The 57,671-nt window shown below is 43.5% G+C and carries 52 protein-coding genes (1 of these 52 cut by a window edge); 27 read left to right on the top strand and 25 right to left on the bottom strand.

The features are described 5' to 3' along the window. Positions 1–74, top strand: the final stretch of a protein-coding gene (locus INT03_RS13025; RefSeq protein WP_045452563.1) for a LysR family transcriptional regulator. It extends 817 nt beyond the left edge of the window; 74 of the gene's 891 nt are visible here — the last part of the coding sequence; its start codon lies off the left edge, out of view; it ends in the stop codon at positions 72–74. 296 nt (positions 75–370) lie between these two features. Beyond that, the gene (locus INT03_RS13020) at positions 371–916 is read left to right on the top strand and encodes an SMI1/KNR4 family protein (protein ID WP_045452565.1); all 546 of its coding nucleotides are present in this window, start codon (positions 371–373) and stop codon (positions 914–916) included. Between the two features lie 521 nt (positions 917–1,437). On the opposite strand, the gene INT03_RS13015 is transcribed toward INT03_RS13020, so the two are convergent. The 4 genes from INT03_RS13015 to INT03_RS13000 form a co-directional block, all read right to left on the bottom strand. Continuing rightward, the gene (locus INT03_RS13015; RefSeq protein WP_045452571.1) at positions 1,438–1,809 is read right to left on the bottom strand and encodes a CrcB family protein; all 372 of its coding nucleotides are present in this window, start codon (positions 1,807–1,809) and stop codon (positions 1,438–1,440) included. A 55-nt stretch (positions 1,810–1,864) separates the two neighbouring features. Beyond that, positions 1,865–2,923: a tRNA (adenosine(37)-N6)-threonylcarbamoyltransferase complex transferase subunit TsaD gene (gene tsaD / locus INT03_RS13010; protein ID WP_193009277.1), complete on the bottom strand. Its 1,059-nt coding sequence runs from the start codon at positions 2,921–2,923 to the stop codon at positions 1,865–1,867. Between the two features lie 355 nt (positions 2,924–3,278). Further along, positions 3,279–3,788, bottom strand: coding sequence for a c-type cytochrome (locus INT03_RS13005; RefSeq protein WP_193009276.1), 510 nt, complete (start codon positions 3,786–3,788; stop codon positions 3,279–3,281). 84 nt (positions 3,789–3,872) lie between these two features. After that, on the bottom strand, positions 3,873–4,271 hold the full coding sequence (locus tag INT03_RS13000; RefSeq protein ID WP_193009275.1) for a hypothetical protein: 399 nt from the start codon (positions 4,269–4,271) through the stop codon (positions 3,873–3,875). Positions 4,272–4,680: 409 nt separating this feature from the next. Here INT03_RS13000 and rpsU point away from each other — a divergent pair, with 409 nt between their 5' ends. Further along, positions 4,681–4,896 carry a 30S ribosomal protein S21 gene (rpsU, locus tag INT03_RS12995; RefSeq protein ID WP_010195908.1) on the top strand — a complete coding sequence of 72 codons (216 nt, stop codon included), beginning with the start codon at positions 4,681–4,683 and terminating at the stop codon, positions 4,894–4,896. A 144-nt stretch (positions 4,897–5,040) separates the two neighbouring features. After that, positions 5,041–5,490, top strand: coding sequence for a GatB/YqeY domain-containing protein (locus tag INT03_RS12990; protein WP_045443381.1), 450 nt, complete (start codon positions 5,041–5,043; stop codon positions 5,488–5,490). A gap of 47 nt (positions 5,491–5,537) precedes the next feature. On the opposite strand, the gene INT03_RS12985 is transcribed toward INT03_RS12990, so the two are convergent. After that, entirely contained in the window at positions 5,538–7,208 is a 1,671-nt protein-coding gene (locus INT03_RS12985) for a M48 family metalloprotease (protein ID WP_226951696.1), read from the bottom strand. A 509-nt stretch (positions 7,209–7,717) separates the two neighbouring features. On the opposite strand from INT03_RS12985, the gene INT03_RS12980 reads away from it, so the two are divergent. The 4 genes from INT03_RS12980 (at position 7,718) to thiS (ending at position 10,044) form a co-directional block, all read left to right on the top strand. Further along, positions 7,718–8,173, top strand: coding sequence for a sulfurtransferase TusA family protein (locus INT03_RS12980; RefSeq protein WP_193009274.1), 456 nt, complete (start codon positions 7,718–7,720; stop codon positions 8,171–8,173). Positions 8,174–8,414: 241 nt separating this feature from the next. Next, entirely contained in the window at positions 8,415–9,278 is an 864-nt protein-coding gene (gene rpoH / locus INT03_RS12975; RefSeq protein WP_198329691.1) for an RNA polymerase sigma factor RpoH, read from the top strand. Between the two features lie 63 nt (positions 9,279–9,341). Continuing rightward, the gene (locus INT03_RS12970) at positions 9,342–9,719 is read left to right on the top strand and encodes a DUF423 domain-containing protein (RefSeq protein WP_193009272.1); all 378 of its coding nucleotides are present in this window, start codon (positions 9,342–9,344) and stop codon (positions 9,717–9,719) included. A 124-nt stretch (positions 9,720–9,843) separates the two neighbouring features. Further along, positions 9,844–10,044: a sulfur carrier protein ThiS gene (gene thiS, locus INT03_RS12965; RefSeq protein ID WP_045443372.1), complete on the top strand. Its 201-nt coding sequence runs from the start codon at positions 9,844–9,846 to the stop codon at positions 10,042–10,044. Between the two features lie 237 nt (positions 10,045–10,281). Here the strand turns inward: thiS and hpf are convergent, their stop codons facing one another. Next, a complete protein-coding gene (hpf, locus tag INT03_RS12960; protein WP_045443369.1) occupies positions 10,282–10,650 on the bottom strand; it encodes a ribosome hibernation-promoting factor, HPF/YfiA family in 369 nt (122 codons plus the stop codon). Positions 10,651–11,078: 428 nt separating this feature from the next. Next, on the bottom strand, positions 11,079–12,734 hold the full coding sequence (locus tag INT03_RS12955) for an RNA polymerase factor sigma-54 (RefSeq protein ID WP_193009271.1): 1,656 nt from the start codon (positions 12,732–12,734) through the stop codon (positions 11,079–11,081). Positions 12,735–13,047: 313 nt separating this feature from the next. Here INT03_RS12955 and INT03_RS12950 point away from each other — a divergent pair, with 313 nt between their 5' ends. Continuing rightward, positions 13,048–13,947 (top strand): nitrilase-related carbon-nitrogen hydrolase, encoded by a 900-nt coding sequence (locus INT03_RS12950; protein WP_193009270.1) that lies wholly within the window; start codon positions 13,048–13,050, stop codon positions 13,945–13,947. Between the two features lie 41 nt (positions 13,948–13,988). On the opposite strand, the gene INT03_RS12945 is transcribed toward INT03_RS12950, so the two are convergent. From INT03_RS12945 to lptM, 4 genes are all read right to left on the bottom strand, one after another. Beyond that, complete coding sequence (locus INT03_RS12945; protein WP_226950236.1) at positions 13,989–15,023, bottom strand: tyrosine recombinase XerC; 1,035 nt, start codon at positions 15,021–15,023, stop codon at positions 13,989–13,991. 14 nt (positions 15,024–15,037) lie between these two features. Further along, positions 15,038–15,925, bottom strand: coding sequence for a diaminopimelate epimerase (dapF, locus tag INT03_RS12940; RefSeq protein ID WP_045443366.1), 888 nt, complete (start codon positions 15,923–15,925; stop codon positions 15,038–15,040). A gap of 262 nt (positions 15,926–16,187) precedes the next feature. Next, a complete protein-coding gene (gene lysA, locus INT03_RS12935; RefSeq protein WP_193009269.1) occupies positions 16,188–17,543 on the bottom strand; it encodes a diaminopimelate decarboxylase in 1,356 nt (451 codons plus the stop codon). 93 nt (positions 17,544–17,636) lie between these two features. Continuing rightward, on the bottom strand, positions 17,637–17,921 hold the full coding sequence (lptM, locus tag INT03_RS12930; protein ID WP_193009268.1) for an LPS translocon maturation chaperone LptM: 285 nt from the start codon (positions 17,919–17,921) through the stop codon (positions 17,637–17,639). 674 nt (positions 17,922–18,595) lie between these two features. On the opposite strand from lptM, the gene INT03_RS12925 reads away from it, so the two are divergent. From INT03_RS12925 to INT03_RS12880, 10 genes are all read left to right on the top strand, one after another. Then, positions 18,596–19,828, top strand: coding sequence for an acetate/propionate family kinase (locus tag INT03_RS12925; RefSeq protein WP_055123535.1), 1,233 nt, complete (start codon positions 18,596–18,598; stop codon positions 19,826–19,828). A gap of 214 nt (positions 19,829–20,042) precedes the next feature. Beyond that, complete coding sequence (gene pta / locus INT03_RS12920) at positions 20,043–22,199, top strand: phosphate acetyltransferase (RefSeq protein ID WP_193009267.1); 2,157 nt, start codon at positions 20,043–20,045, stop codon at positions 22,197–22,199. 281 nt (positions 22,200–22,480) lie between these two features. Further along, positions 22,481–23,395 (top strand): nicotinate-nicotinamide nucleotide adenylyltransferase, encoded by a 915-nt coding sequence (locus INT03_RS12915; RefSeq protein WP_193009266.1) that lies wholly within the window; start codon positions 22,481–22,483, stop codon positions 23,393–23,395. A gap of 141 nt (positions 23,396–23,536) precedes the next feature. Further along, positions 23,537–23,950 (top strand): ribosome silencing factor, encoded by a 414-nt coding sequence (gene rsfS / locus INT03_RS12910; RefSeq protein WP_193009265.1) that lies wholly within the window; start codon positions 23,537–23,539, stop codon positions 23,948–23,950. A gap of 225 nt (positions 23,951–24,175) precedes the next feature. Continuing rightward, on the top strand, positions 24,176–24,958 hold the full coding sequence (locus INT03_RS12905; protein ID WP_193009264.1) for an MOSC domain-containing protein: 783 nt from the start codon (positions 24,176–24,178) through the stop codon (positions 24,956–24,958). A gap of 203 nt (positions 24,959–25,161) precedes the next feature. Next, positions 25,162–26,037: an N-acetylmuramoyl-L-alanine amidase gene (locus INT03_RS12900; RefSeq protein ID WP_193009263.1), complete on the top strand. Its 876-nt coding sequence runs from the start codon at positions 25,162–25,164 to the stop codon at positions 26,035–26,037. A 44-nt stretch (positions 26,038–26,081) separates the two neighbouring features. Then, positions 26,082–26,822 carry a pyridoxine 5'-phosphate synthase gene (locus INT03_RS12895; RefSeq protein WP_193009262.1) on the top strand — a complete coding sequence of 247 codons (741 nt, stop codon included), beginning with the start codon at positions 26,082–26,084 and terminating at the stop codon, positions 26,820–26,822. A 120-nt stretch (positions 26,823–26,942) separates the two neighbouring features. Continuing rightward, the gene (gene kbl, locus INT03_RS12890) at positions 26,943–28,133 is read left to right on the top strand and encodes a glycine C-acetyltransferase (RefSeq protein ID WP_193009261.1); all 1,191 of its coding nucleotides are present in this window, start codon (positions 26,943–26,945) and stop codon (positions 28,131–28,133) included. 77 nt (positions 28,134–28,210) lie between these two features. Then, a complete protein-coding gene (tdh, locus tag INT03_RS12885) occupies positions 28,211–29,236 on the top strand; it encodes an L-threonine 3-dehydrogenase (protein WP_193009260.1) in 1,026 nt (341 codons plus the stop codon). 119 nt (positions 29,237–29,355) lie between these two features. Then, positions 29,356–29,532, top strand: a complete 177-nt coding sequence (locus tag INT03_RS12880) for a hypothetical protein (protein WP_193009259.1) — start codon at positions 29,356–29,358, stop codon at positions 29,530–29,532. A 138-nt stretch (positions 29,533–29,670) separates the two neighbouring features. Here the strand turns inward: INT03_RS12880 and INT03_RS12875 are convergent, their stop codons facing one another. Next, entirely contained in the window at positions 29,671–30,615 is a 945-nt protein-coding gene (locus INT03_RS12875) for an STM4504/CBY_0614 family protein (protein WP_193009258.1), read from the bottom strand. A gap of 345 nt (positions 30,616–30,960) precedes the next feature. Here INT03_RS12875 and INT03_RS12870 point away from each other — a divergent pair, with 345 nt between their 5' ends. Then, complete coding sequence (locus tag INT03_RS12870) at positions 30,961–31,365, top strand: hypothetical protein (RefSeq protein ID WP_193009257.1); 405 nt, start codon at positions 30,961–30,963, stop codon at positions 31,363–31,365. Positions 31,366–31,549: 184 nt separating this feature from the next. After that, positions 31,550–31,951: a hypothetical protein gene (locus tag INT03_RS12865; protein WP_193009256.1), complete on the top strand. Its 402-nt coding sequence runs from the start codon at positions 31,550–31,552 to the stop codon at positions 31,949–31,951. Positions 31,952–32,085: 134 nt separating this feature from the next. Here INT03_RS12865 and INT03_RS12860 read toward each other — a convergent pair whose 3' ends face one another. Together INT03_RS12860 and purL are read right to left on the bottom strand one after the other, a co-directional pair. Further along, entirely contained in the window at positions 32,086–32,262 is a 177-nt protein-coding gene (locus INT03_RS12860; protein WP_193009255.1) for a hypothetical protein, read from the bottom strand. Between the two features lie 235 nt (positions 32,263–32,497). Beyond that, positions 32,498–36,496, bottom strand: coding sequence for a phosphoribosylformylglycinamidine synthase (gene purL / locus INT03_RS12855; RefSeq protein WP_193009254.1), 3,999 nt, complete (start codon positions 36,494–36,496; stop codon positions 32,498–32,500). 449 nt (positions 36,497–36,945) lie between these two features. Here purL and INT03_RS12850 point away from each other — a divergent pair, with 449 nt between their 5' ends. Next, positions 36,946–37,440 carry a pyridoxamine 5'-phosphate oxidase family protein gene (locus INT03_RS12850; RefSeq protein WP_193009253.1) on the top strand — a complete coding sequence of 165 codons (495 nt, stop codon included), beginning with the start codon at positions 36,946–36,948 and terminating at the stop codon, positions 37,438–37,440. 92 nt (positions 37,441–37,532) lie between these two features. Here INT03_RS12850 and INT03_RS12845 read toward each other — a convergent pair whose 3' ends face one another. The 7 genes from INT03_RS12845 to acs form a co-directional block, all read right to left on the bottom strand. Then, positions 37,533–38,306: a hypothetical protein gene (locus INT03_RS12845; protein WP_193009252.1), complete on the bottom strand. Its 774-nt coding sequence runs from the start codon at positions 38,304–38,306 to the stop codon at positions 37,533–37,535. Positions 38,307–38,791: 485 nt separating this feature from the next. Next, positions 38,792–39,463, bottom strand: a complete 672-nt coding sequence (pgsA, locus tag INT03_RS12840) for a CDP-diacylglycerol--glycerol-3-phosphate 3-phosphatidyltransferase (protein ID WP_055123738.1) — start codon at positions 39,461–39,463, stop codon at positions 38,792–38,794. A gap of 770 nt (positions 39,464–40,233) precedes the next feature. Continuing rightward, the gene (locus tag INT03_RS12835; protein WP_227675952.1) at positions 40,234–40,470 is read right to left on the bottom strand and encodes a hypothetical protein; all 237 of its coding nucleotides are present in this window, start codon (positions 40,468–40,470) and stop codon (positions 40,234–40,236) included. A gap of 132 nt (positions 40,471–40,602) precedes the next feature. Then, the gene (locus tag INT03_RS12830) at positions 40,603–40,854 is read right to left on the bottom strand and encodes a hypothetical protein (RefSeq protein ID WP_193009251.1); all 252 of its coding nucleotides are present in this window, start codon (positions 40,852–40,854) and stop codon (positions 40,603–40,605) included. A gap of 133 nt (positions 40,855–40,987) precedes the next feature. After that, positions 40,988–41,416, bottom strand: coding sequence for an MgtC/SapB family protein (locus INT03_RS12825; protein WP_193009250.1), 429 nt, complete (start codon positions 41,414–41,416; stop codon positions 40,988–40,990). Positions 41,417–41,494: 78 nt separating this feature from the next. Beyond that, positions 41,495–42,688 carry an NAD(P)/FAD-dependent oxidoreductase gene (locus INT03_RS12820; RefSeq protein WP_193009249.1) on the bottom strand — a complete coding sequence of 398 codons (1,194 nt, stop codon included), beginning with the start codon at positions 42,686–42,688 and terminating at the stop codon, positions 41,495–41,497. A gap of 230 nt (positions 42,689–42,918) precedes the next feature. Next, a complete protein-coding gene (gene acs / locus INT03_RS12815) occupies positions 42,919–44,880 on the bottom strand; it encodes an acetate--CoA ligase (RefSeq protein ID WP_060490294.1) in 1,962 nt (653 codons plus the stop codon). 549 nt (positions 44,881–45,429) lie between these two features. Here acs and INT03_RS12810 point away from each other — a divergent pair. Continuing rightward, positions 45,430–46,746, top strand: a complete 1,317-nt coding sequence (locus INT03_RS12810; RefSeq protein ID WP_193009248.1) for an NAD(P)/FAD-dependent oxidoreductase — start codon at positions 45,430–45,432, stop codon at positions 46,744–46,746. A gap of 269 nt (positions 46,747–47,015) precedes the next feature. Then, positions 47,016–47,987: a pirin family protein gene (locus tag INT03_RS12805; RefSeq protein ID WP_193009247.1), complete on the top strand. Its 972-nt coding sequence runs from the start codon at positions 47,016–47,018 to the stop codon at positions 47,985–47,987. Between the two features lie 136 nt (positions 47,988–48,123). On the opposite strand, the gene INT03_RS12800 is transcribed toward INT03_RS12805, so the two are convergent. The 3 genes from INT03_RS12800 to trpB form a co-directional block, all read right to left on the bottom strand. Continuing rightward, positions 48,124–49,227, bottom strand: coding sequence for an alkene reductase (locus tag INT03_RS12800; protein WP_193009246.1), 1,104 nt, complete (start codon positions 49,225–49,227; stop codon positions 48,124–48,126). Between the two features lie 341 nt (positions 49,228–49,568). Then, on the bottom strand, positions 49,569–50,471 hold the full coding sequence (locus tag INT03_RS12795) for a DMT family transporter (RefSeq protein WP_087814531.1): 903 nt from the start codon (positions 50,469–50,471) through the stop codon (positions 49,569–49,571). Between the two features lie 218 nt (positions 50,472–50,689). Continuing rightward, complete coding sequence (gene trpB, locus INT03_RS12790; RefSeq protein ID WP_193009245.1) at positions 50,690–51,916, bottom strand: tryptophan synthase subunit beta; 1,227 nt, start codon at positions 51,914–51,916, stop codon at positions 50,690–50,692. A gap of 424 nt (positions 51,917–52,340) precedes the next feature. On the opposite strand from trpB, the gene INT03_RS12785 reads away from it, so the two are divergent. Continuing rightward, positions 52,341–53,939: a GMC oxidoreductase gene (locus INT03_RS12785; RefSeq protein ID WP_193009244.1), complete on the top strand. Its 1,599-nt coding sequence runs from the start codon at positions 52,341–52,343 to the stop codon at positions 53,937–53,939. Between the two features lie 121 nt (positions 53,940–54,060). Here INT03_RS12785 and INT03_RS12780 read toward each other — a convergent pair whose 3' ends face one another. Beyond that, entirely contained in the window at positions 54,061–55,755 is a 1,695-nt protein-coding gene (locus tag INT03_RS12780) for an AIPR family protein (RefSeq protein ID WP_193009243.1), read from the bottom strand. A 208-nt stretch (positions 55,756–55,963) separates the two neighbouring features. Here INT03_RS12780 and INT03_RS12775 point away from each other — a divergent pair, with 208 nt between their 5' ends. Further along, a complete protein-coding gene (locus INT03_RS12775; protein WP_193009242.1) occupies positions 55,964–56,983 on the top strand; it encodes a lipoate--protein ligase in 1,020 nt (339 codons plus the stop codon). A gap of 220 nt (positions 56,984–57,203) precedes the next feature. Then, a partial coding sequence (locus INT03_RS12770; RefSeq protein WP_193009241.1) for a PAAR domain-containing protein occupies positions 57,204–57,671 on the top strand: 468 nt, incomplete at its 3' end.

Raw genomic sequence — 57,671 nt, 5'->3', positions numbered from 1 at the left:
GCACATCAAGCCAAGATACCGCTTATATGCAAGGATTTGCGAATTTGTTAGAAGGTATTGTGAAGCCGGTGTAGTATTTCACTATCTACTAAATTATTCCCGTTAAGAAATATCATCCGCTCTCTTACGCTATGACGAGCGTTATGGTAAATAACGGTACCCTAGTGAGGACTTGAACATCTAGCTGTATGTCATATGCGCTGATAGATTGATCTGCTGAAAATAATAGCAGTGTACTTGTGAGTGTACATAAGGCTGATATTTCGAGGATAATTGTAGAGATACACCTGACATTGATTGTGTTTCATATTTTTTAAGATTTTGATAATGTAAGATGTAGAAATGTAAACTTAAATCAAGGTATAAATTAATGGAAACAAAGTATACAGCAGCTAACCCTTTTGGAGAGCTTAGCACTAAGGTACTAAAAGATTTTGAACAAACAATACAGTATCGTTTGCCAGAAGATTATCGTAAATACCTCCTTAATTTTAATGGCGCAGAGCCTATTAATACTATTTGCAATATATCAGAAGATGAAGGTATAACGATTATACACGGTATGCTAGGTATACATGATGGTCCTGAATACGTTCAATTAGAATCAAACTTTGGTGATGACAACAGCACAAGGAAAACAGGGTTACTGGCATTTGCTTATGATGAGGGAGGTAACAACTTTTGCATTTGTTTGCTGCCTAAGCAATACGGCAAAGTATACTTTTATGATCATGAGTCTTCTTATGCTGATGACATTAATACTTTAATCAAAATAGCTGATAGCTTTGATTGTTTCATTGAATCCTTAACTTCCAGAGAAGAGTATGAGAACAGCTTAGAGGATACTGATCCAGAGTTTTATGCAAGATTACAGTATGCAAGATTACAGTATGCTAAGAACAATCCTCAAATATAGTTTAATAGGGTGTATAAAGGTCGATTTTTGATGGTCGCCTTCATTTCTACTAATCCATGATCGGTGCGCTATACAGGCATCGAACATATAATGACAACTCATAGAGTGGATATATTTTTCAGATTTTTTTGTAATCCTTATACAAGGTCTTATAATAAGAGAGTAATAACTTGATGGACGTAGATAAAGATATAGTAATCCCGATTGCATTTTTAGCTCTTGTAGCTATCTTAAACATTATCCGTTGGGCTTTTTATAAGACTACAGACTATAAACAACCAAAACATATGTACTGGTATTTATTTGTTCTAGCTATGTTTATATCTGGATTTGTTCCAATATTTATTTAATTAAAGAACCTTAGTTTTGTGTTGCATTAAACGATCAAGCGATACCCTTAGGGTATACCCCAACGGAACCACCTAATTAGGCTGATTAATCAATTAATAGACCACTTAAAACAGACTGGTATAATGGAACCACTTATATTAGACCATTATGCGAATGGCATCTATCAAAGCTTATAAAACCAGCTTAAAGAAGTAAAATCCGATAGCCGTTGCTAGTAACGTCAGTCCCAGATGTAGTCCGACCAATCCCAAACCTGCTAATAATTTACCAGCGTTGATAAAGGTAAAAACTTCTGCACTAAAAGTACTAAAGGTGGTCAATCCGCCCAAAAATCCAGTAATCACAAATAGTCGGACATTGGGCGATAAACTGCTGCCCACGCGCTCAAACCACACCAGTGCCAACCCTATTAATAGTCCACCCAATACATTGGCACCAAGCGTCCCAAGGGGTATCCAGTGATGCAGCGGATTAAAGCGAGCCAACCATGCCCGCAGGCAAGCCCCAATGGCAGCCCCTAGTCCAATAGCAAGCCACTGCATAGTTTATCCTTAGGTTAATAAAGGTTAACGGAGATAGTATTGAGCAAAGCCGTCTTTACACTGCTGGTAGCTCAGTCATCGGCCAACGCGGCACACAGCTCACCGCTAAATCATCAGACTGCCCTGCATGCAGGCGCTCATAACCGGCATAAGCAATCATCGCCCCATTATCAGTACATAATGCAGGCGGCGCATAATGCACAGTGGCATTTATCTTAGCAAGCTCGCTCTCCAAAGTTTCACGCAAATGAGCGTTGGCACTGACACCGCCCGCAATCACCAATCGACTCATCTCTACTTGCTTCAGTGCTTTCACGCACTTTCTCACCAGCGTATCGACGACTGCATGCTGAAAGCTGGCGGCGATATCGGCGCGAACTTGCGGATCGCTGTCCGCATTATTCCCTGAGCCACCTGAACCATCGGTGTCTTTAATAAGATTATGCACGGCGGTTTTCATACCACTAAAAGAAAAGTCTAGGCCACGATGTAGCATCGGTCTTGGCAAATTGTAAGCAGTTGGGTTGCCTGTTTCAGCCAATTTGGCAATATTAGGGCCACCCGGATAGGGCAAACCTAGCATTTTGGCGGCTTTATCAAAGCATTCACCTGCGGCATCATCGATCGACTCACCCAATATCTCATATTGCCCAACACCACGTGCGGCGATGAGTAATGTATGCCCACCTGAGACCAATAACGAAACAAACGGAAAGGCGGGTGGATTGGCACCCATCAGCGGTGCGAGCAGATGTCCTTCCATATGATGGATACCAATGGCAGGGATATCCAAACCATACGCCAAACTTCGCCCAAATAATGCGCCCGTCATCAGAGCGCCAATGAGTCCGGGTCCCTTGGTATAAGCAATGGCATCAATCTCGCTTTTCTTCACATTGCACTGCTCTAACAACTCATTAAGCAAAGGCACCAACTTACGAATATGATCGCGGCTGGCAAGCTCAGGCACAACGCCGCCATATAGTGCGTGCAGCTCTATTTGTGAATACAGAACTTGTCCAACCAGCCCTTGATTGTCACTATTCATCTGCTCACTGTCAAAAATCGCCAGACCTGTCTCATCACAAGAAGTCTCTAAACCCAATACTTTCATATTTTTGCCTTTATCATACTTTGGTCTGCGTATTATTTTTTACAACGTTGCTATCTTTTAGGTCGTGTCGTCTTTTTAAAAATGGTGATAAAAATGAGATAAATTGCCGTCAAACAAGGAAAGCAGCGCAAATAATATCGAGATATTAATAAGCTATTTGACAATTTTTGGCGATGTTTGACAAAATTTAGCCATTTTTAGCCATTTTTAGCCTATTTAGAGGTTAATCGATTGAATTATTGAGGACACGCCCTCGTATTTGCCAAAAAACGTGCATAAAAAAAACCGCCATTGTCAGTCACAATGACGGTCAGTTTAACAAATTTCAATGGTCAATATCTCTTAATATACCGGATCAGCTAACTGCTTCAATCATGTAATCTACAGCTGCGTAAACTTGGGCTTCACTGACCTTGTCGGTGGCTTGGGCTGGCATCTTATTAAAGCCTTTTGCCGAATGCATGTGCAGCGTCTCTGTGCCTTTAGCCAGACGCGGCTCCCACGCGGCTTTATCACCATATTTCGGCGCGTTCAGCAGCCCTCCTTCATGACAAACCTTACAGTTGGTCTCATAGAGCTTGGCTCCTGCATCGGCAGCCAACACTTCTGGCTCCGCAGAGATTTCCTGCATTGGCTCATCTTCAATGACCGTCGTCTCATTATCTGCCGCAGGTTCAGGTGTAACGACCTCAGGTTCGACTATAGGCGCGTCTTCTACCACTACCGTTGTATCAGCAGATTCATTGGCAACAGCAGGCTCTTCGACCGCTACATTGTCACCACTACAAGCAGTGATTGCTAATAGCGCACTTAAACTGATGGCAGATAAGACCAGTTTATTCATACGCTGCTGTTTACCTATCATGATCACACCTCTATTCGATATTTCATGTTAGCGACTGTTTATGACAGCGCATAAATTCAAAACCTATCAACACACAAACCGTGATTAGTTCGTAGCTGGTTCAGCGTCAGCAGTAGGCGTTGCCGCCGTATCAGCAGCTGGCACATCTGCACTACTAGCTGGCATAACTGCACTGTCAGCGACAGCAACATCGCTATCCGTTGCATCTGTCATATCAGTAGCAGTCGTCCCTGCTTCAGCAGTTGCAGCACCTTCTACTGTGCCATCAGCTTCAGCTACTGGCGCTGGAGCCGTTTCTGGGAACTCCATTTTTTCAGCTTCAGGTGCGTTTTTGCGAGCCAGCTCAGCGGCTTCATCAACGCGATCTTTCGCCAATACTTCGTGTGATTCGCCTTCTTTTTCACCACCACAAGCGCTAATGCCAAAGCCAAGAGCAATGATAAATGCGGTGCTTAGCGCTGTATTTAGTCCTGTTTTTTTCATTCCAACATCCTCAATAAAATACACATAAAATGGTTAATATGCTGACTATTATATGCAAATTATCATAGCATAAACTCCAACCAAATCGTTATAGACAGTAGGGTTTTTTATTCATAGTAATTTTATACTTTGCATTTATAGTTTCATTAAAGCTGGAGCAAAAACCTGCGTTCTAACTACTTTTAGAATTGTCTCTGCGCATTGCACCTTGCAACTTAATGATAAATATGGATTAATGTGCTAAAATCATTGACTTAACTGACATTTTTTATTAAAATGCTTGCCCTTGTGCTCATGCGCAAGATTATCCTAGTTTGAGCTGATGCCTGTAATCTTGAGATATTACGGCTAAATACTAATACACAGCCAAACTAATGCCCTTATATCTCATCCTAATCGAGGAGTCTTCATGCCTGCAGTTAAGGTTAAAGAAAACGAACCAGTTGACATCGCTATCCGTCGTTTCAAGCGTGCTTGCGAAAAAGCTGGCGTATTATCAGACGTACGTAAGCGTGAGTTTTATGAAAAACCAACACAAGTACGTAAGCGTAAAAAAGCTGCTGCCGTAAAGCGTTATAAGAAAAAATTACAACGCGAAACTATTCGTACCACTCGTATGTACTAATCGATAATTCGATTAATTAAGTACAAGTGCTACATTAACGCCACTGTTATCCATTGATATCAGTGGCGTTTTTTATGCTACAATTTTTATTATTATTGCTTAAAAATTTGAATAAATACCTCTTAATAAATAAGGATAATAACAATGAGCCAACTTAAACAGACTTTATCAGACAATGTCAAAGTATCTATGAAAGCGCGTGAGCTTGAGCGTGTCAAAGTACTACGTAACGTGCAAGCGGTTATCAAGCAAATTGAGATTGACCGTCAAATAGAGCTTGATGATGCGCAAGTCTTAGATATACTGCAAAAGCAGCTAAAACAACGCCATGAGTCATTGACTATTTTTACCGAAAACAACCGTGATGATTTGGCAACCAAAGAGCAGTTTGAGATTGATATCATCAATGAGTTTATGCCAAAACAAATGGATGATGCTGAACTTGCGGCTTTGGTCAATGCGGAAATCGCTGCACAAGGCGCAACCTCTATGCGTGACATGGGCAGTGTGATGGGTGTATTAAAGAACAAAACCGCAGGACGCGCAGACCCTGCGCTCATCTCTAAGCTGGTGAAAGATGCGCTGCAAGGCTAGTAATTAGTGTCATCAAAAGCTAATGACGACATCGTAAAAATAACCGCCTAAGGCTCAAAGTCTTTGGCGGTTTTTACTGCTTTGATTTCTGCATTAATATTAGCAAGCAATGGACGGGCGCTACTGGCTTGAGCCGTGGTTTGTAGTTTTTCCGCCAGTTGTTTGGCTTGGGTGAGTGACGTCAACGCACTCTCGTAACGACTACTCCATAGTTGGTCATGACTGCGATAGCGTAGCGCGTTAATGGTGGCAATATTTTTCAGGGACGCAGAGTCGGTCGTTTTTGCCAGTTTTTCATTGGCCAGTTGCAGACTTTGCCAAGCATAACGGTCGCTTGGCTGCTGCTCGGTCAGTGGCTTGAGTAGTGCTTGGGCTTTGATTGGCTGATTGCTATTGGTGAGCGCTTCTGCCAAATAAAGACGCAGATCACGACGCTCAGGATAAACACGCTGCTGGCTGGCTAATACGTCCGCCGCTTGTGACCATTTATTCTGCTCCGTTAGAATTTGGCTATGAGTAATTGATAGTAAAGGCTCTAAATTTTGGCGCTGCGTAGGCGGCAGTCGATTGATTTCAGCCAGTAAATCGCTTGCCTCTGTAAAGCGTTGCTGTTCACCATACCAGTTCATCAAAGCCAATTTGGCACCTACGCTATTTTTAGCAGCCGTCATTAGCACTGTCTCTGAGGCATGTTTACCCGTACTTTGGACACGCCAGTAGAGCAGATCAAATAAAGCCTGATGGCGCTGCTGCTGATTTAGTGACAGTGAAGGATAATGCTGGGCACGACTTTGCGCTTCACTTAAGCGCTCATTACTGAGTGGATGCGAGCGTACGAAGCTTGGTAAAAATCGATTTTCAATTTGGTTGAGCTGGCTGCGTTGATTCATCGTGGCAAAGAATCGCGGCATCGCCCTTGGGTCGTAGCCTGCTTGGGTCATGATTTGCATGCCCACCCGATCGGCCTCGCGCTCATTATTTCGACTAAATGCCATCGTGCTGTTCATCGTTGCCGTTTGGCTGCCCATCATCACTGCTACCGCTGCATCACCATCGACCGCCGATGCTGCAATCGCTGCCAGCATACCGCCTATCTGCATCAGCAAGGCCTTTTTGCGCTCATCAGCACCACTTTCGTAATGGCGCTGACTGATGTGAGCAACTTCATGCGCCACCACACTGGCAAGCTCATCCATACTGCTAGCGGCCAGAATCGTCCCTGTATTGAGTCCAATGACACCGCCTGGTGCTGCAAAGGCATTGATACTTGGGTTATCAATGATAACCAAACCCATCGGCGCTTGCTGCCTTGCTTGCGCATTGAGACGCCAAGTCATGTCTTTGACCGTTTCTTGAATCCAAGGATCATGCTCCATTTTGATACGACCATTGACGTTCCGTAACGACCATTCGCCGAGCAATTTATTTTGATATTGCTCAGCGAAGCTCAAGCCTTGTCCGCGCAAATTGGGCAGATTTAGTTCTTCTGAGCCGCTGGTTTTCCATGAATTATAATTGGATGCCATCGCTTTGCTGCTCGTATTAGCATTATTAAAACTATCCTCACTCATGGCAGCAGTGGTCATCGTCATTAGTACCGCCGACAATGCCAATTTAATAGCGCTCGATAATGCCATCGAACGCTCGGCACTTTTACATTTTTTTTCCTGGGTCATGGGCGCATTACCAAGTATCGATTGTCTATTAAAATGGTTCAAGTGCGTATCCTATGCAAGTGAGTAATGATACTGTTTTTGAAGTAAGGTGTTTTTGAAATAAGATATTTTTGAAGTAAGGTTTTTTCGACTGATTTTTTAACTAAACGTTTTTCGACTATACGAGCTTGCTGATATAAGGTCAATTCTAGTCTGCATTCGACTACCAATAACTCAGCTGCCCGTCACTATTGCGCAACATGGCTTTAGTCAATCCCCTATAAAATGAATATGGCGTCAGGCGCGCTCAGTCTACTATTTTTAGTACTTTTGCTAGCCTTCCTTGTATCTAAATTATCTTGAACAGACTATATGTGATTCTAATGAACTGAATGTGACGTTGATTATATTCAACTTCAACTACATATCGGCTATTTGGTATAATGACATTTCATGACTATAGGGTCTGGTCGCTGCCGAGTGTCATTTATGAATTACAGGCACTGTCATTGCGTGTTTGCGAATGTTCAATACAATCTAGTACAAATCAAAATATTTATAAGGTTTATTTTATGTCTGCTGATCGTCAGTCAACCACCGTATATTCGCCTTATTCTATAAACTTATCAGCAGATTTGTCTGATACTGAGCAGCAAGACATCAACAACCTGTTAGACTTGTTACCAGCACATACTGTCACTACAGATCATGAGGCGAATGAAACGCAGCCCATTCATGTCCAACGTTTCGTCGATGGTCGCGGACTTGCTTGTCCAATGCCGCTGTTAAAAACCAAAGTGGCATTACGTGACGTCACGGCTGGCGGTTCATTATATGTGGTCGCAACTGATGCCAACTCACAGGCTGATATCACCGCTTTTTGTCAACAAAGCCAGCAAACAAATGCCGCAAGTCAACTGCGATTAATCGTTAGTAGCATGACGGATCAGCCATCAGCGGATAGCTTATCAGCACAGCGTTTCGATACAATATATCACTTCATCATTACTAAAACTGATAGCAACTAAGTGTCGCTATCCTTTACAATTACAACTATAAAGATTTTTATCTGACTATTTGCGTCACTATTTAATCAAGGTCAAGAATATGGCTAATAATTCTATTGATACGGCAAAAACGAATAAAAAAGATGAGGCAGCTCCTATAAAAAACGAAGCACGTGATGCCGCATTAAAAGCTGCCGCCCAACGTCCACCTTATGATGCTAGCGCCTTAGGCGATACTAGCACCCGTGACTTAGTGCCAGCGATGCCGACTCATTTGTCAGCGCCTGGGGTCAATTTGGGCGCTTATATCAACACGGTGCACCAAATCCCAATTTTGACACCAATCCAAGAGCAAGAGCTGGCGCATCGTTATTATGATGAAGGCGATGTAGAAGCGGCGCGTCTGCTCGTGATGTCGCACCTGCGTTTTGTGATTCATATTGCCCGCAGCTACTCGGGTTATGGTTTGCCGCAAGCAGACTTAATCCAAGAGGGCAATCTGGGACTAATGAAAGCTGTAAAACGCTTTGACCCTAATAAAGGTGTGCGTTTGGTGTCATTTGCTGTGCATTGGATTAAAGCAGAAATCCATGAATTTGTGATTCGTAACTGGCGCATTGTCAAAGTCGCGACCACCAAAGCGCATCGTAAACTATTCTTTAACTTACGTAGTCTCAAAAAAACCAACAACCAGCTAACGCTAGAGGAGGCGGATGCCATTGCCAAAGACTTGAATGTCACACGCAAGCAAGTGTTAGAAATGGAGTCTCGGCTTACCTCTTATGACGCCTCGTTTGAAGCGCAATCTAGCGATGACGACGATGGACGTTATGCACCGCAGCTATTTTTAGAAGATGGTATCGATCCTGCCGAGCAGTTAGAAGAAGCAGATTGGGAAGAAAGCAACTCATCTGCATTGATCGCGGCAATGGATACCCTTGATGAGCGCTCACGCGATATCGTCGAGCAGCGCTGGCTCTCTGAGCAAAAATCAACCTTACACGAATTGGCAGCCGTCTACTCTATCTCAGCAGAACGCGTACGCCAAATCGAAAAAAATGCCATGGACAAAATCCGCGAGGCAATGACCATTGATAGCGTTATTTTGCCAGACGATATTCAGTAGCAATTACCTATCAGTAGTGCCTGTCTTTCACCAGCGGTAGTTTTTAGATAATACGAGTTTGTCATGTTAAATTGGATAGGCATTGCGGCGATCAATATGGCCATCGCCGTCGCTTTAGGGGCGTTTGGGGCGCATGGCCTAAAAAACATCGCCAGTGCTCAACAACTCGAATGGTGGCATACTGCAACACTGTATTTGTTTATACATGCGCTGGGTTTATTACTGGTTGGTCTGTTAATTCGCCTAAGATATGCCACGCAAACCACCGCATGGCTATTACAAATTGGCGTAATAATATTTGCTGGTAGCTTATATGCAATGACACTTGGCGCACCACTTTGGTTTGGCGCGATCACGCCTATCGGTGGTGTACTAATGATTGCAGGTTGGCTATGGTTAGCAGTGTCATCATTTAAAATGAACAAATTGGTCGCAAAATAGCCAGTTGAATAAGCAATAATTAAATTGCATTTTAGAGCATGTCTTCATTTTGAAAATAGAGATAAAAATGAGAACACGCCTTAGTACGCACAAAAGGATAAAAAATCATTAAGGAGTATACTTTATGAGTACCATTATCGTTAATGGTAAGAAACTACAGACTACCCATCAGACCGTGCAATTGGTCATCAATGAGCTTGGTCTTAGCCAAGGTCGTTATGCAGTAGAAGTCGATGGTGAACTGATTCCAAAGAGTGAGCTTGCCCAATTAAGTATCGCTGAAGGTATGAATATTGAAGTGGTACAAGCAGTCGGTGGTGGCTAATTAGCTAAAATGATGATCTGTTGATTTGACAATGAATGTGCTTAAAGAAATGTATTTAAAGGTGGGTTTTTAAAAAATAACTGCTCATAAAAAAGACCTCAACGTAGCAAACGTTCGAGGTCTTTTTCCGTTTTAGGCAATGTCATTTAGAGATATCTAAAAATGCGGCTATTTATACTATTTATTATTTCATCAGCCAGTAATCATTAACCTTTAAATATCCTAAACTCTATAACATTAAACTGCTGGAGCAGCATCGTCTGTCATCAGCTCTTCATAGCGTCCATCACGCCCAGCACCCTGAGTCTTTTTGCTCTCCAACTTGGTTTTATACTTGCGTACTTGTCTATCAAGTTTGTCTGCCATCTCGTTAATGGCTTTATACATATCATCGTCAAGCGCTTGGACAAACATCTCTTTACCCGAGACTCGCATAATCGCTTCAGCCTTATGGCTCTTTATAGCACCGCTGTTATCTAATGATAAAATGACTTGAATACTTTGAATTTGATCAAAATGACGACCAATTTTATCAAGTTTTTCTTGAACAGCTGCGTTCATAGCGTCGGTAACACTGATATGGTGACCACTGATAGAAACATTCATATTATTGTCCTTTTATTATGACTTACATTGTTGCCTACGTTGTTGCTTGCGTTGTTACTTACAATCAACAGATGAGCCAGCATTCCTGCTTTTTCACCCTGCCTTACCAACAATGAATGGGGTGTCTTTATTTATCAGCGCCTTTAGTAATCGATACTTTTAGCAAAAATCGAACGTATCCTTTCGTTGTCATTTTGATTAATGAGATAAGTAAATACGCTGAATCGACACTTAGATTTCGTTGTTGGTATGACTCTAATTTGTCATGAATATCGAATAGTAGCAAGACAGTAAAGTGTAATTAAATGTAATAAAAACGGTTGTTTCCTAAATGTTTCTATATAATCAGAAAATTTTATTTTTTATATTTATCAAGAAATATATTAGCGATAGCACGATTTCTCTCTTAACTCATTGAATTGTGACATTTAATATTTCTGTTTACGCTGAGTAGACGAGCCAATATTCATTGCTTCACGATATTTGGCCACGGTTCTTCTGGCGATATCGATACCTTCGGATAATAAACAATCTTTTATGCGACTGTCAGATAATGGCTTTTTGGCATCTTCATCGGCTATCAATTGCTTAATCATGGCGCTAATGGCAGTCGATGAAATATCGCCGTCGGTACTGCTGACATGAGATGAAAAGAAATGCTTGAGTGAAAACAATCCCTGCGGCGTCAAAATTGTTTTACTGGTGGTTAGACGTGAAACGGTCGATTCGTGCAAATCCACTTCTTCCGCAATGGCTTTTAGGATGAGCGGTTGCATGGCAGTCGCGCCATGCTGCAAGAACTCTTGCTGATAACGCACGATACTGGTTGCCACTTTTAATAGGTTTTGATTACGCTCTTCAATACTACGAATAAACAAGCGGGCATCGGTGAGGTTTTCACGCAGATATTGATTGTCGGGGCTGTCATCACCGCGCTTCACCAAATTGGCATATTCTTGATTGACTCTTAGCTTTGGCATGGTGTCAGGATTGAGGCGCACATACCAGCCGTCCTCTTGCGTCGATGTACCTGAACTCGTCTGACTATGATGGTGACGTATAGGCGTGACTAAAACATCAGGAATATCATAGCTAGCTGGCGACTGAGTATAGTCTGGTTGGCTGCTTTGAAACAGCAAGCCAGGTGACGGATTCAAGGTACGCAGTAAGTTAAGCGCGGGGGTAATCTGTGCAGGCGCGAGTCCAGTCCGCTCAGTCAATGCTTTGATGTTATTGCTCACCAAATGCTCACTGGCTGACAATAATGCTTGCGCTTCTTTTAGATGATCAGTATTTGCATCGAGCTTGGACAACTGAATCGCTAGGCACTCACTGAGATTTCGCGCCCCAACACCCAGCGGATCGCAAGACTGAATAACACGTAAAACAGCCATGACTTCATCGTGCTCAACAGATTCATCCCATTGATAAAAACTTGCCATCGTATCGAAGCTTTGCAACAGCTCATCGATATCAAGCCGCACAAAACCCATGTCATCCATAGAGTCCATCAGATAGGTTGCAATCAACATGTCCGCTTCTGAGAGATGCTTAAAGTTCAGCTGCCAACGCACGTGGTCTTGTATGGTGGCAGAAGTGCCGCCTTGATAACTATCAAAATCCTCGTCACTTTTGCTCCCCGAACTGCTCGGCGTAGATGCATAATTACTGCTATCAACACTACTTTCAAAGCTACTATAGTCGTCACTATCCATCGTATGATTGTCTATGGCACTATCATCGATACTGGTTTGCTGTAATTTGTCCAAGCTATCACTAAAGTCTTCATCTGGTTCAGAGTTGTGGGTATTACTCTCAGAGGTTGCACTAAATGAGTCAATATCAGCGCTCTGGTTCCAGCTATCAAGTGTCAATGACTCATCTACTCTATCGCCGCTGCCATAATCGTATTCATCTTCATCATCCTCAATACGTTCAAGCAATGGATTACTATCCAGCTTGGCCTGAACTTCTTGCGCAAGCTCAAGACTAGAGAGTTGCAGCAATTTAATAGCTTGCTGCATTTGCGGGGTCAGTTTTTGTGAGGTGCTCAGCGTGGTCGCCAATCCGAAAGACATACTCATGGGTGGCTTATTACACTCCGATACTGGTGATAGTCTATATATGTTGCCACTTAAAGTAGCGAGTTAACGTTATCAGGACATGACGATAGCATTTTTCGTGGCAATTTTGCTATGATAATTTATAGACGGTCCAATACGCTTATTGCTTTCTACTTATAAAACTCTATAAATTTAACCGTTTTAGCATGAACTGCTAAACAATAAACAACCAAATCTTGTTGATAATAATAAGGCTATATAAAAAATACAAGGTACATGACACAAAACCTTCGAGCCAATTGAACCACTCTTAACATTAACCGAGAATAATACGATGAATGACCAAGCAAATAAACCACATCTTGTCACTGCTGCGATTCAAATGAATAGCCAGCAAGACATCGAAAAAAACGTAGCGGCTATAAAATCTGCCATCAGCGATGCCAGTCATCAAGGTGCTCATCTTGTTGTCTTACCTGAAAACTGCTGTAGCATGGGCGAGCAATTTGCCACCGCAGAGCGCTTTGATACGCTATCAGCGACGATAGCAAACTATGCCAGTACTTACGGTGTCTATGTGCTGGCAGGCTCACTGCCCTGCCCTTATCGCCCTGATGGCGTCATCGTGCCTGATGGCAGACTGCGCCAAGTCAGTCAGCTATTTGCCCCTGATGGCACGCGAGTGGCACGCTATGACAAAATTCATCTATTCACGGCGACGGTAGCAGATAAACATGGCAGCTATAATGAAGCAGCGACGTTTGAGCCCGGTACACAGACTGTAGTTGCAACAATAGAGAGTGATCATGCTGCCTATCAGCTCGGTATGATGGTTTGTTTTGATTTGCGTTTTCCCGCATTGGCACAGCGCTTACGTCAAGCAGGCGCTGACCTATTAAGTGCGCCATCGGCATTTACTTATTTAACGGGGCAAGCACATTGGTCGCTGTTACTTCGCGCGCGGGCGTTAGACAGTCAGTGCATGGTCATTGGCGCAGCACAAGGCGGCGCCCATGTTTATAAAAACGGTGATATCCGTCAAACGTGGGGGCATACCACTATCACAGCTTTTGATGGCACGATTATTAACAGCTATGATGCGAGTGCACTAGATAAAACCACGGGTAACGAAAAAAACCAAGATTATGCTTTGATCTTGGCAACCTTAGACAAACAGACTCAACAGCAAGGCCGCCAAAAAATGCCCATTTTTGACTGTCATCGTTTGGCGTAAGTCAGTTTCAATACTGAATAGTAAGTATTGAATATCGAATATTAGGTGTTGTTTTCTTCGGTCCGTGTATGAGTCGCGCGCGGATGAGCGCGATCATAGACTTGCGTGAGTTTAGCAAAATCGACATGGGTATAAATTTGCGTGGTACTGATATCGCTATGCCCAAGCATTTCTTGCACCGCGCGCAAATCACCACTGCCCGACAGCATGTGCGAGGCAAAACAATGACGCAATAGATGCGGATACATATTTTGTGCGATGCCGGCACGGGTAGCCGCAACTTTGAGACGCTGCTGCACTGCCCGTGTCGATAAACGCGTACCCAATTTTTCACTAATAAATAATGCGCTGTCCATTTGCTCCACCCACAGATTACGATGCGGTAGATAACGGCTAATCGCTTCTGCTGCCTTGACACCTAACGGCACCAACCGCGTTTTATTGCCTTTACCTGTCACGCGCACGCGCAGGTCTGACAAATCCACATCGCCCATATCCAACGCGACCAACTCGCCTACGCGCAGACCGCTGCTGTATAGCAATTCAAACATCGCCTTATCACGCAGCCATAGGCGCGCTTGTTCGGGTGTATCAGGCATCTCTTGGTCAAGCAGCTGAGTGAGCAAATCAACATCAGCAATAGACGGCAGCGGTCGAGGACTACGTTTGAGCTGATAGCCAGTCGTTGGGTTAATACGTGCCAAGTTCTCTTCTATCAACCAGCCATAAAAATGGCGAATGGCTGACAGCTCTTGCTGGACGCTGGCAAGTGCGAGCTTGTCTTCATCCAAGCGTTGGCTGATATGCTGGGCTAATTGGCGTTTATCGCAGCGCGTCCACGTCAGGCGTTTCCCACGTAAAAATAGCGCCAATTGGTTCAGTCCTGCAAAATAAGCGGTCAACGTATGCGGCGAGTGATTGCGCACCGACAAGACATTAAGCCAACGATGCACGGGCGCTAACAAATCACGTAATGCAGCATCCGACTCTATAGCCGCGGCGTGCTCGACTGATAGCCATGCTTTTGCCTCAGAATCTGAGGTAGGCTCCATCGTATGATTGTTTTTATTGGACATAGCCCTATTATCCATTAGCCTTCTGGATTGGGCTTGATGCCCGCTTGTGCCATCAGACCATCTGGGCTAAATACGCCTTCGTAAACAAAGGCGGTCGGACCGGTCATCATCACTGAATAACCCGGCTGCCATTTGATGATCATACTGCCACCATAAAGCTGCGCACGCACGTCTTCGCCTTCATCGAGCCAGCCCTCACGGATACCAACCGCTACTGCGGCACAAGCGCCAGTACCACAGGCTTGTGTCTCGCCGACACCGCGCTCATAGACACGCAGACGAATGTGACGCTGGTTCATCACTTGCATAAAGCCGACATTGACGCGGTCGGGAAAGGCGGGATGCGATTCGATGGCTTTGCCTAAGGTTTCAACGTCGGCATCGAGCACGTTATCAACTTTGATAACGGCATGCGGGTTGCCCATATTGGCAACATAAAGCTGTACAGGAGTGCCATTTACATCGAGATGATAGGCGTTTTGAATTTTGGTTGTGGCTCTGGGGGTAAAAGGAATCTCGCTTGGTTCAAATTTCGGCTTACCCATATCGACTTCGACCCAGCCATAACGATCAGTGGTCAATGAAATGATGCCGCTTGCCGTCTCAACACGCAAACGCTGTTTAAATGACAGTTTACGCGCTTGCACAAAACGAGCAAAACAGCGCGCACCATTACCGCACTGCTCAACTTCTGACCCATCAGCATTAAAAATGCGATAACTAAAATCAACGTCAGGACGCATTGGTGGCTCAACGACGAGCAGCTGATCAAAGCCAATACCCAAATGACGGTCACCCAGTAACTGTACCAAATCCTTGGTCAAATCTAAGCGCTGAGTCACCAAATCGATGACCATAAAATCATTGCCCAAACCATGCATCTTCGTAAATTCTATTAGCATATCCTTGTTATCCTATCCTATTTTTATGTATGTCTTATATTAGCACGCTGTCAGATACAATCATAACTATCACCGCTATCAAATACTAAGTTAACACGATGCTAAATCTACCTTGTACAGCCAAACTGATATCTCTCATTAGAGCAGGCCATAAAAAAGCCCATCATCATAAAGACAATGGGCTTTTTATTTAGGGCATGCCCTCAATCTAAACGAAAACGCCTAAATGGGCTAAAAATGGCTAAATCTGTTGGTCACCGATTTATTTACCTTGCCACAATACTTCGTCTGCATATAGTGCTTCAATGGTTTCGCGTTTGCGAATCAGTTGATGGCTATCATCGGCTACCATTACCTCACTAGCACGCGGGCGTGAATTATAATTACTACTCATGGTAAAGCCATACGCACCAGCGCCTGTGATTGCTAAAACATCGCCTACCGCGAGCGACAATAAACGGTCTTTCGCTAAAAAATCACCCGTTTCGCAAATAGCGCCAACGATATCCCATGGCTGCGTGCCATCAGTGCCGATGCCATTCTCAGGCAAAACACTTGGAATGACTGCCATTTCAGCTTGATATAACGCCGGACGAATCAAGTCATTCATTGCTGCGTCAACAATGGCAAAGTTCTTATGTTCCGTTGGTTTGAGTACATCAACCTTGGTCAATAATATCCCAGCATTTGCCACAATACTGCGACCCGGCTCAAAGAATACCGTTAAGCCAAGCTCGCTAAGTTTCGGTAATAAAGCTTGGGCAAACTCGTCGATAGATACTGGCGTCTCATCGATATAACGCACACCCAAACCACCGCCCAAATCGATATGACGTAGCTCAATACCTTTATCACGTAAGTTATGTATCAACTCAACCACTTTATCCAATGCCGCGACAAATGGCGCAACTTCAGTCAACTGCGAGCCAATATGACAGTCAATACCGACGATATCGATATGAGATAATTGCGCCGCTTGCTCATAGACGGCAACTGCGTCTTCGTGGGTGATACCAAATTTATTATCTTTTAGCCCTGTTGAAATATACGGATGCGTCTTGGCGTCGACATTGGGATTAACCCGTAGTGAAATTGGCGCAGGTTTATCCAATTTCTGTGCCACATCATTAATCAAAGTCAGCTCGCTGATTGACTCTACGTTAAAACAACCAATACCTTGGGTCAGGGCATACTCGATATCGCTATAGGTTTTGCCGACGCCTGAGAATACCACACGTGCAGCTTCGCCCCCTGCCGCCAATACCCGCATTAGCTCGCCGCGTGAAACGATATCAAACCCTGCGCCTGCTTGCGCCAATATACCAAGTACAGCAAGGTTAGAATTGGCTTTTACCGCATAACAAATCTGATGCGTTAAACTGGCAAAGCTATCGCTATAAGCTTGATAGACATCCAAAATAGCTTGTTTTGAGTAGACATAGCATGGCGTACCATAGTGTTTGACCACGTCAGCAATACTCACCTGCTCCATATACAATGCACCATCGTGATAATCTAGCGCGGGTAAATGGGCGGTTAAGGCTTGAGGATTAACATACAAGCCTTGATCAGTTTGGATCGTGACAGATTCGCCAGTTTGTTGCTCAGAATGACTCATATAAACATCTCTAATTTCATCAGGTTACAAAGTTAAAAAAATCTTAGGGTGCACACCGAAATCTCGTTGACGGCATTGATTCTTTAATCAGAATCAATAATCATTCGGGTCTTCACTAGGTTCCGGTAGCTTAAAATCATCCATTTCTTGATGACTATCATCTTGTGTCGAATAGGTACTACCCTGTATGCCAGCGCTATCCGTAGCTCCTTGAACCGTCTGGCTACTAGCGTCGGCGAGGTATAGATTGCCTTTTTGACCGCAACCCGTCAAACCCATCATCATCACCCCACTAATAATAAAAGTGGAGATAACACGGCGACCAAGATCAGCGACATTAGTGTGCTCAGTTTTCGAAAAGCGGTTAATAGTAAACATAGAATAGAGAACCTGTGACTTTGCAATGGCATGAGGATGATAAAAAGCACGAGTCATAAAGGCGATAGATCAAACCTTATAGACAGCTAAATAAAAGCTATCGCCATCGCTAAAAAATGACAATATGACTGCTTTGGATAATAGCATTATTACATAATGCTGTGTGCATACTGAATATCCCTAATCAATAAATTTGGACGAGTTTGGTTTTTCTAAGTTTTTCTAGACTGTGCGACTGCCATTTACTAAGCGAGCGTTGATACTAGTGGTCTTAATGTATCGCTATAATGGTAAAACAGCCTATTATATTTACTTAGACAAATTTTCTTACAATTTATTATGAGTTACTATATTTGGCTGTAGCAGCCGACAAACCCTAGCGACACTCGGTGTACAGTTGTATTGTCTATACCACATTCTATCGATTTAACCCTTATAGTTATCGTGGTATAGCCATAAAACTATGGTACATTATGTGTAGACCTTGCGACTGTGTTGAGGCGCTAGCATGCGACTTAACAAGCACTGATCAATAGTGCCAGCCCAAGAGTGACCAGAATCAGCAATGTACTTGCTTGACCTATGTCGGCATGGATGCGGCTGGTTTTTGTTTATTCAACCGGTACTCGTCTGTGATGAGTCACCCTTTACAAAATACAATCTAAGGACAGAGTATGAGCGCCAGCCTAACCACCACTTTTGATGACAAAAACACCGAAACATCGAACCTAATCAATCCCACCTTAGTCCTCAACTGCGGTTCCTCTTCTATCAAATACGCGCTGATTAGCGAAGACAATTCTATTCGTATCACTGGTTTGGCCGAAAACTTAGGACTCGATACTGCTCGTATCAAACACACGACGTTAAATGGTGATAAGCTGGAAATCTCTATCTCAGGTGGTCGTCATCAGTTAGCATTACAAAAAATCCTTGAGCTATTAGAACAGTATCATTTCATCGCCGTTGGTCATCGCGTGGTTCATGGTGGCCGTGAGTACTCTGCAGCAGTCCGTGTCGATGAGCACGTACTGGACGAAGTAAAACGCTTAAAAATACTCGCGCCACTGCATAACCCTGCCCATGCTTTAGGTATCGAAGCGGTACAGGCGATTTATCCTGATATTCCTCAAGTCGTCGTCTTTGATACAGCCTTTCACCAAACCATGCCTCCTGTTGCTTTTCGCTACCCACTACCAAAAGCCCTATACGAAGAACACAAAATCCGCCGTTATGGCTTTCATGGTACGTCTCATGCTTACGTCTCAGAGCGTGCCAGTGAGATTACAGAGTCTAAAGGCCCACATGGTTGGCTTACAGCGCATCTGGGCAATGGCTGCTCGGCGACTGCCGTTTATGATGGCAAAAGTTTCGATACCAGTATGGGTCTGACCCCGCTTGAAGGGCTCATGATGGGTACGCGTAGTGGTGATGTTGACCCAAGTCTACACATACACCTAAAGCGCCAGCTTGGTATGAGCTTGGAAGAGATTGATGCCATGCTCAATAATGAAAGTGGTCTATTGGGTGTCTCAGGATTGTCTAATGATTTACGTACCGTCGAACAAGCGGCGAACGAAGGTCACGCAGATGCTAAGCTCGCTATCGAGATGTTCTGTTACCGCGTCGGTAAATATCTTGCCAGCTTAAGCTGCGCGCTGCCAGAATTCACAGGCATTGTCTTTACGGGTGGTATCGGCGAAAACTCAGTCACCACCCGAACCAGTATCCTAGAAGTGATGCGTCATTTCGGCATAAAAGTAGACGCTGACAAAAATGCGAGCTTGTTTGGTGGTAGCGAAGGCAGCTTCCACGCAGACGATAGCAGCATTGAGCTATGGGTTGTGCCAACCGATGAAGAGTGCCGTATTGCTCAAGAAACACGTGAAGCATTGGGCTTACTCTAAGCTCGAGATTTTTTATAAGTTGCTTATATTATAAGTTACTTGTAATTTTCTCATAAGCTTCTAGTCGCCTTATAAGCTTTTATTCATTAGACGTTTTGGATTGTTTTTTGCCCAGCGCTTCTTATACATAGCCTATGATGAGAAGCGCGACGTTTTACTCATTCCAGCAAGGATGAAGTGAGCTTTAAAAATATAATAAACCGTAGGATACTTTATGCAAACCATTTTACTAGTTCCCATCAGCCGTGGTATCGGCGTAACGTCAGCAGCGCTTGGATTGATTCGCGCTCTTGATTACAACGGTATCAAAGCGGGCTTTATGAAGCCATTTTTGCAAGATGATACACTTGATAAGCAAAACAGTTTAGACAGCTCAAGCGCGTTAGCAATGCATGCTTTTGGTCTGACGCCACCTAAATCTATCAGTCGGCAGCGTGTTGAGCGTATGATTGGTGATGGTAATCTTGATGACTTGATGGAAGAAGTGGTCGTCAATTATCATACTCTGGGCGATGATTACGATGTGGTGATCTGTGAAGGCTTAGTACCGACCACAGAGACCTCTTATGCCTCGCAAATCAACCGGGCGATTGCCCATGCATTAGATGCTAGAATCATCTTTGTTAGCACCGCTGATACCAGTAAACCGGCCTATCTGGCTGATAAGCTTGACGTTCACGCTCGTGAGTTTGGCGGCATCGCCCATGAGCGCACACTCGGCGCGATTTTGATGCGTGTACATGACTTGCCAAATGCGCAAAGCACCGTAGAAAATCAAATCGTTGCCCCTGGTGAAGCGGTTGTGAGTTTAGATGACGGCTTTATGCAAGAAGTCCAGCGCCTATCACCGCATTTTAATACTGATGCGTTCCGTTTAATCGGGGTGGTGCCATTCAGTGATTCACTGTCCGTGCCTCGTACGTGGGATATCGCCACTGAGCTTGATGCCAAATGGCTCAATGTCGGTGAAGCTAAGTCACGCCGTATTAACCGCATTAGCCTAACCGCACGCTCGGTCGCACGCGTCGATGAGGTGTTTAAACGTGGCACTCTTATCGTCGTACCGGGCGATCGAGATGATTTACTATTAGCAGCAGGTTTGGCTTGTATCAATGGTATCCCGCTGGCAGGATTGGTATTAACCGGCGGCGTCGAGCCGAGTGCAACCGTCGCTGAGCTATGGCAATCTGCCCTCAAAACAGGCATCCCTGTCATGAGTGTCGAAAGCGACAGCTATGAGACCGTACAGAGCCTCATGCACATGAGCGCAGAGATTCCAAGTGATGATACTGAACGTGCTGAAGAAGTGGCTCGTTATGTCGCCGCCCATTTAGATCTTAGCTGGATTAAAGACTATTTTAGTCAAAATCATGAGCCGCGCCTCTCACCATCTGCATTCCGTCATCAAGTGGTTAAAAAAGCACAAGACGCCAAAAAACGCATCGTGCTACCAGAGGGTTCTGAGCCGCGTACGGTTGAAGCCGCTTGTATCTGTCAAAGCCGCGGCATCGCCAACTGTGTACTACTCGCTAAGCGTAGTGATGTCGAGCAAGTGGCTAAAAATCTCGACTTAGTTTTACCTGAAGGTCTTGAAATAATTGACCCCGACACGCTTGATATGGATAAGTATATCACTGCAGTAGTCGAACGCCGTAAAGGTAAAACCAGCGCAGAAGTCGCGGCTGAATACTTAAAAGACACCGTATATCTAGGCACGACCATGCTACAGATGGACGAAGTCGACGGCCTCGTCTCTGGCGCGATTCATACCACCGCCAATACCGTCCGTCCAGCGTTTCAGTTGATTAAGACCGCACCGCAATACTCGCTCGTATCATCAGTATTTTTTATGCTGCTACCTGAGCAAGTGGTGGTCTACGGTGACTGTGCCATTAATCCTGATCCAAATGCCGAAGAACTGGCTGAGATTGCCATTCAATCAGCACAGTCTGCTGCCGCCTTCGGTATTGATCCAAAAGTTGCGATGATTAGCTATTCTACAGGCTCATCAGGAACTGGTGCGGACGTCGAAAAAGTTACACGCGCGACCCAAATCGTCCGCGAGCGTGCGCCACACCTAAAAGTCGATGGACCACTACAGTATGACGCCGCTTCTGTCATGAGCGTCGGCAAGCAAAAAGCGCCTGATTCACCGGTTGCTGGGCAAGCCAATGTCTTTATTTTCCCAGATCTCAATACGGGCAATACCACTTATAAAGCCGTACAACGTAGCGCCAATGTAGTGAGTGTTGGCCCAATGCTGCAAGGTTTGAATAAGCCAGTAAACGACTTGTCTCGCGGAGCCTTGGTCGATGATATTATCTACACCATCGCCCTTACCGCTATTCAAGCTCATAGCGACGCGATTTAATTGCATTAAAATGTAGGACTAATTGCGCTATAAGTAACCGACTATCAACATGATGGTCGGTTTTTTATTGGCTATATTCATAACTGACTTTTTTAAAAATTTTCATCACGGATATCTAAGTGCTCATTTTACCTAGTATTTCAGCGCTTTTAATGACAGATGCCCGCTTGCCCTCTACAATAGCGTTACCATCGAAGCATTTAACCTAAAAAGGTCAGCTGATAAAAGGGTAAAATGCATCAACGACAACGTGCCTCTTATCTATTTTTACGCATTTATTTATGCCAAATACCAGCAAAAATCCTCAAAAAAATACACCTGCGCCAGCCATTCGTGCTTATCTTGGCGGCTCATTTGATCCCGTACATGATGGTCATCTGCAAATGGCGATGACTGTTTATCAACGTTTGCTACCGATAGCCAAGCAGCAACAGCGCACGCTGCACGTGTCACTATTGCCCAATGCGCGCTCTCCCTTTAAAGAAAAAAGTACAGATCCTAAACACCGTCTGGCGATGTTAAAGCTTGCGACACTCAACACACCGCTACAAATTAATGAGCTTGAGCTGTGGCAAACACCGCCTGTTTATACCATCGATAGTGTACGCACGTTGCGCCAGCGTTATCCGTATGACAGTCTAATATTCATTATCGGTATGGATAGCGCGCTGAGTTTGAGCAAATGGAAAAACGGTTTAGAGCTTACGGATTATGTCAATCTTTGGGTGTTTAATCGTGATGACCTGTCTGATATTAATAATAAAAATAATCGCCTGTTGGCAACCACGACTCATTCCACGAAAAAAACGTTAGTCGCGCAGGATACGATGAACTTGCACATCCAATTACCTGCGCAGCTGCAATCTTTACGCATCGATGCGCCTATTGATTTATTACAGCCCACCTCTCAAGCATCGACCAATAGCCGTCTCTTGAAAAACACACATCAAGGCCACATTTATATAGACTCGCATCCTATCGCCACGATATCCAGTACACAGATACGCCAACAGTTGCAGCCGACGGAAAATCGATCGAATATAATGTCCGCAGCGGCAAGGCAAATGACATCTATCGCACCAATAAATGATATCATAGACAATACTGCACCCAATCCATTAGCTAAATGGCTAAATCCTGCTGTTTATCAATATATTATCGCCCATCAGCTATATTCTGCTGCTCAATTCCGTTAAAATCGCCTTATCTTTGTCATTTTGCCCATCCAGTCTCTACAGCTGACTGGCGACATCTAGTCCATTCGACAATGCCAACGCATGCAAATTGACGATTTACCTTTTTATTTTTAATATTGACGATTCAAGAGATCAAAATTTATGACCAACACCATGACTGAAGAACGCTTAAAAGAATGCTTAGCCGTTGTTGAGACCGCTCTAGATGATATGAAAGCGAAGAACATCACCGTAATGAATGTAGAAGATTTGACTGACGTAACCGAACGCATCGTTATCGCTGACGGTACTTCTAAGCGCCATGTACGCGCGATGGCTGACAATGTCGGCGCTGAAGCGAAGCAAGCGGGCTTTATGCCACTTGGTCGCGAAGGCGGTATCGACTCTGACTGGACATTGATTGATCTGGGCGCTGTCGTCGTGCATGTAATGACGCCGCAAGCCCGTGAGTTCTATGACTTAGAAGGTCTATGGTCATCACCTGAGCAATTGTCTGAGCTGGTCGCTGTACCACGTGAAAAGAAAACCGCTGGTCGCCGCAATAAAAATAAATAATTTTATTTATTTTCATAACGCTGTGAAAACCAAAAAGACCAGATATGTATTCTGGTCTTTTTTTGTCTAAAATTTACCGTTCTAATACCCTTTCACCTACTACTAAATTTTAAGCAGCTGAATGCTTAGCATTAGATGAATGATTAAGCTAAGATAATACGCATTATTAATACCAGTATTAAAGTAGCCTCTCCCCTAATAAATCCCTATAGATTAGGAAAACCTATGAACTTAGAACCTATAAATATAGCAACGCTAATATCTTCTACCCCAAAAAATGTAGCCGACTTTAACCAAACCCTGCCGCTACATATCGCCAATCTAACCTGCGTCCGCGCTGGCAAAGCCATGCCATTCACCCGTGAAGAAATGAGCGCCATCGATAAAGCGCCAATTAACGCACCTGTCGCGGTCAACTTTATGGGATTAATTACTGACGAACAAGCCGATCGCAAGCATCATGGCGGCCCACTCAAAGCCGTTCATCAATTAGCGACGGCTACTTATGAGAAAATAAATGCAGAGTTTGGTCTAAAAGTCCGCGTCGGTACATTGGGCGAAAATCTCACGACTGAAGCCGTCAATGGGTTGCCTGAAATGACCGAATCTACGGTTTGCATTGGTGACGTTTTTGAATATGGTAATACGGCTACTAGTACAGATGATGTTGATAATTTACAACTGCGTATCGTCCAACCGCGCCGCCCCTGCTACAAGATCAATGATCAGATCGGACAGTTTACCAGAGTGCCAAATATCGCGGCATGGGTCAGCAAACAAGGTATCGCTGGTTGGTACTTTCAAGTCGTGACAGATGGTCTAATTAATGCGGATTTGCCAGTTTACTTGAGAGAACGCCCTTATCCATTCGCCACGTTAGAGAAGCTGTGGCAATTGTCTAATTCAAAAGAGAAGTTTAATGCCGAGTTGATTGAGCCATGGCTTGCGATTGAGTGTTTAGAAGAGAGTTGGAAGAAAGTGTTGGCGAAGAAGATTCGCAAGAATTAAAAAAAACTTTCAAAGATATCTCGATCTCATCTATCTACTATCAATAAAAAAATAAAGGCAAGTATAGTCAATCCTATATAAATCAGATACGGTGTCAGGCTCGCTTAGTCTACTATTTGTAGTACTTTCGCTCGCCTTCCTTATATCCAAATTATATTGAAACGACTATATCAAAGCTTACCTTTATTCACACAGAGCATTTCATGGTAAAAAACATCTTTTTAGCGTTTGGCTTAACACTGCCCCTGATTGGCTGCGTGACCATAACCTCTCCAGTCGCGACCACCGAAAGCTACATCGTGGACAGTAAAACCCACCAAGCCACTGGCAAAAGCGAGCGCATCAAAACCATTGTGCTGCACTATACGGTGTCAGACAATGACCGATCGATAAAAACACTGACCACAGGCAAGGTCAGCGCGCACTATTTAGTGTTAGATAATGACGATGATAAAATTTATAATCTAGTACCAGAAAACGAGCGCGCTTGGCATGCGGGTGATGGCGGCTTTGCAGGTAGAACTATCCTGAACGATACCTCTATCGGCATCGAAATCGTCAATGCAGGGATTGCGCCTGAGTATCAAAGTGCCCTAAAAGACGGCAAGTTGGCGTATCATCCTTATGAGCATTATGTGGCGTTTGATGAATTGCAGATTAAAAAGGTCGCGGAGTTGGTGCAAGATATCACCGCCAGATATGATATCTCACCAAAAAATATCATCGGTCATTCTGATATGGCACCCTCGCGCAAGATTGACCCCGGTGCAAAGTTCCCTTGGGAGCAACTGTATAAGCAATATGGCATCGGCGCTTGGTATGATGACGCTGATAAATTTGCGTTTATGGACATAGACACATTTGCAGCGGCAACGATACCTGAGATGAAGCAGCAGTTTCGTGACTATGGCTATCAGATTAACAGTAGCGACGAGTGGGACAAAGTCAGTCGCGATGTCGTCTATGCGTTTCAGCTGCACTTTCGACCCCGTAACCCAACAGGAACGGTAGACTTAGAGACTTATGCTATTTTAAAGGCATTGAATAAGAAGTATGCTGATACCAACGATTTTTATTAACCCTTTCATATCATCAATAATAAACGAGCTGTACAAGGAATTTTATGAGCACATTGTTTAGCGTAAATTTGAATAAATTGGCTTTAATCCGTAACTCGCGCGGTACTGATTACCCTAACCTGTTGACCTTTGTGAAGAAGCTGATTGATCTAGGGGTTAAAGGCTTTACCGTACATCCACGCCCTGATGAGCGTCATATCAGATACCAAGATGTCTATGATATCAGTGCATTTTTAAAGGACTATCCAGAGATTGAGTTCAATATCGAAGGGAATCCAAACGAGCAGTTCTTGAAGATTATCCGTGAAGTAAAGCCGCATCAATGCACGCTCGTGCCAGACAGTGACGATCAGCTGACCTCGGATCATGGCTTTGATATCATCAAACATCATGAATTCTTATCAACGTTAAGCAAAGAGCTAGAAGCGTTTGGTACGCGCTGTGCGGTGTTCATCGACCCTGATATTGAGCAAGTCAAAGCAGTCATCGAGAGCGATGTACAGACGATCGAGATGTATACCGAAGAATGGGCGCGTGCCTACAGTAATGGTAAGAGCGGCGACCAATTCGATGAGGTCAAGCAACGCTTTAGCGACTGTATTAATCTAGCCAATCAAAACGGTATCCGCGTCAATGCTGGTCATGATTTGAATTTGGATAATTTGGCTGACTTGCTCGCGCTTAGTGATATCGCTGAAGTGTCGATTGGTCATGCATTTACGATTGAATCACTGGAGCAAGGCATGGATAATGTCGTGCGTCAGTATTTAGCAATTTGTGGTTAACCCGTATTAATACGCAAATAGTTTGGTTCTATCAGCAGTCCTAATATCTGCATTGTTAGGGTCTGTTGAACATTCAACAGACCTTCAGAAAATACCAATAATATTAAAAAAGGAATCTTTATGTATCAAGACTTTCAGAAATACCTACAACAAGAAATCAGCGACATACGGGCGGCAGGACTGTATAAAACCGAGCGCGTGATCACCTCTCCACAAGATGCACTCATCAAGATCACTGATGGCCGTGAGGTGCTTAACTTCTGTGCCAATAATTACCTTGGACTGTCTGATCATCCTGAGATTAAAAAGGCGGCTATCGAAGCCATCGAAAACTCAGGTTATGGCATGTCATCGGTGCGTTTTATTTGTGGTACGCAAGATTTGCATAAGCAATTAGAAGCAGCGATTTCTAAGTTTTTTAATACCGAAGATACGATTCTTTATGCGGCCTGTTTCGATGCCAATGGCGGTGCTTTTGAGCCCCTGCTGACCAGCGAAGATGCCATTATTTCTGATTCGTTAAATCATGCCTCGATCATCGATGGTGTGCGCCTATGTAAAGCGGCACGTTATCGCTATGCCAATGCGGATATGCAAGATTTAGAGACGCAATTGCAAGCGGCGCAAGCACAGCGTTTTCGCTTAATTGTCACCGATGGTGTGTTTTCGATGGATGGTAATGTCGCGCCAATGGATGAGATTTATGCGCTGGCACAAAAGTATGATGCCATGGTAATGATTGACGAGTCGCATTCAGCAGGCGTGGTCGGTCACACTGGTGGCGGCGTGACTGAATTGTTCAATCTACGTGGTGATATTGAGCTGATCACTGGTACTTTAGGCAAGGCCTTTGGCGGTGCTATTGGCGGCTTTACCACGGGTAAAAAAGAAATCGTTGAGATGTTGCGTCAACGCTCACGCCCGTATCTGTTTTCAAACTCCATTCCTCCTATGGTGGCAGCGGCTGGGGTAAAAGCGTTTGAGATGCTGTCACAAGACAATACCCTACAAGATAAATTGCATGAAAATACTGCCTATTTTGTGAAGAAAATGCAAGATGCGGGCTTCGATATCAAGCCCACTGCATCGGCAATTTGTGCGGTCATGCTTTATGACGCCAATGTCTCGCAGCAAATGGCAGATGCGCTGCTTGAAGAAGGCATTTACGTGATTGGCTTCTTCTACCCTGTCGTACCCAAAGACGAGGCTCGCATTCGTGTGCAGCTCTCTGCCGCCCATACTCGCGAGCAGCTAGACCAGTGTATCGCCGCCTTTATCAAAGTTGCTAAGCAAATGAAAGTGATTGATTAAGCGTCGTTCGGTATTTGTTCGATATTCACTCGCTAGATTCAACCATTAAGCACAACACCGTTAAATAAGAGAAAAGTATGAAAGCACTGGTTAAAGCCCATGCCAAAAAAGGCATCTGGATGCAAGACATGCCAGAACCTACAGTCGGCATCAATGACGTTAAAATAAAAATTAAAAAGACCGCCATTTGTGGGACAGATTTGCACATTTATAAGTGGGATGAGTGGTCACAAAAAACCATAAAGACACCGATGATTATCGGACATGAATACGTCGGTATCATTAGCGAAATGGGCGATGGCGTGAAGCATTTTGAAGTGGGTGACCGAGTCACAGGCGAAGGACATATCGCTTGCGGGCATTGCCGTAACTGCCGCCGTGGCAAGCTGCATGTCTGCGAAAACACCATCGGCGTGGGCGTTGATCGCGATGGCGCATTTGCCGAATATTTGGTGATACCTGCCGATAATGCTATGAAACTCGATGAGCGTATCAGCGATGAGATGGCAGCCATTATGGACCCCTTTGGCAACGCCACTCATACTGCCCTTTCATTTCCTCTACTTGGCGAGGACGTGCTGATTACAGGTGCGGGGCTAATTGGTTCCATGGCAACGGCGATTTGCCGATTCGCAGGGGCGCGTAATATTGTGGCGAGTGATATCAGTGATTATCGCTTGGAACTTGCCAAAAAAATGGGCGCGACGATGACCGTCAACCCAGCCAAAGGTGAAACCATCGAAGGCGCCATTGCTGAGTTAAAAATGCACGGCTTTGATATTGGGCTGGAGATGTCAGGCTCGCCTCAGGCTTTTGATTCAATGATTAGTAACATGTATAACGGCTCTAAAATCTCTCTCTTGGGCATTTTGCCTAACACCACCACGGTAGATTGGAGCAAGATTATTTTTAAGGCGCTAACCCTAAAAGGTATTTATGGCCGTGAGATGTGGGAGACGTGGTATCAGATGGAGCAAATGCTGATTAGTGGTATTGATCTATCGCCTATCATTACCCATCGCATGCACATTGATGACTTTCAAGAAGGCTTTGATATCATGGAAAGTGGGCAATGCGGTAAGGTGATTTTAAGCTGGGATTGATAACGTAGTGCGTCAGTATTTGATGAGTCGTGATTAGGATTTACATTCTCACGACTGATAAAACGGCACTGATTTCAGTGCCGTTTTTTTTATGGTAAAAATCATATGAGGGATAAACTATGGGCGATTCTGAAGCCGAAAAACTTGAAAGTTATTTAGCAGAAAAAGCCAAACAAGATCAGGAAAAAGAGCAAGCGTCTGAGCCGCTCTCTGCCTATGATGCTTGTGTGCTAAAGGAAAGCGCTAAAATTCATGAGTTGATTGCTGAGGCTAAAAAGCGTTCAGAGGATAAGTAGTAGTTTTATTGCAAAACTACTATTTCACTGGATTACAGTAATATGTTTGTACTGGCCAAAAGCAAGGGTTCAGCAACCAAATGCTATGTCTTCTTCGTATTATTTACACGCAAGAATATAACCTTCCTTTCCAAGGAGTCACTCTAAAGCTTGTTCCGCTTTTGCAAGAAATAATATTGTAGATGCTGTCATATGAAGTATATAACTTGCTAAATACTCTGGAATTACCTTCTCATCATTGCCTTTGCCATGGCTACCAAGCTTATTGCGAGGTGTTGCTATACTAGATGTTAATAGACTTTTAAGGGAATTAAAGTGGCTTTGCCAAAAATCGGGGATCAAGTTATTATCCATGCAAATATTAACAAGAGTATTAGCCGTAGCTTTTTTATCGTATTCCCACCCTTGAGTATCGCAGATGATTAACATAGTACTTTCAAAAGCTTTTAAACATTCGCTTAATACGTTTCCGTAATCACCATGTCTATAATGCTCGTGAGCTTTCAAAAATTCTTCTTGCGCTCCTTTATACATCGATTTATTGAGTAACTCTAAAGCAGGTTTTACCACTTCAGCATGAATTAGCTGTGAATCTACTCGTATAATTTGTCCATTTTCATACTGATAACCGATACCATTTTCTTTAAACCTAATATTCGTCTCTTCAATTGCCGTAGATTCATCATAATCTACAAAATCTTTACCTTGGTATGATAGTATCGCTTGGCACATTAATTCTAATACAGTTAAAGCCAATTCGATATCATCTACATTCAAAAAATATTTTGATATTTTACGAAAATGACTATCATAAGTTTCATGCTTAATAGGTAATTCGAACAGTCCTAGCTCTTTTAACAAGATCCTATGTATTTCTTCATACGCTCGTCTTGAACCTATATCTCTACCTACCAACCTTTTAGTATTATTATGAATTATTGATGGGTCAGGTTCTATCGTTTCTTTCCAAATATGAACAATCTGTACTCTAAATTTTTGAGGCAGTTTCTCATACTGATAAACATCACCATACTCACCTCGTTCACGCATGCGGCGCTTAAAATATAAATCTGTTATAGCCATATATTTTCTCTTATGGTAATTTTCAATATCAGTAGTATTTAGTCGCTATATTACAAAATTTGAAAGTCATAGTATTATACTTTAAACTCAATAGTAGACTTTTTTTGAAGCTGTAGTATGGAAGATTATATTTTTTGTCTTAAACTATTAGATTTTTACTTTAAAAAAAAGGTGAGCTTAGTGCTCACCTTTTTATTTTAAAAAATAGCTATCAAGAATAGTATTCTAAACGAACTTAGTCGCTCTTAATGAAGCAACTAAAAGTGTCAAGAAGCTTTATATCTTACTCAATTCATTTTGTCTAAAGTCTATTTTTTAGATATCAAACCAGTACAAGGAAAAAACATGCAGATCGAGTGTCCTGCTTGTAAAGAGATTAATCAACTAGAGCATGAAAATAACATAGCATGTGCGAGTTGTAAAAACACACTAGAAGGATACTTTTATAAACGTTTTAAAAAGCCAATTATATTAACCTCTTTCGTTATCTCTTTATCTGCATTTGGAGGGTATGAAGTTGGAAAATTTATATCAGATGATCGATACCCAGTGGCAACAGAATATGAGTTAATTAATGCATGCTCTTCTGGTCGACTCCATGCATTATCTCGCGATTCTGTTAAAGAAAAGACTGCTCTGTGCATATGTGCATTAGAAAAAACAATGGATGATATCAGTCAAAGTGACATTGGAGGAAACGAGAAACAATTTGTTTCTCGTTTTAGGGAAAATATTGCTGCTTGCTACTAACTATTTGCCACGCGGTGAATTGTTACCACGACCACCACCAGAAGGATTACCTGTAGTGCTTGGGCCGTTTGGTGGCGTATTGCTTGCTGCTTGTACATTAGTAAATTTCAACATAGTTATTACTCCTTTAAATTAAGTAGATGTCCTTGAGGACAAAACCATATTAACTAATGGAAAAAGACAAATGAGGACAACAAGCGAAAATAGGACAGGAAAATGGGAAGAGAGTAAGCAATTAATCTTAGAAATTAAGAGAGTTTGCGAACGACTTGGTTGGTCTCAAAAAAAACTTGCTGAAAAAATTTATTTAGAATTAAATGATGATGATAATGAAAAGGCTATCAAAGCTTTTTCCTCTACTTTCGTGAAGCGGTTACAACGCTCTACAACGCACCCAGAGCAACTCAAAGAATACCTTTCAATCATATCAAATCTGCCTGAATTTCAAAAAGCCGATATAGTACGTAACCAATACATTCCTCTCGGACACTTGAGTGACTTCATTCAAAAAGAAATTCTTAGTATTTCGAGAGGATTGGATAAAAAACTGCATGATATAGAAATAGAAAAAGATTGGGAAAAATAACCCGTATCAGTCTTGTGGTAACTTAATAAAACCTCCTATAACAGTACACTACGTAAGGTTCACCCAGTCCACCGGTAAGACTGACGTTAATGCTCAGACTGACTTATCATGAAACGATTATTCGAAGGCGCTTTTTAGCCCCGACTGTAGCGGTATCCTGCTAGTTTGGGCAAGTTGCGATGGCTAGGTTTTGGGGTGGCGACGCGAAGCAAGCGACGACCCAAACCGTAGCCAGCGCCGCGCCCAGACTGGCAGATACAAGTGGAAGGCGGGATTAGCTCCCCTAAACCGTTGGGTGTCGCAAGCTCCACACCAACCTACTCTACATCACTTAATAGCAAAATTAAGGCGTTACTTTAAACATTTAAATACTCAAACTCCAAACACAAAAAAGGTGAGCCGAAGCCCACCTTTTTATTTTAAAAACAGCTATCTAAAACTATAAGCAATTGCTAGAGGTTTGAGTAGCGAGGAAAACATGCGCAAGCACTACATGTCGTAGGCTCAGCAAGTTTGACGAAGCTAATCAAGCATCTAGGTTTGCGACTAGCGCAACCAAGCGCGAGCATTACGGAACATACGCATCCACGCACCGTCCTCATCCCACTCTTCTGGTTTCCAGCTGTGGTTATAAGCTTTTAGGTTACGCTCAGGATGCGGCATCATAATCGTCACACGACCATCAGTGCTACACAGACCCGTGACACCGCCGACAGAACCGTTTGGATTGAGCGGATACGTCTCAGTTGGATGACCTTGGCTATCGACATAACGCATCGCAAGCTGACCGTGTTTGGCCATACCGTCAATCTCTGTGTTGTCTAGCGTGGCATAGCCTTCACCATGTGCCACAGAGATTGGCAAGATGCTGTCTTGCATACCTTTGAATAGGATAGACTTGGTACGCTCGATTTTCACATTGACCGTACGCGCTTCAAAACGAGCCGACTCGTTAGCGATGAAGCGTGGGAAGTTATCTGCACCTGGGATGAGGTCTTTTAGCTGAGCCATCATCTGACAACCGTTACAGACACCTAGTGAGAAGGTCTCAGGACGGGCAAAGAAGCGGACAAACTGCATGCGTAACTCATCATGGAACAAGATAGAGTTCGCCCAGCCAGAGCCTGCGCCCAATACATCACCATAACTAAAGCCACCACAAGCGACCAGACCGTCGAAGTCACGTAGATTGATACGACCACTCAGTAGATCGCTCATGTGTACATCGACCGCTTCAAAGCCAGCTTGGGTAAAGCCTGCTGCCATCTCTGTCTGACCATTGACGCCTTGCTCGCGCAAGATAGCGACTCTTGGTTTATTCTCGCGACTGGCTAAATATGGTTCTTCAACCTTCTGATTCAAATCAAAATTCGGCGCAGCGATGAGACCTTGATGGCTTGCATCAGCGATTAAGTCATACTCTTGCTGTACGCACGCTGGGTTATCACGGCGACGCGCGATTTGATAGCTGACCTGAGTCCACGCTTGCTGTAATTCAGTACGGCTAAAGCTGAGAGTATCATCACCCATAAGCGTTGGCGTTTGGATAATGAGGCTGTCTTCTTCTGAGCTTTGACCGACGAGGCTGAGCATATCAGCAACATTAAACTCTTCTGCCAATTGCATCAATGCGGCGACGTTTTCTGGTAACACTTGGATGACCGCGCCCAATTCTTCGCTGAACAATTGACCGAGTAAGTTATCATCAGTCAATGACAGTTTGATACCTTGACGACTGGTGAATTGCATCTCAGCGATAGTTGCCAATAGACCGCCATCACCGATATCGTGATAAGCGCTGATGACACCTTGCGCGTTGCCCGCTTGGACAAAGTTAAAGAAGTCGACCAAGTCGCTTGGCTGCGCCAAATCTGGGCAGTCGTTACCCAATTGGCTCAGCGTTTGCGCAAGGATTGAACCACCTAGACGTAACTTGCCTTTAGACAAATCAATACGGTAGAACGCGCTATCGCCATTGATTAGCTCAGGGGTTAGCGTTTTTGCCACGTCAACCACAGGAGCAAACGCGGTAATCACAAGGCTCATTGGTGACACAACTGATTTATCCGTCTCACCTGCTTCACTACTGTCAGTCCAGTTGGCACGCATCGATAGCGAGTCTTTACCAACTGGAATCGCGATACCTAATGCTGGGCACAGCTCTTCGCCGACGGTATATACCGCGTCGAATAATGCTGCATCTTCTGCATCATCACCGCAAGCTGCCATCCAGTTCGCTGACATGGTGATATCAGACAACTGAGCAATACGTGCACCAGCAATGTTGGTAATCGCTTCGCCAATGGCAAGTCGTGCTGAAGCTTGAGGGCTGATTAGGGCAACTGGCGTACGCTCGCCGATACTCATGGCTTCACCGCTCATCACCTGACCATCTAGCGCAATCAAGCCTGACGCTGTCACTGCACAATCAGATACAGGCACTTGATAGCGACCAACATACTGGTCACGCACGACCATACCAGTGATAGAACGGTCACCAATGCTAATCAAGAATGATTTGCTAGCGACCGTTGGGTGACGCAACACGTCTTTGATTGACTCAGCTAAATTGACCTCACCTAACTCTAATGCAGGTAAGCTGGTGTCATGACGGTCAAAGCTACGCTTCATCTTTGGTGTACCACCGAGCAATACTTGCATCGGCATATCGACAGGCTGCTCAGCGAGCAAGGTATCGTCAACGACCAGCTGACGAACATCCGTGGCTGTTCCCAAGATGGCATACGGGCAACGCTCACGCGCACAGATGGCATCGAATTGGGCTTCGCTTTCTGGATGAATCGCGAGGACATAACGCTCCTGCGCTTCATTTGACCAGATGGCCATTGGCGACATGCCAGCTTCTAACGATGGAACTTTACGCAGATTTAGTACCGCGCCCATCTCGTGGTCATTGACCAATTCTGGCATCGCATTAGAGATACCGCCCGCGCCCACATCATGCAATGAAACGATAGGGTTGCCGTCTTTGCCATTATTGCTCACATCGACATCACTACCGGCTAGTGCCCAGCAACGATCCATGACTTCTTGGCAACGACGCTCCATCTCAGCGTTATCGCGCTGAACTGAGGCAAAGTCCAAGCCTTCATCAAGGTCACCACTATCAACCGAAGAGGCTGCACCGCCACCTAGACCAATCTGCATCGCAGGGCCACCAAGGACGATAAGCAAATCACCTTGTTGAATGGCATTTTTTTCAATGAGGTTGCGTTTGATATTGCCGTAACCACCTGCCAGCATGATTGGCTTATGATAGCCGCGCATCTCGCTGCCGTCTTTTGCCGCTGAGGTATCAAGCTGAAAACTACGGAAATAACCGCATAGGTTAGGACGACCAAATTCATTTGAGAAGTTGGCTGAACCGAGAGGCGCTTCGGTCATAATCTCAAGGCTAGTAGCCATACGATCCGGCGTACCATAATCCTGCGTACTCAATTGACCTGACTGCTCCCACTTTTCCGCAAGCTCTGGGATATGTAAGTGTGATACATGAAAACCTGTCAAACCTGCTTTTGGCTTACCGCCACGACCAGTCGCGCCTTCATCACGAATCTCACCGCCCGCACCAGTCGCTGCACCAGAATAAGGGGCAATCGCGGTTGGATGGTTATGGGTTTCGACTTTCATTAAAATATCGATTGCTTCTTGATGAAAGTCATAAGGATGAATTGAATTGGCATCCATCGCGTCGGTAGGAATTGGATAAAAACGCATACCCTCAGAACCTGCCATTACCGCGGCATTGTCTTTATAGGCCGACAAGATACCTTGTGGATTGGCTTTATAAGTATTCTTAATCATCTGGAACAGTGACTTTGGCTGTACTTCGCCATCGACTGTCCACTCAGCATTGAAAATCTTATGACGGCAATGCTCTGAGTTTGCTTGGGCAAACATCATTAGCTCAACGTCAGTTGGATTGCGTTTTAGCTCATTGACATACGCATTCATCAAATAATCAATATCTTCGACAGATAGCGCAAAGCCGAATTCTGTGTTGGCTGATTCTAACGCCGACTGACCTTGTCCGATGACATCGATATGATTCAGTGATGCTGGCGCTTGATCGTCGAACAATTTACTGACATCGCTCAAATCATAGACCAAGCTCTGCGTCATACGATCAAACAACACCTGCTCAGCGGCAGTCGATAGCTTTTCACTGACTTCACCATCGATTGTTAGGGTATAGACAACGACACGCTCGACGCGATTGATCGCAATTTCACAGTTATTAAAGATATCAGTCGCTTTACTTGCCCATGGCGAAATCGTGCCAAAACGTGGACCTACGATGACTTGTAACTGATTGCTTTTGGGGGCTTCAAGGACAGTGCTACTATCGACAGCAAGTAAGTCTAATGCTTTTTTATGCTCATCACCTTCTATTTCTCGTGATAACACATACACTTGCTGGGTATGGATTTGGCTGACATTTAGCTCGGTTTTTTGCTGAAACTGACTGATGAGTTGCTGCGTCTGAAAATCGGTAAGAAACGGTTGTCCGGCGATGGTCATCATAAAGGCATAATCCGTAAGATCAAGGCATCTCTGCCATGCAAAGTAAATGGTCTGGGTATTATAACAAGAAGCCCTGTAATAAGCAGGTCAAAACCAAGATAAATTGCTGATGGTTGCTATTCAATAATAGTGAAATCTTCGCCATCGTTGCAACCCTTGTTACTTTTACAACAGGCTACTTTCACAACAGAAACTTAACAGCGATGTCGTCACAATTTTTACCTAAAGCTTATAGTCCTTACAAACCCTCACATCGCCTTACGGGCAACCTATATAAACACAAGGTCACAACTCGGTATTCTAGTTTCAGTTGTTAAGGCGATGATCGTTTTTCTCAATTCATCTGGTTTTCGATACTTGGAAAACACTTAGCCTGAATAAAAACTACTATAAACAATCAACTATTTGATCACTACGACTTAATCAAAATAAAGAAAGGGAAATTTACTATGAGTAGACAAGACCATATCAATAAAGTGCAAGAATTAGTAAAAGACATCAAGTTTGCCATGATGACAACTCGTACTCACGAAGGTCATTTGCATGCCTGCCCAATGACAACGAGCGAGACGAGCATCGGTGCAAAAGAGATTTGGTTCATCGGTGACAAGAGTACCGAAACCGTGAGTGACATTGAGAAAGATCCGCAAGTAAACTTGGCATATGTCAGCCAAGACGCCAAAAACTATGTCTCAATTAATGGTAAAGCGGAACTGGTTGAAGACCAAGAGAAATTAGACGAGCTATGGTCTCCGATCTACAATGCTTTTTATGAGCAAGGTAAAGAAGATCCAAATGTACAGCTGATTAAAGTCGTACCACACGGCGCTGAATATTGGCTCAGTGGTAGCTCGGTCGTCAATATGTTTAAGATGACCACTGCTGCCGTAATGGACGGCAAAAAAGCGACCAATCTGGGTGAAAATAACTCAGTCACGTTATAAGTTATCTAAACCAGAAATAGCAAAATTAAAAACGCCAGTGGCTAATGCGACTGGCGTTTCTTTACACGTTATCTATTTTCTATCGATAGGCATTACTGCGGTGGTTTCGCATAACCATTGTCTGCTGGATACGCTTGCGGTTGCTTAGATTTAGGTCTAGTAGGATCATATAAGCCATAGATGGCTGTACCTATTACACCTGTGTTATTGATAGAACCTGAGCTGGTATTGGCAGCATAGGCACTTTCTGGTTTGCTAAATATAAAGGATGCTACTGAGCTTTGGCTCTTACGGAAACCTTCAATCACCAAATTATCATGTGGATTTAGCACATATCCACTGTCATAGCGACTGGCAGCGCTACCATTGAGGACATTGATTCCATCGACACTAGCGACGATTTCATAAGTGTTGTCACTGTTATTATGATACACCAAACGATAGGCCTGACCCGCTTGACCTTGGACGTAATAATTACCTGAATCTCGATAGATCGATAACGTATCTGTGTCCGTTTCCATCGAAAAATCAACCTTGCCCGCCAGTAGTGATATGCTATTAACCGCACGTCCATTATAGGCTTTGTCTGCATAACGGACTTGCATCTGCTCGATAGGCTCACTGCTCGTACGGCGCAGATCAACAGTCGTCACTTTTGAGTCGACGTCATCGCCCCACTTTGTGCCCAAACGCTCCGATTCTGCCGCGTCCTGAGTGGAACGTTCTGCAGTAGCGTCTGTTTGGATAGATTTTTCTTGCTGAATGGTTGAGGTGGACTCTTCCTGCATGTTTGAGCCAGAAGAACACCCCGTTAATAATGCCAACAATAATACGGCAACGCCCGATTGTGTCTGATGTAATGTCATGTTTATTTCCTTATTTGAATGCCGTTTCATGATAGCTTGACCAATTTTCTTGTATTTTGTTCAGGGTCTGTTGAACATTCAAATGTGGTGCTGGCAGTCATTATTTTTTAGACAATATGCAGTGAAATTTTTGATGCCTAGTCATTCTAGGTTAAACAATTTCGCCATATATTGGCAAAAAAGAGTATTGCCCTGAAAGGCTGATGCTAAAATCACCCCAAACGTTGTTGCAAGCCTAGCTAAGGTCTCGACATTATCGTCGGTTTGCGCCTAGTTTGGTGCAATTTTAGCAATCAGCAGCCCTAATATTTGAATGTTCAACAGACCCTAATAATTTCGAGTATATATCAACCATACGAACAATGTCTAAGGCAAATAGGCAACATCAGCCGTATTTCAAACAGACCATAAAAAACGCCAGCGGCTAATGCGACTGGCGTTTTTTGTTGTCTATGTTGTTTGTTGACCATATCTGCGTTATAGATTTACCCGCTTTGCTTTAAATACGGCCAAGCAGCTCTTAGATAAATCATCATCGACCATAGCGTCAAAATAACGGCAGCAACCATCAGCACATAACCGATCGTTTCGAGCGATTCCCAGTTTAATAAAAGTACCGTAATAGCCACCATTTGAAACGTCGTTTTTAGCTTGCCGACATACGACACCGCCACACTGGTACTTTTGCCCAGCTCTGCCATCCATTCACGCAGCGCTGACACCGCAATCTCACGCGAGATAATCACAATCGCGGCGATTGCCATAATAATATTGGGATGCCATTGCACCAAGATAATAAGCGCCGCCGCCACCATCAACTTATCAGCGACGGGGTCTAAAAAACGACCAAAGGCTGACATAACATTAAGCTTACGGGCAAAATATCCATCAAGCCAATCAGTAATCGCTGCAATAATAAAAACGCTAGTCAAAAGTAAATGGCGTAACAAGCTATCACTAAACTCGCTCATACCGACCCGCGCAATCACATTGTCTGAGATGGCAGGCATGCCAATTCCCATAGCAGGTGGCCAATAAGCAATCGCGACAAATAGCGGAATCATTAAAATCCGCGCGATAGTAAGGTTATTAGGCAAGTTAAAAATACTCTTGGTATTTTGCGGCTCCTGCGTATGCAAATGCGTATTCTCAGTCATGGCAAACCCAGTTTTATATAGACATATTAATGGTAGATAGCTTAGCATTTTTCACGCAGGTCGTCATGCCATCTCTTTAGCTATTCAGTTATCGATATAGTCAGTTGAATTTAAAAATTGTACAAGACATCCGAGTGTAGATGTCTCTTTACTATTTCAAGCGAGGTTAACGCAGTAATATTTTTATAGTGGAATGACTATTAAAATTAATCAATCTTTCATATATAACTACAAAACTTTGATAGGCATTTTTCAATGTTAGATATGACACGAATAAAAGACTCATCTACTGGAGATGCAATACGACGTTAATTTTCTCTCTCATAAGCTCTAAACGTAATGTCATGTAACCAAAATAGCCAAACCGCTGTCAATTGCGCTATGATAGCGGTTCTGATAAAAACACTTGTACACTTAAATATGTAAGTAAATATATGCAGTTATTGAATTAAGCACCACCACCCTAATATTAGTTAATATAGCAAAACTCATAATAACAATAGGTCACAACCACTGCCTCTGTAGTTCCTTTACACGATCAGTTTTCCTCGGCCCACAGTTCCTCCTCTGTGGGCTCTTTTTTGCCTGTAATTCATGCTTAGTTAAAGGTTCTTGTCATATACAAGTATGACTATCTGCAAAATCTGTATTGTTTGAGCAATAATTTAAGAAGCGGCATATTGCTTATTATAAAAAACCCACCATAAGGTGGGTTTTTTAATAATACAAATGATGAGTCGGCGATGGCTTAGTAAGACCAAGAAAGGTATTTAGAGCTTTACATCACTCAATGTCATCGCCGTTATTTTGATTGGCACAGCGAATAGCCACGCAGTACCAGCAGTACAATAGAATCTGTTGTTATGATAAGACACGATTTGGGCAGTAAAATCGTTTGAATCTTGATCACACATAGCTTCTTCATCACTATTATCATCTACCGCACACCATATCTCATGGCAGCCATGCTCAAGCATTACACGAGTCAGCTCACTTCCTCTAAGCACTATATTCACCTCTAACTTCGTACTATTTTGTATATTATGTTATACGAATATAACTGTTTCTTAGCAATTTGGGTAGCTTTATTTTCAATTAAAGTATTACAAATTAATACACAAATTTTCAGTTATAAGCGGCTATAGATTTAGATCATCATAAAAAAGTTCTACTTTTTTTACTGGTATGGCGCATTGCCATTCAACGCCTTCTTTACAGGAGAATTTATCATTTTCAAAAGAAATAATGTGCCTTAGCGAATCATATTCAGTGCTATCGATACTAGCCATCGCTTGCTCGTCGCTCTCATTACTGACCGCGCATAAAACCTGCTTATCCCCTCGTGCTAGCATGGCACAAGTCAGCCCACTACCTCTCAATCTGGTACTCATAAACTATCCTTTATTTTCAACAATTTATAGATTTTTTGCTATATCATATAGATATAGAAATACTATATAGTATTGATTTATAGTCTCTTTAGTATTTAAGTGTATATGCAGGTTAACTCGTCGCACCCATCGCTTAGTGTTTTTTAACTTTAAAGGGCTCTGAGAATTGCAAAATCAAAAAACCAACGACCGATAATATAATGGCAATCTCATAACGACCGTAAGCCACCGAAATACCGATGGCACCTGTATTCCATAAGCTCGCTGCCGTGGCAGTGCCCTTTGAGCCTTTTTCATTTTTAAAAATCGCCCCACCACCGATAAATCCCATACCTGTGATGATGGCATACATGATTCTCGCTTCACCAGTAGCATCATAAATATCCATACCAACCAACATAAACGCGCATGAAGCAATGGTTACCAGTGGAAACGTCCTTAACCCCGCGCCGTTGTCTTTCATCTCACGATTAAGAGCAATCGGTAATGACAATACAAAGGCGATGCCCAACTGGAAAAAATGATAGCCCATCAGCTCTAAATCTATGTCGAATCCAAACATCGTTATCACCTTTTCATATTAAGAAAACACCCTTAAAGTCCAGTTTCGGATAGCGCAGTCGCTAAGTAAACTTGGCCATTATTTTGCTTTGTTAATTGCCTCAACCGTCTGTTGCGCCATTTGATAGCAACTTTCGATATTGCCTTGTCCGCACCAATCACCACTGACAATCCATTGATGAGACTCGTCTATCAAGATGCCTAATACTTCTTTATCACTATCAGTGACAGTGGCGGCATAACGCCAACGATGGCAATCTATTTGGCTAGGAGCATGTTCATCATTCCAATTCAATGCTTGCTTGGCAGCTATTAATAACTGCACTTTAATCGTCTCCATATCGTCATCGACATGCTGCTCTGACCAATCGTTGCGCGCATGAATAGTGACACTGGGTAGCAGGTCATCGCGAGCAGGTTTTTGGTGCTCGATAAATATTCTATCGAGTATAGAGTGATTGAGATAAGCCACATCCCAGCGTGGCGCTGCTTGAGCGCTTAACATTTTTGGTAATGTATCAAAATTATCCCACCCCAGCATCAGCGTATAGCAAGCTAGCATTTTTGGCTCAGAAATCTTGGCTTGCTCAGCAAAGCCGCTCTCTGCCATTAGCTCTATGGTCTGACCATTAGGCGCGGTACATATCACCCAGTCAAAGTGACCTAGACTCGCACCAGTCTCGTCAAATAGCTCAGTTTTTTTATCAACCTTTGCCGCTATAGACCTGTCAAATTGAGCCAATGGCGCAACGCGGGTTTTAAATTTTATGGTGCTGTACTGCAACTCATCAGCCAGTGTACGTCCCCAACTGGTCATTTTTGGCGTACTAATATAGCGGGCTTGCGTGGCGTTCCATTGCTCCTTACTCTGAATATCGGGCGCTTGGATATCAGGCGATTGAGTATCATGATTCGCTGGCGTTAAATCGATCACCTGCGCGCACCATGGCTGTAGCAATCCCGTCTCTAACCAAGGCGTAATGAATTGCTTAAAACTTGCCGTCTTAGCCGTAAAAAACTGCGCCCCAAATGCCCATTGCCAGTTTTTGCCAGTGTGGCTATCAGTACGATATCGAGTGGCTAAACGCCCTACGCTACGTGACTTTTCAAAGACAGTAATTTGCGGTAAGGGTGTTTGCTCACTATCTTGTGCTATGTACTGAGCAAAGGCGCGCTCTAATAATGTAGCGGTAAACAGCCCCGTCAAACCACCACCAATGATAGCGATTTTTGGTGATTCTGTAGCGACAGCGGGCAAAGAGTGATTGGTCATAATGACAGCAGGCCTCATATAATGTTGGATAAAAAAGAGAGTGATAATAGTAGGAATGTTTTAGATAATATGGTTATCGTTAGATAAGGTGGTTATAGAAAGTATTGAACCTTTAAAGTTTGTTGATATCAATATCGTCTGCGTAAAAAAGCCATGCTAGTTTTCATAACATGACTTTTCTGAACGCTAATCGTCTATTTATTGAACGTGCTTTTAATCGATAATTTAGCCTACTCTCCTCGCGCAGCTTTGACTACCTCAACCAGCTGATTAATCACCGAGCTATCCGCAAGAGTAGACAAATCACCCAAACCAACATATTGACCTGCTGCAAGGTTACGTAAAATACGGCGCATAATTTTGCCCGAGCGGGTTTTGGGTAGTGCCTCAACGATATGAATAGCATCCAAATTGGCAATCGGACCAATCTCAGCGCGAACATGTCGATTCAGCTCAGCCTTTAGCGCCTCTGTCTCTTTTTCACCCGATTTTAGAATAATAAAGGCACAAACGCCCATGCCGCGAATCTCGTGCGGCATTCCAACAATGGCGGCCTCCGCTGTCGCAGGATGCGCGACCACGGCGCTCTCAATCTCTGCTGTTCCCAGACGATGCCCTGCGACGTTAAGCACATCATCGACGCGACCCGTGATCCAGTAATGTCCATCTTCATCACGCTGCGCCCCATCACCAGTGAAATAATAACCGGGATACTCACTAAAGTACGTCTGTAAAAAACGCTCATGGTCATTATAAATGGTACGCATTTGCCCCGGCCAACTGCTGTTAATTGCTAGGTTTCCTTCAGCAGAGCCTTCTAGCATAGTACCGTCACTATCAACAATCTCTGGCTTGATACCATACAAAGGATTCATCGCTGCGCCCGGCTTAAGGGCGACCGTGCCTGGTATCGGTGCCATGAGGATGCCGCCTGTCTCAGTTTGCCACCAAGTATCTACAATCGGACACTTGCCACCGCCGACGACATGATAATACCAATCCCATGCTTCTGGATTGATCGGCTCGCCGACTGTTCCGAGTAGCCGCAAACTTGAACGATCAGACTCCCGCACAAAGACATCACCCTCCTTCATCATCGCTCGAATCGCCGTCGGTGCAGTGTACAGAATGGTCACATCGTGCTTATCGATAATATGACCGATGCGTGCCCATGTGGGATATTCTGGTACGCCCTCGAACATCACCGTCGTCGTACCGTTGGCAAGCGGGGCGTAGGTTGCATAGGTATGACCTGTGATCCAGCCTACGTCCGCAGTACACCAGTAGACGTCATCGTCTTTAATATCGAACACATCTCGAAAAGTAGAGAGTGCATAGGTGATATAGCCGCCCGTGGTATGCAGCACACCTTTAGGTTTGCCAGTAGAGCCAGAGGTATACAATAAAAATAGCGGGTCTTCGGCATTCATGACTTCTGGCTCGCAATGTTCTGACTCGCCATCGACCAAGTTATGATACCAAACATCGCGGCGACCACTCATCGGTACAGAATTACCCGTACGATGAACGACAATGACGTTGGTCACGCTATCAGTGCCATCCATATCTAGTGCCCGATCGACATTGGCTTTGAGCGGCGTATGCTTATTACCACGTAAGCCTTCATCAGCCGTAATGATGATTTTTGAGCGACTGTCTATCAGGCGATTACCCAAGCTCTCAGCAGAAAAGCCACCAAAGACCACGGAATGTACAGCGCCAATACGTGTACATGCCAGCATCGCTATCATTGCTTCAGGTATCATCGGCATATATAAGGTCACGCGATCGCCTTTTTTGACCCCAAGCTTACGCATGGAATTACCCAAGCGACAGACCGCTTGATGCAGCTCTTTAAAGGAGATGATTTTGTGCAGTGAAGGGTGATCACCCTCCCAAATAATGGCAGGCTTGTAAGGATTTTTTTTGACATGTCGGTCGAGACAATTGACAGAGATATTCAACTCGCCGTCCTCAAACCATTTTATGCGAAAATCATCCAAATCATAGTTAACGTCGCTGATTTTGGTCGGTTTTTTTATCCAATCGATCAGCTCGGCACGCTTCGCCCAAAAAGCATCATTAGCCTGAGGTGATTCGATAGATTTTTCGTAGTCTTCGCGGTATTGTTCAGCGGTAGTATTGGCAGCAGCGATAAATTCGGCCGCAATGGGGAATGATTTTTGAGTCATCGTATTTGTCCTTTTTAATTATTATGACCTGCACGCATAACGGTCGAAAACGACTGCCTGTACAGGTGATAAGGGTCATCTTCCATAATGTGTGACACTCACGGTTAGTTTGACAAATAAGCAGAACGGTTGCAAGGTATCAACAGCCATTCATAACAATATGCCTATATAGCGGTATACTTGATCACCCATGATAAAATTTATTGACGAGGTGTGGTTTTGCATCTACTCGCCTTTACTATTGGTATTGGTATTGGTATTGGTATTGGTATTGGCCAATTTAAAACATGTTTGATTTTGGCACAAATTTTGATTTTGGTATAAACAAAGGCATCACCGTCCAGATATCAGATAATGATATGACATTTAATCCTTGTAACCTTGTATGAAATATGGACAATAGCTACACGCGAAATACGACGCCAAAATATACCCTTCACTAAACCCTCTTATTGACCTGCTGCTATAAAGATAAGCAATCGACTCTGTTGTTGATTCGATGACCGATTTGGTGGCTGGTTTTTAAACCTATTATTTTATGAGACGACCATGAGCAATCACCGCAATGCATCACAATACACCCACTATGATGTCATCATCATCGGCGCTGGCGCGTCAGGGCTATACTGTGCGCTCACAGCGGGTCGCCGTGGTCGCCGCGTACTGGTATTAGACCATGCCAATAAAGCGGGCAAAAAAATCCTCATGTCAGGTGGTGGACGCTGCAACTTTACCAATTATTATGTGGAGCCTGAGCACTTTATCGGTGCCAATCAACATTTCTGTAAATCCGCGCTCAGTCGTTATCCCAGCTGGGAATTTATCGGTATGGTGGCAGCACATAAAATCCCTTATCATGAGCGCGAACATGGTCAGCTATTTTGTGATGATTCAGCGCAAGATATTTTGACCATGCTCCTCGCGGAATGTACGGCAGCTGGTGTACAAGTAAAGCTAAATGCGCAGATTGACAGTGTACAAGCTATCGAAAATGACAAGAACGCCAAATTTGAATTACTGACCAGCAAGCAGTTTAGTAAAAAAGAAAAGCAAGAGAGAAAAGAATCCGCCAATCAAACCAAACTGCCGCAAACAGGCTACCGCTGTGAGTCACTCGTGGTCGCCACGGGCGGACTGTCTATTCCAACGATGGGAGCCAGTGGTTTAGGATATGAATTGGCGCAGCAATTTGGGCACACGCTGATCGCAACCGATGCCAGCTTAGTGCCTTTTACCTTTACGGATAAAACGGGTGAGCTTATTCGATCTTTGGCTGGTATTAGTTTGCCAGTCATCGCTAGCAATGAGCGCATCTCTTTTAAATTGCCTATGTTGTTTACCCATCGCGGGCTGTCAGGCCCTGCTATGCTACAACTATCAAATTATTGGCACACTGGCGAGACCATTAGTATCAACCTGCTGCCAAATATCGACATGACAGCGCTGCTCCTTGCGCACAAAAAATCACACCCAAAGCAACTCATTCGGACGGTCGTCGCGGATTATACCGATAGTGGCGATGACAGTAATAAGTTACCAAAAAAGCTGCTTGCCGCGCTACAAACGCACCTTTGGGACGATATCAAAGACACTGAACTTGCCAATATTAAAGATGAGCGGCTGACGGAGCTTGGCGCGACTTTGAATGGCTGGCAGCTCAAACCCTCTGGTACAGAAGGCTATCGTACCGCTGAGGTGACCCGCGGCGGCGTAAAAACTGATGAAGTCTCCTCAAAGACCATGCAAAGTAACATGCAAGAGGGCTTATACTTTATCGGTGAAGTGCTGGATGTTACTGGTTGGCTTGGCGGTTATAACTTCCAATGGGCATGGGCCAGTGGCTTTGTGTGCGGTGAAGTGGTTTAACCTCATTTAATCATAACGATTTGGCATTGCTTAATCATAAACAGTGCTTATCAGCAGTGTTTACAGACAGCACTTATAAACAGTGCCATGGCTAAACGCCCACCACGCCCTAATGAGATACCCCTATTTTTATTCTACTTAAGTTGCCTTTTATCTATATTAGCCCTTGATAAATTATTAAAATAAACACAATATAGGTAGCTATAAATGTAGCGTAACTTAACAGAACTTTTTTATTAAAAAATACGTTTTGTCTGACGAGGTAATAAATGCGTCCTATTAAAAATATTCATGGTGATAAAGCGCCGCACTGGGTAGGTGACGGTTTTTATGTAAAGACCTTAATCAACCATCTTGACGACAACCCTCATTTTAATTATAGCCATACCGACCCTTTTTTATTATTCGATTATGGCAAACCAACGACCTTTGATCCGAACCCCAATTATAAAACACAGCCGCATGGGGTTGGACAGCATCCACACAAAGGCTTTGAAACCGTCACTATCGCCTACGAAGGTGAAATCAGTCATGCCGATTCAGTGGGCGGGCAAGGGATTATTCAAAAAGGCGATGTGCAATGGATGACCGCAGGTCGTGGCATCATGCACGAAGAGTTCCATTCCGAGGCTTTCGGTCAACGCGGTGGGGTCTTCAGTATGGTGCAACTGTGGGTTAACTTGCCAAGTGCGCACAAACTAACCGACCCAAACTATCAAAGCATCAAACGGGCAGATCTGCCTATCGTTGAGTTGATCGATAGCAGCAACCCAGACCACCAAACGACGATTATTGGTAAGGCGGCTATCATTGCTGGTGCATGGCAAGAAATCACAGGCGCGGCAAATACCTTTACTCCGATTAACTTATGGGATATTGAGCTGCATACTGCGGGTGCGACGACGCTAAAAGTGCCCAACACCCACAATACGCTACTGCTGATACAAGAAGGTGAACTACTAGTCAATGGTACGTCAGTCAGTGCTGGCAATTTGATTCAATTTGATGCGCCAACTCAGCACCGTACTGATGGGCAAGCTGAGCAAAGACTGACTACTGATGCCATTGAGCTGCATTATCCTGCTACCGAAAATGGCGAGCAAGCACCAGTCAAGCTTTTACTATTGAGCGGCGAACCTATCGGCGAACCAGTCGCAGGTTATGGACCCTTTGTAATGAACACCCAAGAAGAGCTCCGCCAAACGTTTCGGGATTACCAAACCGGTAACTTTGTTAAATAGTTAAAATACAGGCATCAAAAAGCCACCTGACGGTCTTCGTCAGGTGGCTTTTTGATGTGCTTATGTATCGGCTAACGCTAAGGGTGTTTTTAACACACCTTAAGGTTAGCTAATCATAAGGGCAGCTGATCATCCATTATGCTTGGTTAAGGAATGGATAATCGGTATAGCCTTCATTACCACCACCATAAAAACTCTCTGGATGCTGCTCATTGAGCGCCGCCCCTTCTCGGATACGCTCAACCAAATCAGGATTGGCGATATAATCACGGCCAAAAGCAACCGCATCGATATAGCCTTCCTTGATATTTTTCTCCGCTTTTTCAGCAGTATAGCCACCAGCAGCGATGATCATATTGTCAAAAGCATCACGGACACGCTGACGGAATGCATCACTATAAGGCGTACCACCTGCCCAATCAGGCTCAGAGAGATGCAAATACATCAGACCACGCTTGTTGATCTGTTCAATCAACCAAATATTTTCGTCTTCGTTGTAGCCTGCTTCTACATTGTTAAACGTGCCAAGTGGCGAGATACGAATACCCACATGATCAGCATCCCACGCATCAACACAAGCATCAATGACATCAAGAGTCAGACGCGCACGATTCTCACGGCTACCGCCATACTCATCATCACGCTGATTGGTTTGCTCAACCCAAAACTGATGCAATAGATAACCATGCGCACCATGAATCTCTACTCCATCAAAGCCTGCTTCTTTAGCATTTTTGGTCGCTTGGGCAAAATCAGCGATGACTTGCTTAATCTCATCAAGTGTCGCTGGACGTGGCGTGGTCGCTTCAACACGGATGGCGTGATTATTGCTATCACGCAATGACGTACGCACACCGACATGCACATCAGACGCTGAAATCGGCGCTTTGCCATCAGGCTGCACGCTTTCATGCGCGACCAATCCTGTGTGCCATAGCTGTACGACAATTTTGCCACCTTTGGCATGGACATTATCAACGATGGTTTTCCACGCAGTGATTTGATCTTGTGTATGGATACCCGGCGCACCAGCATAGCCTTTTGCCTGAAAAGATACCTGCGTCGCTTCAGTAATAACAAGCCCAGCACTCGCACGCTGTGAATAATACTCTCCAGCAAGTGCCGTCGGTACATCACCAGGTTCGATTGAACGTAGACGTGTCAACGGTGCCATGATGATGCGGTTTTTTAGGGTTTGCGTACCCATTTTTACGGGTTCAAATAAATTATCGTGTGCCATAAAAATCCTTATTTGTTGTTATAAAACCATAATGATTGGTTTGTTATTAATGAATAAATAGCGCGCTCGTTTTTTAATACGCTATTTATAATCCGTAGTCTTTATAGGGGGCAAACATGATAATTCCAAGGAAAAATGACCAATAAAAATATCAATATGGCATGATATCGGTATTGATAATACTCATTATTCAACGCCTCTTATTAGCCTATTAAGCGAATGGCTTTAATCATTTAAAAACATAAATAGTAAAATAATCTTATCTATAAATAACATGTACTCATAACCTCTCAGTCAAAAGTTTACTTAGGGCGTGTTAAACGAAGACCCAATCGAGATTTTTACAACTTGAGCATCTTTTTAATGGACAACTCTAAAGACAAGTAAGTACCAAACAATATCACCATCGAGCCGATGATCGCAGGTGTGTCCAATGCTTCACCAAGCAATAAGTAACCCAATATAATCGCAAAAATCGGAATCACTAAGGTAATACTGGTTGCACGCATAGGACCAATACTTTTTATCAATTGATTCATAAAAATCAAGGCAATGGCGGTTGAAAATACGCCAATACAAATGACAGAAACCCAAGCAGTAAGGCTAATGCTTTTACCATATGGGAATTCGTAGACTGCTATCGGCAACATGATCACACTGGCAATGATGAGCGAGCCTGCGGTAATAGCGACTGGTGATACATTGTATAAGTAGTTTCTGGTGATATTGGCACCGACGGCATAACCGACACAGGCCAATAACGCATAGCCCATTGGTAGCAACCCTGAACTTGACTCAGCGCCCTGCCCGCTACCGCCAAATAAGTTTTCACTCATCAAAATAATCACACCGATAACACCGATGACTAAACCAAGAATTTGTGTTCTTGACAGTCTGTCTTTAAAAAAGGTACTGGCGATGAAACCGCTCATCATCGGCACAGACGCATTAAGCACCGCCAACACCCCTGCGTTTACCGAGCGCGCTGAAAAGGCAAACAGGATAAAGGGAATAGCCGCAGAAAATAATCCAACCAGCGTCAACACTTTCCAATTATCCCGTATGCCCTCTCTGTTTTTTGGGCTGATCAAAACAAAAACCAGCATGGTCAGCCCAGCCAAGACCACACGAAGGCTGGCAAAAGCTAACGAGCCAAACTCAGGCACGCCGATACGATAAAAAATAAAAGATAGCGACCACATAAAGGATAAGGTGATAAAAATAATGAGGTCGCGGTTAGACATGGGGTGATCCTATCAAGCGTTAGACGATTGCTCCTTACTTATAAAATGGCTATTTATGAACTTCTCGTTATGAAATGATTGTTATCAATAAATTCATCATAAAAGCGCAGTTATAAAAGGCTCAGTCGTAAAAAGTATCGTGTGATAAAAAAACCTCGATGATAACTTTTTAATTGCTCGATTGATGTTGTATTTTCTGTATTTATCACTGATTTCTTCTACAAATTTACTTTATCCAAAATAAAGTCGATATCCTTATCGCCGCGCCCTGACAAATTGACCAAAATCGTCTCATCTGCTGACATATCTTTGGCAATTTTCATCGCATAAGCGATGGCATGTGCCGACTCTAAGGCAGGAATAATACCCTCAAGGCGCGACAATGCCATGAACGCTTCTAGACATTCAGCATCAGTCGCCGACTCATAAGTAGCCAGTTTTAAATCTCGCAGATGCGAATGCTGTGGTCCAACCCCAGGATAATCAAGACCGGAGGCAATCGAATGTACGGGAGCTGGCTCGCCTTTTTCATCGAGCAGCACGTAACATTTAAACCCATGAATCTCGCCTTTCACGCCTAGTGACATCGTCGCCGCATGATTAGGAGTATCCAGACCTTCGCCTGCGGGTTCCACGCCTATTTTTTCTACATCTTTATCATCAAAAAAGCCGCTAAACATACCGATAGCATTCGAGCCGCCGCCAACACAAGCGACCACTTTATTAGGCAGCTTACCCGTCGTCGCTAAGAACTGCGCCCGCGCTTCATGTCCGACCACTGACTGAAAATAGCTGACCATTTCAGGATAGGGCGCAGGTCCCAGTGCCGAGCCAATCGCAAACATACTGCTATCAAGCTCATTCAAATAAGTCTCAAAAGCGCTATCGACTGCTTCTTTTAGCGTACCCGCGCCACGCGAGACTGGTACGATATTGGCACCCAAAATCTTCATACGACTGACGTTTGGATGCTCCTTTTTAATATCAACCACACCCATGTGAATCTCACACTCCATACCCATCAAGGCCGCTGCCGTTGCCAACGCTACGCCATGTTGCCCCGCACCCGTTTCCGCAATCACCTTTTTTTTGCCTAATTTCTTGGCTAATAATACTTCACCCAAACAGTGATTAATTTTGTGCGCGCCCGTATGATTTAAATCTTCACGCTTAAAATAAATCTGCGCGCCGCCGCAATGCTCCGTCAAACGCTGCGCATGATAAATAGGACTTGGACGACCAACATAGGTCTCACGCAAGCGCTTCATCTCAGCGATAAAATCGTCATTTTTAATGATTTCACGGAAGCCTACTTCGATTTCTGCCATGGCTTTGGCAAGCTCAGGATGACCAATTTTGCCACCGAACTCGCCATATAAACCATCGTTATTCGGTAGTATTGATTGATGTAAACCGTAGCCAGTTGCTGTATTTTGCGTTGTCATAATTAACCCTTATTATTTTAAATGGCGTATTAGTATTAGTATTGGCATTTTTGCCAAATGATTTAGCTTTTTTAAGGACAAGAATAATTGAATGTATTTATGTTCTAGTACATTGAAACAAGATGATAAGCGAAATTCTCTATCCGGTCAAGTTTACACGTCACTCTAAAAATAAGTGACTAAGTGACTAAGTGACTAAGTGACTAAGTGACTGGCTAAGACATTGACTAAAATCTGGCAAGAATAATCGTTGAATGAAAGCCTGATTTATCTATAAGTATTACAGCAATCGTGTGACTGAAATAATAACGCAACCTATGTTTGCTAATATGATGCTCGCTTAACTTAGCGCACCTCTACGGTCAAAAGCTAATATTATTTCATACGGGCTTTTTTTAGCTTAAATATCAAATTAGGATACACCATGCAACGACGCCAACTGATTAAAGCGATGGGTTTAAGCTTAGGCGCTATCAGCACCTCCGCTACGGTGAGTGGTTGCCAAACGCTTGCCAAGCAGCCAAAGCTACCGAGTAAAGTCATCCAAGCTGGGCATTTTCCTAATATCATCGTTGGTAGTGGCTATGGTGGTGCGGTATCGGCGCTGCGATTGAGCGAAAAAGGTCACAAGGTTTTAATCCTTGAGATGGGGATGCGCTGGGATAGAAGTCCCAAGCATGATACCTTTTGCAAAATGATTAACGCTGATAAACGCTCAAGCTGGTTTAGCAATATGCCAAACGCTCCTATTCCGATACCCATTCCTATCAGAAAATATCCTGGGGTTTTAGACTTAATCGAATATGATGATATGAAAGTCTTTGCAGGGCGTGCTTACGGCGGCGGCTCTATCGTCAATGGTGCGATTGCCATTCAGCCCAGACGCTCGCACTTTGAAGCAGTGTTTCCTTGGATTGATGCTGATGAGATGTACGAAACCTACTTTCCAAAGGCGATGAAAGAATTAAAAGTCAGCCAAATTCCTGAGTCATTTTTCAATGAGTCCGAGCATTACGAATTTACTCGTTCAGCTGAACGCCAAGCTTCAAGGGCGGGAATGAAAACCGAATTCTTTGGCAACAGCTACGATTTTGACTATATGCAAAAAGAAGCCCGCGGCGCAGTGTATAAATCCGCGCTCGGCGGTGAAGTCATCTACGGTAATAATGCGGGCAAGTTTTCACTAGATTTAACCTACCTAAAAAACGCTGAAGCCACAGGCAATGTCACGGTCAAAACCTTGCACAAAGTTAATACTATTCAAGCGCTCGATAACGACCAACTGCGTTTAGAAGTGCATGTCATCAATAAAACTGGCGGCGTGGATGAAGTGGAGCATTACACTTGCGATAAGCTCTTCCTTAATGCAGGCAGTACGGGAACCTCAGAGTTACTGCTTAAAAGCCAAGCCGAAGGCAAGCTTAATAACCTAAACGAACACATCGGCAAACATTGGGGACCCAACGGTAACATCATGACGGGACGCAATTTCGTCCACGCGGCTGGCACCACCCAATCCACCATTCCGGTCAAAGGCATCAATATGTGGGACGGCGATAGAGGTGGCTCAAAGTACAAAATCTTTGCCGAACTCGCGCCCTTACCACTAGGACTTGAGACGTGGACAACGCTCTATCTCGCCATCACTGACAATCCAGAACGCGGCAACTATTACTATGATAAAGCCAGCAAAACCGTCAAGCTGAACTGGAAACGCGCGCAAAACGAATACTCGGTGAATGCTGCTAAAGAGCTGATAGAAAAGCTCGCCAAAGTAAATGGTGGATCAACTTCAAGTTTGCTGTTTACCAAAGGCTTCGGCGATAATTTCTGCTATCACCCGCTTGGCGGCTGCGTATTGGGCAAAGCGACCGATGAAGTTGGTCGCATCAAAGGGCACGAAAATATCTATGTGCAAGATGGCGCTTTAATCCCCGGTAGCGCGGGTGTCAATCCGTATGTGTTTATTACAGGACTTGCGGAGCGTAATATGGCGGCTATATTGAGAGAGGATTTTGGGTAGATTAATAAAGAATGAATACAAATTTAATCCACTAATTCAGAGTATAAATCTTCAAAATTAATGGATTAAGCTTTGCGAGCTATCTTTAAGTAATTATGTAATACAGACTTTTAGCTACTGGTTACAACTGTTTATCCACTCTAACTTTTTCTTTAAGTGTCTCAATTAATTTAGCACCTTTAGCAATCTTATTGGTGCCTCCAAGCTCACGGTACAAATCATATGTTGTGGCTACAGCATAATCAAACATATCATCAGTTAAGTCATCAGGCTTTAGCTTAGATAATTGATTGCTACTAGGATAAAGGCTTTGAGTCATCAAACAGGTTACTGTATATAAGATATAGAACTTTATATCTGCAATTTCAGTTGTTGTATATTTTTTATCTTTCTTTAGTCTTTCCTCAATGTTTCTTCCTAAGTTGGCAACTAAATAGTACGACTGTAAATCGTTATTTTTATGAAATAGTTTAGAGTATGATTCATCGTCTTCTAGCAATGTTGATGGTCTTGCTCTTGCAAAGTTTGGTTTCTGCATTAGCACTGAAATTAAGCACTGAGACATAAAAGGAACACTGATTATTTCTTTAGGTTTTTTCCCTTCATTTTTATAAAAGTTCTTTCTTCTGTCATAGAAAAGACCTCTGGGTTTGAGAAAATCTTCTATTTGACGGTGTACTTGATCCGTTGCTCTTAATGATGATTTAGGAATTGGCGTTTGACTATTTGTAGCACGAATGATTCGATCACGTGTTTCTTCACTTTCAGGGACAATTATTCTAACAAGTACATCTCGTTTCTCGGATGCTAATTTATCTTGATTCAAATTATAGAAACGATGTATTTCCGAAGATGTTTGCAAGCCATTTACAATCTCAGGGTTATGAACAACCAGCTCTTTTCCTCCCGGAGCAGCAACTTCGCTAGCTAAAATAGTAACACCGTTATTCAACCACCAAAACTCTTCATCTCCAGGATTCTCAAGAGTATCTTGTATTTCATTATTTACATTCGTTTTACCCTGATAATCTCTGACATTCGATTCAAATATGTGTCTAATTAGCTTTCCATTTTCATCCGTGATGAATTTAAAGTAATCAGCTAAATTTGTTAGAGCTATAAATACCTGACCTGAAGTCGATAGTGGATTTTCTGATATCTTCAAACGAAATACATCATTTGGTCTTTCCTGTGTCATTTTAACTAACTTTTCAGCACCAAGGAAATAAACATTGGCATCAGCAGCGGGCAACTTGCTCTTGATATCATTTTCTAAGTCAGTACCTTGTTTTTCTACGTTTGGATGTAAATCAACTCCTTTAGAAACATAATAAATACTAACTTTTAACTTTGGCTTTTTGGTTATTAGACCAACATAAGTATTTTTAAATAATTCAAATGCTGCTAATACCTTTTCATTGTATCTGCCAATATAATCATCAGGATTAAAATCTAAATCGAAAAGGCTTCTGCATAATCTAGATATCTTTAAAAGAGGTTCTTCTGAAAAAGAATTTTCATATTTCGACTGTATTAAAACTAACTCAATATCTACATTTTTCTTATATTTACCGATTAAACTTTCATCTTCTTTTATTATTTCACCATTTACAAACAGATAAATAGAATCCACACCACCATCATGGCTTTTACCCGAAATCCCTGCATTTATCTCATCATAGCTTAACTCGTTTTCCTTTAATACTTGGAGTGCAGAATAAAACTCAAAAAATTCACTTAAAGGTATATCCTCCCCTAAATCCTCCATTTCTTGATTAATAATTGCATCAAGCAGTATTTGATTATTTTTAGACATCAATTTTCCTTAATCTTGTAGCCCTTTATTTAGGTACGGCAAAATTATATCAGAAAGACTCAAAACAAGTTAGCTTATAGAAATCTCAAACTTAAACACCAATTCCTCCACCACACGCCCATTGAATTCCAACCACGCATCGGCAACAATGACAGTATCTATTGATAACACTCAATCTAGAATAATTATTCAAGAAAAAGGATAAGTAATGAAACTGCGCATCTTAAAATCTGCCGTGACCAACCCTTGGTTTAACCTCGCGACCGAGGATTGGATATTTAATACGCTCAATCCCGACTCGCACACGCTATTTTTATGGCGCAATAGCGAGACCGTGGTCATTGGGCGCTCGCAAAACCCATGGGTAGAATGCAAAATCGATAAGATGGAAGCCGACGATGTGTTTTTGGCGCGGCGTCAGAGCGGCGGTGGCGCGGTATTTCATGATTTGGGCAATACCAACTTTACATTTTTATCACCCAAAGACGACTACGACCAAGAAGCAAACTTTACCATCATCATCAACGCGCTAAAAAAATTGGGTATAGAGGCGGATTTATCTGGGCGTAACGACATGCAAGTCGGTGATAAGAAAATATCAGGTAGCGCTTTTAAACACGCGGCTGATCGCAGCTTTCATCACGGGACATTACTCGTGAACGCCAATATGCAAAAGCTGGGCGATTATCTCAATCCGCATCCGCTGAAACTGAAAGCCAAAGGCATCAAGTCCGTACGTTCTCGTGTCGCCAATTTGGTTGAGTTTAATGCAGACATCAATCACGAGACCTTATCCGAGGCGATTATCGAGGCGTTTTGTGAATACTATCGTGACACTGATTATGGCGACACTACGCCAGTCGAAGAATTGGATGAAGCCACGCTTGCAAAAGAGCCGTCATTAAACAAATACTATCAACAAATGGCAGATTGGGATTGGCGCTTTGGCAAAACCCCTGAATTTTCCCATCATATTGAGACACGCTTTGATTGGGGTATTATTGACTTGCACCTTGATGTGAAGCAAGCAATGATACGCGATGTGGTTATCTTCTCTGATGCGCTAAACGTTGAACTGATTGACCAGTTAAAAGATGCCCTGACTGGCGTTAAATATAATAAAGAACCTATTAAAGCCAAGTTGGACGAATTAGGTAAGGCTCATTCTGATTTGGCAGCGCAGATTGATGACGTGTCTGTGTGGCTGCTTAGGGAAATGGAAGGTTAGATTTTTGCTTGTTATTAATAATGAATAAAGAGGCTCAATCTCTTATTGCAGTCAGTATTTCAATCGCCTTTATACTTTGCACGGATTAGTCTTTCTGTCTAGATCATACTCTTAGATAAACTTAAGTTTGATATTTTACGCTTTAGCCATCTATAATGTGATGCAAATAATAGATCCGCTATAAAAGTCCAAACTTTAAACGTTTAAGCAAGGTAGCACTATGGCAGCCTATATCACCGTCGGCGCAAAGACCTCTCACGATGGGACGGTCATCTCCGGCTCAGCGCACACCACTCATAACGGTATCCCTGTCGCGCGTAAAGGCGATAAAGTTATATGTAAAAAATGCAAAAAGGTCACCACCATTCTTAGTGGTGATGCATCCTTTATTGTCGATGGTGCGCCTATTGCACGTGGCGGCGATGTTACTAGCTGCGGCGCTAAGCTGATTGCTATTCAGCAGTCATTTGCGGAGTCAGGTTTTGATGTAGGCAGTATTGCGCAGGCAGCGCCTTTGGTGTTTCCGAAGTCGGATATGAGTAATTCCTCCGAAGAACAATATGACGAACAATTTCAAGTTTTAGACGAAAATGATCAACCTATATCTAACGTGGACTATCAAGTTCTTGACACTGAAACGCAAGAAGTTTTGGCTACTGGTACAACCGATTCAGAAGGCTTGACTAAA

The sequence above is a fragment of the Psychrobacter sp. PG1 genome (assembly GCF_014897815.1).
Taxonomy (GTDB): domain Bacteria; phylum Pseudomonadota; class Gammaproteobacteria; order Pseudomonadales; family Moraxellaceae; genus Psychrobacter.
Note: the sequence above shows the minus strand (reverse complement) of the source record. Positions and strands in the feature narration are given on the sequence as shown.

Coding starts and splice junctions, on each gene's coding strand:
- INT03_RS13005 (WP_193009276.1), bottom strand. CDS start 3,788: ATGATAGGTAAACAGCAGCGTATGAATAAACTGGTCTTATCTGCCATC.
- INT03_RS12900 (WP_193009263.1), top strand. CDS start 25,162: ATGGTAAAAAACATCTTTTTAGCGTTTGGCTTAACACTGCCCCTGATT.
- INT03_RS12780 (WP_193009243.1), bottom strand. CDS start 55,755: ATGTCTAAAAATAATCAAATACTGCTTGATGCAATTATTAATCAAGAA.
- INT03_RS12820 (WP_193009249.1), bottom strand. CDS start 42,688: ATGACCAATCACTCTTTGCCCGCTGTCGCTACAGAATCACCAAAAATC.
- INT03_RS12795 (WP_087814531.1), bottom strand. CDS start 50,471: ATGTCTAACCGCGACCTCATTATTTTTATCACCTTATCCTTTATGTGG.
- INT03_RS12915 (WP_193009266.1), top strand. CDS start 22,481: ATGCCAAATACCAGCAAAAATCCTCAAAAAAATACACCTGCGCCAGCC.
- INT03_RS12800 (WP_193009246.1), bottom strand. CDS start 49,227: ATGGCACACGATAATTTATTTGAACCCGTAAAAATGGGTACGCAAACC.
- INT03_RS12785 (WP_193009244.1), top strand. CDS start 52,341: ATGCAACGACGCCAACTGATTAAAGCGATGGGTTTAAGCTTAGGCGCT.
- tsaD (WP_193009277.1), bottom strand. CDS start 2,923: ATGAAAGTATTGGGTTTAGAGACTTCTTGTGATGAGACAGGTCTGGCG.
- INT03_RS12905 (WP_193009264.1), top strand. CDS start 24,176: ATGAACTTAGAACCTATAAATATAGCAACGCTAATATCTTCTACCCCA.
- INT03_RS12950 (WP_193009270.1), top strand. CDS start 13,048: ATGAATGACCAAGCAAATAAACCACATCTTGTCACTGCTGCGATTCAA.
- INT03_RS12825 (WP_193009250.1), bottom strand. CDS start 41,416: ATGTTTGGATTCGACATAGATTTAGAGCTGATGGGCTATCATTTTTTC.
- INT03_RS12945 (WP_226950236.1), bottom strand. CDS start 15,023: ATGTCCAATAAAAACAATCATACGATGGAGCCTACCTCAGATTCTGAG.
- INT03_RS12805 (WP_193009247.1), top strand. CDS start 47,016: ATGCGTCCTATTAAAAATATTCATGGTGATAAAGCGCCGCACTGGGTA.
- rpsU (WP_010195908.1), top strand. CDS start 4,681: ATGCCTGCAGTTAAGGTTAAAGAAAACGAACCAGTTGACATCGCTATC.
- lptM (WP_193009268.1), bottom strand. CDS start 17,921: ATGTTTACTATTAACCGCTTTTCGAAAACTGAGCACACTAATGTCGCT.
- INT03_RS12990 (WP_045443381.1), top strand. CDS start 5,041: ATGAGCCAACTTAAACAGACTTTATCAGACAATGTCAAAGTATCTATG.
- INT03_RS13015 (WP_045452571.1), bottom strand. CDS start 1,809: ATGCAGTGGCTTGCTATTGGACTAGGGGCTGCCATTGGGGCTTGCCTG.
- purL (WP_193009254.1), bottom strand. CDS start 36,496: ATGATGACCATCGCCGGACAACCGTTTCTTACCGATTTTCAGACGCAG.
- dapF (WP_045443366.1), bottom strand. CDS start 15,925: ATGCTAATAGAATTTACGAAGATGCATGGTTTGGGCAATGATTTTATG.
- INT03_RS12850 (WP_193009253.1), top strand. CDS start 36,946: ATGAGTAGACAAGACCATATCAATAAAGTGCAAGAATTAGTAAAAGAC.
- INT03_RS13020 (WP_045452565.1), top strand. CDS start 371: ATGGAAACAAAGTATACAGCAGCTAACCCTTTTGGAGAGCTTAGCACT.
- INT03_RS12865 (WP_193009256.1), top strand. CDS start 31,550: ATGAGGACAACAAGCGAAAATAGGACAGGAAAATGGGAAGAGAGTAAG.
- INT03_RS12875 (WP_193009258.1), bottom strand. CDS start 30,615: ATGGCTATAACAGATTTATATTTTAAGCGCCGCATGCGTGAACGAGGT.
- INT03_RS12870 (WP_193009257.1), top strand. CDS start 30,961: ATGCAGATCGAGTGTCCTGCTTGTAAAGAGATTAATCAACTAGAGCAT.
- INT03_RS12980 (WP_193009274.1), top strand. CDS start 7,718: ATGTCTGCTGATCGTCAGTCAACCACCGTATATTCGCCTTATTCTATA.
- INT03_RS12925 (WP_055123535.1), top strand. CDS start 18,596: ATGAGCGCCAGCCTAACCACCACTTTTGATGACAAAAACACCGAAACA.
- trpB (WP_193009245.1), bottom strand. CDS start 51,916: ATGACAACGCAAAATACAGCAACTGGCTACGGTTTACATCAATCAATA.
- kbl (WP_193009261.1), top strand. CDS start 26,943: ATGTATCAAGACTTTCAGAAATACCTACAACAAGAAATCAGCGACATA.
- INT03_RS12880 (WP_193009259.1), top strand. CDS start 29,356: ATGGGCGATTCTGAAGCCGAAAAACTTGAAAGTTATTTAGCAGAAAAA.
- pgsA (WP_055123738.1), bottom strand. CDS start 39,463: ATGACTGAGAATACGCATTTGCATACGCAGGAGCCGCAAAATACCAAG.
- pta (WP_193009267.1), top strand. CDS start 20,043: ATGCAAACCATTTTACTAGTTCCCATCAGCCGTGGTATCGGCGTAACG.
- lysA (WP_193009269.1), bottom strand. CDS start 17,543: ATGAGTCATTCTGAGCAACAAACTGGCGAATCTGTCACGATCCAAACT.
- INT03_RS12970 (WP_193009272.1), top strand. CDS start 9,342: ATGTTAAATTGGATAGGCATTGCGGCGATCAATATGGCCATCGCCGTC.
- INT03_RS12845 (WP_193009252.1), bottom strand. CDS start 38,306: ATGACATTACATCAGACACAATCGGGCGTTGCCGTATTATTGTTGGCA.
- tdh (WP_193009260.1), top strand. CDS start 28,211: ATGAAAGCACTGGTTAAAGCCCATGCCAAAAAAGGCATCTGGATGCAA.
- hpf (WP_045443369.1), bottom strand. CDS start 10,650: ATGAATGTTTCTATCAGTGGTCACCATATCAGTGTTACCGACGCTATG.
- INT03_RS12830 (WP_193009251.1), bottom strand. CDS start 40,854: ATGAGTACCAGATTGAGAGGTAGTGGGCTGACTTGTGCCATGCTAGCA.
- INT03_RS12810 (WP_193009248.1), top strand. CDS start 45,430: ATGAGCAATCACCGCAATGCATCACAATACACCCACTATGATGTCATC.
- INT03_RS12775 (WP_193009242.1), top strand. CDS start 55,964: ATGAAACTGCGCATCTTAAAATCTGCCGTGACCAACCCTTGGTTTAAC.
- INT03_RS12955 (WP_193009271.1), bottom strand. CDS start 12,734: ATGAGTATGTCTTTCGGATTGGCGACCACGCTGAGCACCTCACAAAAA.
- rsfS (WP_193009265.1), top strand. CDS start 23,537: ATGACCAACACCATGACTGAAGAACGCTTAAAAGAATGCTTAGCCGTT.
- INT03_RS13000 (WP_193009275.1), bottom strand. CDS start 4,271: ATGAAAAAAACAGGACTAAATACAGCGCTAAGCACCGCATTTATCATT.
- thiS (WP_045443372.1), top strand. CDS start 9,844: ATGAGTACCATTATCGTTAATGGTAAGAAACTACAGACTACCCATCAG.
- rpoH (WP_198329691.1), top strand. CDS start 8,415: ATGCCGACTCATTTGTCAGCGCCTGGGGTCAATTTGGGCGCTTATATC.
- INT03_RS12895 (WP_193009262.1), top strand. CDS start 26,082: ATGAGCACATTGTTTAGCGTAAATTTGAATAAATTGGCTTTAATCCGT.
- acs (WP_060490294.1), bottom strand. CDS start 44,880: ATGACTCAAAAATCATTCCCCATTGCGGCCGAATTTATCGCTGCTGCC.